General features: G+C 42.6%; 45 protein-coding genes. 17 read left to right on the plus strand and 28 right to left on the minus strand.

Annotation, left to right across the window (positions count from 1 at the left end; translation table 11 throughout):
• Positions 1-204: 204 nt before the first annotated feature.
• The 3 genes from AABK37_RS19065 to AABK37_RS19075 all read right to left on the minus strand — a co-directional run bounded on the left by AABK37_RS19065 (position 205) and on the right by AABK37_RS19075 (position 2,573).
• Positions 205-807 (minus strand): HD domain-containing protein, encoded by a 603-nt coding sequence (locus AABK37_RS19065; RefSeq protein WP_432553118.1) that lies wholly within the window; start codon positions 805-807, stop codon positions 205-207.
• 45 nt (positions 808-852) lie between these two features.
• Positions 853-1,296, minus strand: coding sequence for an aspartyl protease (locus tag AABK37_RS19070; RefSeq protein WP_432553119.1), 444 nt, complete (start codon positions 1,294-1,296; stop codon positions 853-855).
• An 80-nt stretch (positions 1,297-1,376) separates the two neighbouring features.
• A complete protein-coding gene (locus AABK37_RS19075) occupies positions 1,377-2,573 on the minus strand; it encodes a site-2 protease family protein (RefSeq protein WP_432553120.1) in 1,197 nt (398 codons plus the stop codon).
• Positions 2,574-2,730: 157 nt separating this feature from the next.
• Here AABK37_RS19075 and AABK37_RS19080 point away from each other — a divergent pair, with 157 nt between their 5' ends.
• Positions 2,731-2,967 carry a hypothetical protein gene (locus tag AABK37_RS19080; RefSeq protein WP_432553121.1) on the plus strand — a complete coding sequence of 79 codons (237 nt, stop codon included), beginning with the start codon at positions 2,731-2,733 and terminating at the stop codon, positions 2,965-2,967.
• Positions 2,968-3,033: 66 nt separating this feature from the next.
• Here AABK37_RS19080 and AABK37_RS19085 read toward each other — a convergent pair whose 3' ends face one another.
• Positions 3,034-3,312, minus strand: a complete 279-nt coding sequence (locus AABK37_RS19085) for a photosystem I reaction center subunit PsaK (RefSeq protein ID WP_432553160.1) — start codon at positions 3,310-3,312, stop codon at positions 3,034-3,036.
• Between the two features lie 213 nt (positions 3,313-3,525).
• Entirely contained in the window at positions 3,526-3,780 is a 255-nt protein-coding gene (gene psaK, locus AABK37_RS19090; RefSeq protein ID WP_089126938.1) for a photosystem I reaction center subunit PsaK, read from the minus strand.
• Positions 3,781-3,903: 123 nt separating this feature from the next.
• Here psaK and AABK37_RS19095 point away from each other — a divergent pair, with 123 nt between their 5' ends.
• Both AABK37_RS19095 and AABK37_RS19100 read left to right on the plus strand, forming a co-directional pair.
• Positions 3,904-4,548: a phosphoribosylanthranilate isomerase gene (locus tag AABK37_RS19095; RefSeq protein ID WP_432553122.1), complete on the plus strand. Its 645-nt coding sequence runs from the start codon at positions 3,904-3,906 to the stop codon at positions 4,546-4,548.
• Positions 4,549-4,856: 308 nt separating this feature from the next.
• Positions 4,857-5,282 carry a hypothetical protein gene (locus AABK37_RS19100; protein ID WP_432553123.1) on the plus strand — a complete coding sequence of 142 codons (426 nt, stop codon included), beginning with the start codon at positions 4,857-4,859 and terminating at the stop codon, positions 5,280-5,282.
• Between the two features lie 118 nt (positions 5,283-5,400).
• On the opposite strand, the gene folE is transcribed toward AABK37_RS19100, so the two are convergent.
• The 7 genes from folE to AABK37_RS19135 all read right to left on the minus strand — a co-directional run bounded on the left by folE (position 5,401) and on the right by AABK37_RS19135 (position 10,525).
• Positions 5,401-6,108: a GTP cyclohydrolase I FolE gene (gene folE / locus AABK37_RS19105; RefSeq protein ID WP_432553124.1), complete on the minus strand. Its 708-nt coding sequence runs from the start codon at positions 6,106-6,108 to the stop codon at positions 5,401-5,403.
• A 201-nt stretch (positions 6,109-6,309) separates the two neighbouring features.
• The gene (locus AABK37_RS19110; RefSeq protein WP_432553125.1) at positions 6,310-7,035 is read right to left on the minus strand and encodes an SDR family oxidoreductase; all 726 of its coding nucleotides are present in this window, start codon (positions 7,033-7,035) and stop codon (positions 6,310-6,312) included.
• A gap of 343 nt (positions 7,036-7,378) precedes the next feature.
• The gene (locus tag AABK37_RS19115) at positions 7,379-8,362 is read right to left on the minus strand and encodes an acetyl-CoA carboxylase carboxyltransferase subunit alpha (protein WP_432553126.1); all 984 of its coding nucleotides are present in this window, start codon (positions 8,360-8,362) and stop codon (positions 7,379-7,381) included.
• A complete protein-coding gene (locus AABK37_RS19120; protein WP_432553127.1) occupies positions 8,359-8,580 on the minus strand; it encodes a hypothetical protein in 222 nt (73 codons plus the stop codon). Before AABK37_RS19120 ends, AABK37_RS19115 begins: the two co-directional genes overlap by 4 nt.
• 10 nt (positions 8,581-8,590) lie before the next feature.
• Complete coding sequence (locus AABK37_RS19125; protein WP_432553128.1) at positions 8,591-9,610, minus strand: long-chain acyl-[acyl-carrier-protein] reductase; 1,020 nt, start codon at positions 9,608-9,610, stop codon at positions 8,591-8,593.
• A gap of 9 nt (positions 9,611-9,619) precedes the next feature.
• Positions 9,620-9,829 (minus strand): hypothetical protein, encoded by a 210-nt coding sequence (locus AABK37_RS19130; protein WP_432553129.1) that lies wholly within the window; start codon positions 9,827-9,829, stop codon positions 9,620-9,622.
• Between the two features lie 3 nt (positions 9,830-9,832).
• A complete protein-coding gene (locus AABK37_RS19135; protein ID WP_432553130.1) occupies positions 9,833-10,525 on the minus strand; it encodes an aldehyde oxygenase (deformylating) in 693 nt (230 codons plus the stop codon).
• A 176-nt stretch (positions 10,526-10,701) separates the two neighbouring features.
• On the opposite strand from AABK37_RS19135, the gene AABK37_RS19140 reads away from it, so the two are divergent.
• The 3 genes from AABK37_RS19140 (at position 10,702) to AABK37_RS19150 (ending at position 12,587) form a co-directional block, all read left to right on the plus strand.
• Entirely contained in the window at positions 10,702-11,526 is an 825-nt protein-coding gene (locus AABK37_RS19140; RefSeq protein ID WP_432553131.1) for a carbohydrate ABC transporter permease, read from the plus strand.
• A 188-nt stretch (positions 11,527-11,714) separates the two neighbouring features.
• Complete coding sequence (locus tag AABK37_RS19145) at positions 11,715-11,966, plus strand: transporter suffix domain-containing protein (protein WP_432553132.1); 252 nt, start codon at positions 11,715-11,717, stop codon at positions 11,964-11,966.
• 351 nt (positions 11,967-12,317) lie between these two features.
• Positions 12,318-12,587 carry a hypothetical protein gene (locus AABK37_RS19150; protein WP_432553133.1) on the plus strand — a complete coding sequence of 90 codons (270 nt, stop codon included), beginning with the start codon at positions 12,318-12,320 and terminating at the stop codon, positions 12,585-12,587.
• Positions 12,588-13,147: 560 nt separating this feature from the next.
• Here AABK37_RS19150 and AABK37_RS19155 read toward each other — a convergent pair.
• Together AABK37_RS19155 and AABK37_RS19160 are read right to left on the minus strand one after the other, a co-directional pair.
• A complete protein-coding gene (locus tag AABK37_RS19155) occupies positions 13,148-13,951 on the minus strand; it encodes a Uma2 family endonuclease (protein WP_432553134.1) in 804 nt (267 codons plus the stop codon).
• A 106-nt stretch (positions 13,952-14,057) separates the two neighbouring features.
• Entirely contained in the window at positions 14,058-14,759 is a 702-nt protein-coding gene (locus tag AABK37_RS19160; RefSeq protein WP_432553135.1) for a rhomboid family intramembrane serine protease, read from the minus strand.
• 165 nt (positions 14,760-14,924) lie between these two features.
• On the opposite strand from AABK37_RS19160, the gene AABK37_RS19165 reads away from it, so the two are divergent.
• Positions 14,925-17,012: a tetratricopeptide repeat protein gene (locus AABK37_RS19165; protein WP_432553161.1), complete on the plus strand. Its 2,088-nt coding sequence runs from the start codon at positions 14,925-14,927 to the stop codon at positions 17,010-17,012.
• Positions 17,013-17,177: 165 nt separating this feature from the next.
• Here the strand turns inward: AABK37_RS19165 and recN are convergent, their stop codons facing one another.
• Positions 17,178-18,962, minus strand: coding sequence for a DNA repair protein RecN (gene recN / locus AABK37_RS19170; RefSeq protein WP_432553136.1), 1,785 nt, complete (start codon positions 18,960-18,962; stop codon positions 17,178-17,180).
• Positions 18,963-19,311: 349 nt separating this feature from the next.
• Between recN and AABK37_RS19175 the strand changes: the two genes are divergently transcribed.
• From AABK37_RS19175 to AABK37_RS19185, 3 genes are all read left to right on the plus strand, one after another.
• Complete coding sequence (locus tag AABK37_RS19175; RefSeq protein WP_432553137.1) at positions 19,312-21,300, plus strand: ABC1 kinase family protein; 1,989 nt, start codon at positions 19,312-19,314, stop codon at positions 21,298-21,300.
• 183 nt (positions 21,301-21,483) lie between these two features.
• Positions 21,484-22,014 carry a nucleotidyltransferase family protein gene (locus AABK37_RS19180; RefSeq protein WP_432553138.1) on the plus strand — a complete coding sequence of 177 codons (531 nt, stop codon included), beginning with the start codon at positions 21,484-21,486 and terminating at the stop codon, positions 22,012-22,014.
• 29 nt (positions 22,015-22,043) lie between these two features.
• Complete coding sequence (locus AABK37_RS19185) at positions 22,044-22,790, plus strand: class I SAM-dependent methyltransferase (protein WP_432553139.1); 747 nt, start codon at positions 22,044-22,046, stop codon at positions 22,788-22,790.
• A 321-nt stretch (positions 22,791-23,111) separates the two neighbouring features.
• On the opposite strand, the gene AABK37_RS19190 is transcribed toward AABK37_RS19185, so the two are convergent.
• Positions 23,112-24,473 (minus strand): TrpB-like pyridoxal phosphate-dependent enzyme, encoded by a 1,362-nt coding sequence (locus tag AABK37_RS19190; RefSeq protein WP_432553140.1) that lies wholly within the window; start codon positions 24,471-24,473, stop codon positions 23,112-23,114.
• Between the two features lie 160 nt (positions 24,474-24,633).
• Here AABK37_RS19190 and AABK37_RS19195 point away from each other — a divergent pair, with 160 nt between their 5' ends.
• Both AABK37_RS19195 and AABK37_RS19200 read left to right on the plus strand, forming a co-directional pair.
• Positions 24,634-25,332, plus strand: coding sequence for a class I SAM-dependent methyltransferase (locus AABK37_RS19195; protein WP_432553141.1), 699 nt, complete (start codon positions 24,634-24,636; stop codon positions 25,330-25,332).
• Positions 25,333-25,472: 140 nt separating this feature from the next.
• On the plus strand, positions 25,473-25,733 hold the full coding sequence (locus AABK37_RS19200) for a hypothetical protein (protein WP_432553142.1): 261 nt from the start codon (positions 25,473-25,475) through the stop codon (positions 25,731-25,733).
• 3 nt (positions 25,734-25,736) lie between these two features.
• Here AABK37_RS19200 and AABK37_RS19205 read toward each other — a convergent pair whose 3' ends face one another.
• The 9 genes from AABK37_RS19205 to AABK37_RS19245 form a co-directional block, all read right to left on the minus strand.
• Complete coding sequence (locus tag AABK37_RS19205; RefSeq protein ID WP_432553143.1) at positions 25,737-25,931, minus strand: hypothetical protein; 195 nt, start codon at positions 25,929-25,931, stop codon at positions 25,737-25,739.
• A gap of 14 nt (positions 25,932-25,945) precedes the next feature.
• On the minus strand, positions 25,946-26,206 hold the full coding sequence (locus tag AABK37_RS19210; RefSeq protein ID WP_432553144.1) for a type II toxin-antitoxin system HicA family toxin: 261 nt from the start codon (positions 26,204-26,206) through the stop codon (positions 25,946-25,948).
• Positions 26,160-26,303 (minus strand): type II toxin-antitoxin system HicA family toxin, encoded by a 144-nt coding sequence (locus AABK37_RS19215; protein ID WP_432553145.1) that lies wholly within the window; start codon positions 26,301-26,303, stop codon positions 26,160-26,162. Before AABK37_RS19215 ends, AABK37_RS19210 begins: the two co-directional genes overlap by 47 nt.
• Positions 26,296-26,535 (minus strand): type II toxin-antitoxin system HicB family antitoxin, encoded by a 240-nt coding sequence (locus AABK37_RS19220; protein ID WP_432553146.1) that lies wholly within the window; start codon positions 26,533-26,535, stop codon positions 26,296-26,298. Before AABK37_RS19220 ends, AABK37_RS19215 begins: the two co-directional genes overlap by 8 nt.
• A gap of 40 nt (positions 26,536-26,575) precedes the next feature.
• Positions 26,576-28,990, minus strand: a complete 2,415-nt coding sequence (locus AABK37_RS19225) for an NACHT domain-containing protein (RefSeq protein WP_432553147.1) — start codon at positions 28,988-28,990, stop codon at positions 26,576-26,578.
• On the minus strand, positions 28,987-30,186 hold the full coding sequence (locus tag AABK37_RS19230) for a S8 family peptidase (protein ID WP_432553148.1): 1,200 nt from the start codon (positions 30,184-30,186) through the stop codon (positions 28,987-28,989). The genes AABK37_RS19225 and AABK37_RS19230 overlap by 4 nt, the downstream gene beginning before the upstream one ends.
• Positions 30,187-30,471: 285 nt before the next feature.
• Positions 30,472-30,948, minus strand: coding sequence for a hypothetical protein (locus AABK37_RS19235; protein ID WP_432553149.1), 477 nt, complete (start codon positions 30,946-30,948; stop codon positions 30,472-30,474).
• Positions 30,949-31,112: 164 nt separating this feature from the next.
• The gene (locus AABK37_RS19240) at positions 31,113-32,321 is read right to left on the minus strand and encodes a 4-hydroxy-3-methylbut-2-enyl diphosphate reductase (protein WP_432553150.1); all 1,209 of its coding nucleotides are present in this window, start codon (positions 32,319-32,321) and stop codon (positions 31,113-31,115) included.
• Positions 32,322-32,493: 172 nt separating this feature from the next.
• On the minus strand, positions 32,494-33,396 hold the full coding sequence (locus AABK37_RS19245; RefSeq protein WP_432553151.1) for an SGNH/GDSL hydrolase family protein: 903 nt from the start codon (positions 33,394-33,396) through the stop codon (positions 32,494-32,496).
• 98 nt (positions 33,397-33,494) lie between these two features.
• Between AABK37_RS19245 and AABK37_RS19250 the strand changes: the two genes are divergently transcribed.
• Positions 33,495-33,836 (plus strand): hypothetical protein, encoded by a 342-nt coding sequence (locus tag AABK37_RS19250; RefSeq protein WP_432553152.1) that lies wholly within the window; start codon positions 33,495-33,497, stop codon positions 33,834-33,836.
• Here AABK37_RS19250 and AABK37_RS19255 read toward each other — a convergent pair.
• The 3 genes from AABK37_RS19255 to purE form a co-directional block, all read right to left on the minus strand.
• Positions 33,826-35,247: an ammonium transporter gene (locus AABK37_RS19255; RefSeq protein ID WP_432553153.1), complete on the minus strand. Its 1,422-nt coding sequence runs from the start codon at positions 35,245-35,247 to the stop codon at positions 33,826-33,828. The two genes, AABK37_RS19250 and AABK37_RS19255, sit on opposite strands and share 11 nt — an antisense overlap.
• A 907-nt stretch (positions 35,248-36,154) precedes the next feature.
• A complete protein-coding gene (locus AABK37_RS19260; protein ID WP_432553154.1) occupies positions 36,155-36,289 on the minus strand; it encodes a hypothetical protein in 135 nt (44 codons plus the stop codon).
• A 12-nt stretch (positions 36,290-36,301) separates the two neighbouring features.
• Positions 36,302-36,817, minus strand: coding sequence for a 5-(carboxyamino)imidazole ribonucleotide mutase (purE, locus tag AABK37_RS19265; RefSeq protein WP_432553155.1), 516 nt, complete (start codon positions 36,815-36,817; stop codon positions 36,302-36,304).
• A 4-nt stretch (positions 36,818-36,821) separates the two neighbouring features.
• On the opposite strand from purE, the gene AABK37_RS19270 reads away from it, so the two are divergent.
• The 4 genes from AABK37_RS19270 to AABK37_RS19285 form a co-directional block, all read left to right on the plus strand.
• Positions 36,822-36,956, plus strand: coding sequence for a hypothetical protein (locus tag AABK37_RS19270; RefSeq protein WP_432553156.1), 135 nt, complete (start codon positions 36,822-36,824; stop codon positions 36,954-36,956).
• Between the two features lie 6 nt (positions 36,957-36,962).
• The gene (nagA, locus tag AABK37_RS19275; protein WP_432553157.1) at positions 36,963-38,120 is read left to right on the plus strand and encodes an N-acetylglucosamine-6-phosphate deacetylase; all 1,158 of its coding nucleotides are present in this window, start codon (positions 36,963-36,965) and stop codon (positions 38,118-38,120) included.
• 63 nt (positions 38,121-38,183) lie between these two features.
• Positions 38,184-38,591 carry a hypothetical protein gene (locus tag AABK37_RS19280; protein ID WP_432553158.1) on the plus strand — a complete coding sequence of 136 codons (408 nt, stop codon included), beginning with the start codon at positions 38,184-38,186 and terminating at the stop codon, positions 38,589-38,591.
• 369 nt (positions 38,592-38,960) lie between these two features.
• Positions 38,961-41,720: tetratricopeptide repeat protein (locus tag AABK37_RS19285; RefSeq protein WP_432553159.1), on the plus strand; the 2,760-nt coding region annotated here is incomplete at its 3' end.

The raw sequence follows: 41,720 nt of genomic DNA on the forward strand, positions 1-41,720 counted from the left end.
CCGTTATGCTATAACATCGACCCGTTATGCTATAACATCGACCCGTTATGCTATAACATCGACCCGTTATGCTATAACATCGACCCGTTATGCTATAACATCGGTCTGTTATGCTATAACATCGGTCTGTTATGCTATAACATCGGTTTGTTATGCTATAACATCGACCTGCATTTAAAAACGCGCTTGTTTTTACACAAAACTTTACTTTGCAACAGTCTCTTGCAGATAACCAGCTGCAACACAATCCTCAATTAGTTGCTGAATAAAGAACCAAAGTTCAGGGACACCTGTTTCTACTGGTGTGATCCGTTTCATGACTTTATCGCGTGTGATGTTATGAATGCGCCAAGTACCACCTGAGGTAAGCTGGTTGTGCAGCAAGGGTTGTATGCGGTCTAAAGCTGTGGCAAACTTTGCTGTAGGCGTTTTTTGTGCTTCAAATTCTTCCCAAAGCGATCGCATTTCATCTGCTTGATCGACTGGCAAAAGTCCAAATAACCGCAATGCTGCTAATTCTTCTTTTGCTGCCTTATTTTCGTTTGCCTGCACATCGTAGCAGAAAGTGTCACCCGCATCAATTTCTACTAAATCGTGAATCAGCAGCATTTTCAACGCACGCAATTGATCGACTCCAGACGGCGCATATTCTGCTAATACTATTGCCATCAGTGCCAAATGCCAAGAGTGTTCGGCACTATTTTCTTGACGTGAAGCGTTAGTTAACAGCGTTTGACGCAAAATTAGCTTTAGCTTGTCGATTTCGATGATGAATTGAATTTGTTGAGTCAGTCGGTTGGTTTGCACTTTGAGTATTACTCCAAGCAGTAAGCATCGCCCTAATGCATCAATTTATAGGACAGTAAGATAGGTTTCCTTACCTTCCATTGGTAAAAGCCTCAATCGCTGATTTTTCAAATCAGGTTCTAAACCTAAATCCTCAAGGGGAATTAATCCGAACATTGGGTCTGTACCTGCTGGCAATTCGATACAATTAAAAGTGCCTTCTCGACCCTCAACACAAAGGCTCAATTCTCTAAAGATACGAACTTTTTCTACTCCCACCGCAATTTTTACGTCTACTTCACCTTGAAGAACCAGTCCTAATTCACTAATTATGTTTGTAGGTAAGCAAAGTCGAGTTGCACCAGTATCAACTAAGACATTTTCTAAGTTAATTGAACGAATTTGATCGGCTGTGATGAATCCTCTTTCTGCCAGAATTTGATCGATGCGGTTAGTGACGGTAATTTTGGTGGTAACTTTGCCCATTCTGTTGTCAGTAATGGTTTTCATAATATCTTCTCCCAAGCTAGCTTTTGGGAATTAATTTTTGTCGGATGCATTACAAAGAAAGTACGGTATCCGACATTTTATTAGTTTGTGGTTGATTTAGCGATCGCACCCAATTGTAACCCAGGTGGAAAACTTCCTTCTTCTTTCACTCGCTTAATATCAGCATCGCTAAACCGCAAATTCAACTTTTGTGCTACAGTTCGCAGAATGTCGCCTCTGTCAATTACACCAGCGACAGCATCGGCGGGAGAAAGCACGGTAATATAAGCTAGCTGTTCATTTTCCAGCTTGTTGATTACTTGCGCTAAAGTTGTAGACTCAGCAACAGTTGGTATTTCTGTCAAGGGATGCACGATACTTTGTAAAGTTTTAGTTTCCCATTCGCTTCTTTCACACGAGCGCAAATCGTCAATTGAAATCATCCCTTGATAACGTCCATCAGCTGCCGCAAAATAAATCTGTGGTGCGGTGCTTTCTAATAAATACAAGTCGGCAAAAGAACGCAAAGTTTGATTAGCATCGACTACGCGAAACTCACGAGTCATCGCTTCACTCGCAACTACTGCAAGTAAGCTTTCTTGCAATGTCGTCACGCTGTCATAGTTTTTGGCATTACGAACGCCAAACCAACCTAATAAAGCAATCCACAAGCCTAGTGCTAATTCCCTGGTAAAGAAATCTACCACAAATCCCAAGGCGATCGCACTATAACCCAAAATTTGCCCTGCCCGCGAAGCCCAGTGTACAGCTTGATAGCGGTTTCCTGTGGCTTTCCAAACTGCTGCTTTTAATACCTGTCCTCCATCTAAGGGTAAGCCAGGAATTAAGTTAAATAACGCCAAAACTAAGTTAATTCGCGCCAAATCTCCCACCATTACACTCGCTGGGCTGGTGTCAGGCAACACATAAGCTATAACACGCAGCAGAAAAAACAGCGTCACGCTAACCAATGGACCAGCGATCGCTACTTGAAATGCTTTTTCCGGAGTTTTCGATTCTTCCTCTATAGCAGCAATGCCACCAAAAAGAAACAGGGTAATTGAGTTAACTTTAATGCCTTGTGATTTAGCAACCAAGCTATGACCAAGTTCGTGCAACAACACAGAACCAAATAGCAATAGTGCCATCACCACTCCAGAACTCCAAGCTAGCACGGGTCCCCATTCTAGGTAAGCTACCCCAAAATTGAGAGTTGCCAGCCCCACAATCAAAAACCATAAAGGATCTAAAAATAGCGGAATTCCAAACAAAGACCCGATTTTCCAACTTTTTTGCATTACATCACCTTAAAATTTAAATATCTCTCTTCTGTTGCGACATTTGAGTTTTAAGTTATTTTTTCTACAAAATAATAATTTTTGCCGCTTCAGCAACGCCAAAGAAACCATACCCTTCAATTTCTAGAATAGACAATAACGCAGTTTATAAAGAAGGATGAAAATCTGTCTTTCCCAATGCCCCATGCCCCATGACGGCAGGTGCCTCAACGGAGGGAACCTCCGCACGGCACTGCCTCCCCAATGCCCAATGCCCAATGCCCCATGCCCCATGTCCAATGCCCCATGTCCCATGCCCCATGCCCCATGCCCCCTGCCCAATGCCCAATGCCCAATGCCCCATTTTCAAGTCAAAATGCAAAAAGGCAACAGGCGATCGCCTTGCGGTGATTAGCAAGCGAAGGTTAAAAGACCTGCCACCTTTTAAGGGCGTTAGTTGCGATATGTTAAGGAAAAAAATTTACAAAACGCCGATATTGGTCAATCCCAAAACCGCAGGAATGCCAATTAAGTGACCAACACTCATTGAAGCGAGGAATGTACCGACGCTGGGATTATTAAATACTTCGGGGAAAGGTAAAGTCATCTTCTGACCAACGTGCGGAAGGCTAACTATCCGGGGAATAATTAAAAGAGATAACACACAAGCGCCAATGATAACTGGTGTTCCACTCCAATTCCATTCGGTGCCAGTCTTGGCGACAGTTGATTGAACAGCGAATAAGATTGACGACATCATCATAGTTGCTTCTCCTGCATGAACAAATTTATTTAGGGCTGTAGAAAACTGATATTTCGTTTTTTTACAGCTACATTCATGCTGCGTCTGATGAAGCGCTGAGTCTTCCTTCAAAGGAGAGGTTTACACTTCCTCCCCCAGAAAGGGTGACAATAGTTGCTTTATCCCCATGCAAAGAGACGTTACATGTAACGTCTCTGTGTGTGATAAAACTTACAAACTACCGATATTGGTCAATCCTAAAACGATGCCAATGCCGACAACATGACCGAAACACATTGCACCGATGAATGCCGGAATGCTGATAGGCAGTATAGGCAGTTTAGGACCAACTAAAGGCTTTTCAATTTTGAAAGTTAGCAAAAGTGCCACTAAACAGCTGACGCTGATGATAATAGCTACGGTGGGATTCCACTCAGGTGTAGCGGGAACAGTCGTAGCAGCTGCAAGTAAGATTGATGAAATCAAGTTTGTATCTCCTTCCGATTCATAAAAAATTATAAAGTTAGAAAGACAAAAAAAGAAGAAAACTAGGAATTGTTTGTATAAGTTAAACTTAATATAATTTTGTTACAAATATTTAAATTTTTTATGCGGGTTAAGATTTGCGGAATTACTCAACCAGAACAAGGTCAAGCGATCGCCTACGCAGGTGCAACAGCACTAGGATTTATTTGTGTCCCATCTTCACCGCGCTACGTCAGTGCAGCGCAAATTCGTGCAGTAGTTGCACAACTACCCGAAACTACTGATACAATTGGTGTTTTTGCTAACTCTACATTTGACGAAATCGCTCAAACTGTTGCCGATTCTGGTTTAACTGGTGTTCAGCTACACGGTGACGAATCAACTGAATTTTGCTACCAAGTGCGCCAATCTCTACCCGACGTAGAAATTATTAAAGCTCTACGAATACGCAGCTTAGAAGATTTTGAATTAGCTGCTACTTACACAAAAAGTGTGAATACTTTGCTACTTGATGCCTATCATCCCCAACAGTTGGGCGGTACTGGTAAAACCTTAGATTGGAACATGCTACAGCAATTTAACCCTAGTTGCCCTTGGTTTTTAGCAGGGGGACTAACGCCAGATAATATTGTTGAGGCTCTAAATCAAGTTAAACCTAGTGGTATAGATTTATCCAGCGGTGTAGAACGCGCCCCTGGTGATAAAGATTTAGACAAAGTAGCCCAGTTGTTTGCGCGACTGCGAACGAAAACACAATTGGATGGGTAATTTTATATAGGTGTTCTCACTTGTGTCAAATACATTGATTGCGTAGGGACAATTCATGAATTGTCCTTTGGAGCTGCGGTATCGTTGTGTATTGCATCCAACAACAGAACCGCTATATTCGTCAAAAATGCCCGCAGGCTAGAAGCCCCGATACCCTGTAAGGGTATTGCCTTTTTCAGCGCTCTTTGCGCCGACTACAAAAATTTTTCGCTATTTCTGGAACAGTGCTTGCTTTTTGGGAAGTCTAGAATTAGAGGTGATTTAATCGCCTGCTGTCAATGCCTTATAGTCAAGTAAAAACAAATTTTATGAAATCTAATTATAATCGCCAATATATGTTAAAGCTAGGTTTGTTTAGCGCAGGTGCATTGCTGTGCTTGATACCCTTGCTTTCTTTACCAACAGTAGTTTCGGCTTCAACTAGACCTCAAACAGTCCAAATAGCTGCTCTTAATGATTGTGTCAATGATATATCAGAAGGTTTCTCTGTGGAAACGAGAAATTATTATGTAGGTATTTGCTACACAAATAAAGGTAGCTTCTACGTTGGAAGAACCAAGAAATCAGGCGATCGCTTAGTTATTCCGGTATCTTATAACAAAGCAAAGAATGTCTACATTGCCAAAAATGGTGAGTATACTTACACCCTTGACTTAAACAAAAATCAGCTACTTATCAAGTTACCAAATGGCAACCTCTATACTGACAAAGTGATTAGAGTAATTGATTCATGATTATTAGTTAGTGGGAGCGTGGTTGTTTGTTAGTAGTTAGTGGTTAATAGTTAGTGGGTAGTAGAAAAACTAACAAATATCAACGCTCCCACTATCAACCAACAACTAACCCCTAACCTTAAAAGAACGCTGCTTGATGGCGAATTAAATTAAAGAATTCTTCCCGGGTTTTTTGCTCATCTTGGAACACACCGATCATCGCACTGGTAACGGTCCAAGAACCGGGTTTTTGTACACCCCGCATTACCATGCACATATGGCTAGCTTCCATGACAACAGCAACGCCTTCAGGTTCTAAAATAGCTTGAACGGCTTCGGCGATTTGGCGAGTTAGTCTTTCTTGTACTTGCAAGCGTCGGGAATACATTTCTACAATGCGGGCAAGCTTACTCAGTCCTACCACTTTTTGGTTGGGGATATAAGCAACATGCGCTCTACCCATAAACGGCAGCATATGATGTTCGCACAAACTAAAGAAATTAATATCGCGAACTAACACCATCTCGTTATGCCCTTCATCAAAGATGGCATCATTCACGAGGTCTTCTAGAGATTGGTTGTACCCGCTGGTAAGAAACCGCATTGCTTCTGCTACGCGTTTGGGTGTTTTCAAAAGTCCCTCACGTTCAGGATCTTCTCCGACACCCACCAGAATTGACCGCACGGCATCCTTCATCTGCTTTATGTGTTCGTCTGAGGGTTCGTGCAAATCAGGTTGGCGTCCGTCGCGGGTATTGCGATCGGGTCTGGGATTGATGGCTTCTGACAAGTCGGGAATTAAAGGAGATTGAGAGGCATTGGAACCGTTGGAACCAGCAGTAGTCATAAAAGGTCAGTCTTTGTTAGAGTTTGAATTACTTTTGAGTTATGAGTTATGAGGAGCGGAATTAGGAGTTATGAGTTATGAGTTATGAGTTAATTCCGCGCCGACTAACTCCTGTACAGACGCGATCGATCGCGTCTGTACAACTCCTAACTTCTAATTTTGCGCCGACTAACTTTTAATTTTGCTCCTCAAGAGATGCACTTACAAAACGCCTTTGCTGGGCATAAGAATCAATTCGTCAACAACTGCCTCTGGTGGTAAAAGTGCGGTGTGAAGAATCGATTGAGCGACGATTTCTGGGGTTAACATATTTGCGCGGTCAAGTTTGACGCGGACTGTTTCTGTGTCCCAGAGTTCGGTGTTGACAGCACCTGGACAAATAGCTGTGACGCGAATGCCGCGAGCGCGTTCTTCTTGTGCCAAAGCTTGAGAAAGGGATATCAAACCAGCTTTGCTAACGCTGTATACTCCCCAACTGGCAAAGGCTTGCTTGCCGGCAAAAGAAGCGACATTGATGATTGTGCCCTGCCCGCGATCGCGCATTGAAGGTAAAATCCCCAGAATACACTGAAACACGCTGGTAAGATTTAAGTCGATTACCTGCTGCCAGTCTGCTAAAGAAGTTTCACTCAAGGTGGCTGTATATCCCATGCCAGCATTGTTTACCAGAATGTCTATATCGCCAAAGTCACGGGCGATCGCGCTCATCGACTCTTGTACTTGGGCAACACTTGCTAGATCCACAGTATAAGCTTTCGCTGTCACCTCTGCGTGCCTTGCTGCTACTGCTACTGCCTCTAACTTCTCAACAGAACGGCTTACCAAAGCGACATCTATCCCCGCTTTCGCAAATGCCAATGCTGTTGCTTTGCCAATTCCACTGCTTGCTCCAGTAATTAGAGCGCGTCGTTTTTGCCTAACACTCATGCTATCTCCAATTTTTTTGGTGGTTACCAAACTGCACCGCCACCTAATTATTCAAAACTTTTGCAATGAAATAGATTAAACAATTCTGAGAATCTGATAAGTTTTCCTCAACAACTGCTAATCTTGCATTGCCAAGATAGGTATGTTCTCAGTTTTACGTTTTGTAAAAGAAGACTATACAACTTTCGCTACCGAAATTCTTTGTCCGGAATAAAATTGATTAGTTAGTCAATTAAAACACCAAAAATGCTAATACCTATGGCTGTTGAAGATTGTTAAAAATCTTTACATACCACAGGCAATTATAGCATTGCTGCAAAACGAATCAATTATGATTATAGGGCTAGGAATGAGAAACTTCCGTGAAAACACCAATTTTGCGGAATTTTTCATAACGCAATTGGCGGCGTTCGGCAGGAGTTAAGCGGTAAAGTTCTTCCAAATTGTCCAGCAGAGCTTGTTTAAGAGTATTAACGGCTTTGAGGGGGTCGGAATGAGCGCCACCGATGGGTTCGGGTAATATCTGGTCGATAATTCCCAAACCTTTCAGGTCATGTGAAGTCATTTTTAATACAGCCGCAGCTTGAGGAGCTTTGCTGGCATCTTTCCATAAAATGGCGGCACAGGCTTCGGGAGTAATTACGGTATAAACAGAATGTTCAAACATCATCAGGCGATCGCCTACACCAATACCGAGGGCGCCACCGGAACCACCTTCACCAATGACTGTACAGATAATTGGCACATCCAGACAGAACATTTCTCGTAAATTGTAGGCGATCGCTTCACCTGCACCTTGTCGTTCGGCATTCACTGTCGGCAAAGCACCTGGGGTGTCAATAAAGCATAAAATCGGCATCCCAAACCTGTTAGCATGTTCCATTAAGCGCATTGCTTTGCGATAACCGCCAGGAGTTGCCATCCCAAAGTTACGGGCAATATTATCTTTAGTGTCGCGTCCTTTTTGATGACCCAACATGACAACCGGCATTCCACTCAAACGACCCACACCACCCACTAAAGCCGGATCGTCAGAACCACAGCGATCGCCATGTAACTCCATCCATTCATCACTGATTGCCTGAATGTAATCAAGAGTACTAGGGCGGCGGGGATGACGAGCCACTTGCAGCCGCTGAGACGGCGATAAACTAGTAAAAATTTCCTCACGCAGTTCCATAGAACGAGCTTCTAATTTACGAATTTCGCTCTTAACATCGACGCCATTTTCTTCTGCAAGTTGACGAATCTGCTCAATTCGGTTAGCAAGTTCTGCAAGAGGCTTTTCAAAATCCAACAACAGCGGTTTGCGCTCAGTAGTAGTCATAACTTAGGGAGTAGGGAGTAGGGAGTAGGCAGTGGGGAGTTGGGAATTGGGAATTGGGAATTGGGAATTGGGAATTGGGAATTGGGAATTGGGCATTGGGAATTGGGCATTGGGCATTGGGCATTGGGCATCTCCCCTTTCCCCTTGTCTCCTTGTCTCCTTGTCTCCTTGTCTCCTTGTCTCCTTGTCTCCTTGTCTCCCCATTCCCCATTCCCCATTCCCCACTCCCTAGACTAGCAGCGGTCTAAATCCGTGTTTGACTGACACCAGACCAATCTGCTCCATTTTTTCTACCGTAATCTGATTGCGCCCCCAAGAAAAGTTCGTATATAACTTCTCAAATTCGAGCAGCATTGATTCGGCGAAGCAAGCAAATAACTGCCTTGCGGGAACATCCATATTGACTATGTTCATAATTTTCCAGTCAATATCTAGAGAATGTTCGACAATGCCACCATTTAATACATGCACGCCTGGATGCTGAATTTTCATGGCGAGGTTTTTCGGATAGCCTCCATCAATTAGCAAACAAGGTTGCTTCAATACAGAGCAGTCAATTTCCACGCCTTTGGGCATACTCGCAACCCAAACCACTATATCAGCTTGTGGCAGTGCTTCATCCAAAGACATGATTTTGCCCCGCCCCAGTTCCGATTGCAAATTTTTCAGGCGATCGCAGTTACGCGCTATCAGCAATAGTTCTTTAACATCAGTTCTCGCATCTAGCCAGCGGCAGATAGCACTACCAATATCACCAGTAGCACCGCAGATAGCAACAGTCGCGTTTTTGAGTTCAATTCCCAATTGCTTTGAGGCTTGCTCTACTTGCCGACAAATAATATAAGCAGTGTGAGTATTCCCTGTCGTGAAGCGTTCAAACTCTAGTTTAATATTGCGGACTTGCCGAAACTGCTCCAAGTTAAAATTTTCAAAAATAATTGAGGAAAACCCACCCAAAGCCGTAATATTTATGCCATTCTTTTGGGCATGAGACATAGCATTGAGAATTTTGCGAGTTGCTGCCTTGATGCGTCGAGTTGCTAGCATCTCCGGCAAAAAGCAAGATTCTACATACCGTCCTTCAATTTTCTGCCCAGTAACACTGGTAACAGTAATAGTATCAACAATTTGCGGCGGGGCGCTGCACCAAAAATCTAAACCTTGATCGGCATATTCTGGGTAGCCCAATTCTTTAGCTACCGCTTGCGCGTGTTCCAAACTAGTGAGGTGTCCGATTAGACCAAACATGTAGTGTTATTAAACGTGTGCTTTGTCGAAAGCGTGGAATGGATGGGGGAGTGGGGGGGATGGGGAGAGGGGGGGATGGGGAGATGGGGGGATGGGGAGATGGGGGAGATGAGGGAGATTAGGGAGCAGGGGAAGAAATTCCCCCTTGTCCTCCTTGTCCTCCTTGTCCTCCTTGTCCCCCACTCCCCCACTTTCCCACTCCCCAACTCCTCTGGGCAATAATTACGCGGCTGTGAGTCCGTAGGCTGACATCCGCATAATGTCGCGGGTGGTGAAACCGATGTTGCTTAAAGCTTCTCCGTATTGAATCATGAAGTCTTCTACCAAAGCTTCTTTTTCCATTGCCAAGGTGTGGGCATCTTTCTCAACAGAATTGAGCATTCTCCAGACTATGGGGAGGTTTTGGCGATTTGCGTCTTCTAATTCGGCTTTGGATTGGGTAAAGTTTTCTTTTAACCAAACTTCACCAAAGTTGAGATGGCTATATTCATCTTTTACCACACCTTCAGTGATTTTACGAGCAAAATCATCGGCAACGGGGATGTAGATGTTGTATGCAGCGATCGCAAAACATTCAATAATCAAAGATTGAATCAGCAGGCAAGTAACAACTTTACCCTCGGCTGCTGCATCTTGGAAATTTTGGTGCAATCCTGAGAAAAACTCGCGGGCAAATTCCAGATCCGGTGTAACCTTGAGATTGCGTCCACAAGCTTCAAATCCCTTCTTGTGGCGACTTTCCATTTTGGATAAGCGAATTAGTTCATCCTTGCTTTCTGGCAGCAGTTCAGCCAGTTTAATGTAATTTTCGTGTGCTTCCTGTTCCCCTTCAATCACAATTGCATTAATCCGGCTGTAAGCATCTTTGTAAATTTCGCTTTGAAAATCAATTTCCGATTCGGCTGCAAGCTGCATGAAATGAACGCTCCTGTAAATGTGAATCTAATTGATACCAGAGTTGAGTAGACCCTATCTTTCAGGGTAATAGTTGCCGTGATTTAATTTAACTTAACAACTTACTATGTTATAGATTAGCGGTTCTGTAGCGCGATGCTCTAGTGGTAGAGAAACAAATACGGTTAGCAAAATTTATGTCAAAACAAAGTTGGAATTTTAAATATACCGATTTTTTCAGCCTGGGAGTGCTTATATTAGGGGCTTTTATCGTTGTTTTGCCGTGTGTGGTTGTCTTTGTTACATCCTTTGCTCCTAGGAGCGCATCTCTGGAAATTTTACCGAATAAGTTATCTTTAGCCAATTACCACGATGCTTGGCAACGAGGTAATTTTTTGCTGGCGTTTGCTAATTCTACCTTGGTGGCAGTAGCTGTGACGGCTTTTCAAATTGTGACTTCGGCGCTGGCAGGTTACGCTTTAGCCCGGTTAAAATTTCGAGGTAAGCAAGCATTGCTGCTGATTATTTTGGCGACGTTGGTGATACCCTTTCAGTTATTGGTGATTCCGATTTTTTTGGTATTGAAGTGGGGACACCTGATAAACACTTACGGGGCATTGATTTTACCGACTGCGGTTAATGGCTTTGGGATTTTTTTGTTACGTCAATATTTCCAAACAATTCCGGTAGAGTTGGAAGAAGCAGCAGCGATAGATGGGGCAAACCGACTACAAATTTTGTGGCGGGTGATGTTACCTTTAGCGCGTCCGGCTCTGGTAACATTGTTTTTGTTCGCGTTTATCGGTGAATGGAACGATTTATTTAAGCCTTTGGTGTTTACGACACGTCCAGAATTAAAAACGGTGCAACTTGCTTTGGCAGAGTTTCAAGAGCAATTTACGAATAATTGGTCTTTGATGATGGCGGCGGTGGCGATCGCCACTGTACCTGTGATGGTATTATTTTTAATTGGGCAGCGTCAGTTTATTCAGGGTATTGCGACAACCGGGATAAAGAATTAAGCTTTTGGGATCGAGGCGTTATAAGATAACATCGGGATGTATTGGCATTGCAGGGTTGTCCCCATCTCCCTTGTGTCCCTCTAGATGCTATCAATCCCCTTTGCGAATCTCAATCAAGTTAACTCTCATGGTGGAGTTTTTCACTCCTTCAACAACGCTAAACTCAGAATCTGTGACAATCAGGAAATATGCAAAGACTGGGTTTAATTTTAATTGTCCTGTCGTTTTTGCCGTGGGTCGCAATTCCTTTTGTTGTGCCATTTTTACCGCTTTCTGCTGCCCAAAAAGCGATTTGTGTCCCCGTGTTGCTGGTTCTTGCAGAAATTTTCTTTTGGTTGGGTGTGCTGTTGGTGGGTAAAGAAGTCGCACAACGCTATCGGCAATACTTCAGTTTGGGGTTTTTGAAGAAGCAGGTAAGAAAATTTCGGCGTAGAAGGTAATGGCACATCTTGCATCAAGCAATGAAAATCATGTCCGTTTAATTACTCCTGTCATGCTTGTAGATTACCTATTAACGAATCGCATTCGGCTTTGCCGTTGCCGCAGCCTGAATGCCTGCCTCTACGTACATCTACTTAAAATTGTAATCTACTTGTGCTAAATTATTTAAATATGGTACAGTAGTTATTGTTAATTGAAATTGAACTGAATTAAGTAGAAAGGCACAAAAAACCTAAGCATGTAACGAAAAGTAAAGTTGTCCAAAAACCTCTTCTCTTCTGCCTTCTGCCTTGTCATAACGACAATTTTTAACGCCGACCTATTTAATCACTATACTTGGAGGATTATAAATGAGCATTAATTTATTTGATGCTGGGTTTTATGCTAAAAATAATTTAGATTTAGGTAGAGCTGGACTGACTACAGATATACAGCTACAAAGCCATTTTGACAGATATGGACTTGATGAAAAACGTGCATTTAGTCCTTTTGTAGACCTTAGCTTTTACAAGTCTAGTAATCCTGATTTAGCTGCTGCTGGACTTACCTCTGACCGTGCTGTACTTAACCACCTTCAAAACTATGGCGTTAAAGAAGTCGTAAGTTTTCCCCCTTTGTAGACATTGATTATTATCTAAATGCTGCGGCTGATTTAAAGAGAACCTTTGGAGATGATAGAGAAGCAGGGTTTAATCACCTGAAGAACTATGGAGCTGCAGAACTAAGAGAGATGTCAATTATATTTAACCCTGAGTTCTATAGAACTAATAATTCCGACTTATATAGTCTTCCGTGGAGAGGTGTTGAATTACTACAGCATTTTCAGAAATATGGTGTTAATGAAGGTCGTACTGCTTCTCTATACTTCAATGTTAAATACTACCGTGATAGAAACCCAGACTTACTTAATTTTGACTATAAAAAAGCTGCTGAACATTATGCTAGATATGGTCAGTATGAAGGTAGGTTTAACGGTATATTCATGATATCTACTAGTCTTGGTTTTAGCAAAACATATGGAGCTTACGAAACTAATGTACCTCGTTTATTAAGTGTTACACCTGATGGTAGACAACTACAACTTATAAAGATTAATGATACTTCAACCTCGCCTAGATTCTTAGAGTTTAGAAATCCTGATTATTCCCTTCAGTGGAGTATCATAGCTCCTTCAGATGTCTCATCCGAGTTGTTCAACTTCAGATTCCGACAAACCCGTTAACTGGGCTACCTGTTCTATCCCCATTTTTTGCTGCAACAAATTCACAGCTATCTGCCTGATTTGCGATTCGGCTTGTTCAGCACGTTGACGTTCTTGTTCGGCACGTTGACGTTCTTGTTCGGCACGTTGATGTTCTAAGTCGGCTATTTCCTCGGCATTTGGCAGCAATTGTCCATCCAAAGTTGCCCAGCGCAGCCAAGTGGCATCGATGCCTTTGTATATTCCCTGCCAGCGCACCAACGCTAAACCTAATGATTGACTCACAAGCTGATTTTGGGCATTTGCTGGAATGGGTTGATAAACTCCGCGATTGAGAAAAAATCCGGCACAATCATCAGCATTAAAGGGGTCAAACCAGAAATATTCAGAGACACGTAACAGATTTTGATAAATTAGCTTTTTCTCATTTTTGTCTTGGGCAGCGGTGCTGTCAGATAGCAATTCAATTACTACGTCAGGTCCCTTTCCTTCTTCCCAGACTACCCAACAAAGGCGTTCTTTTTTCGGTACTCCCAACACTACAAAGAAATCGGGTCCTCGGAAATCTTGGTTTTTGACTTGTGCCAAGCTGTAGTAGACAAACATATTGCCCCCCACATAGCCATCATCGCGACTCGCTAACCAAAGAAATAAGGTATCAATAAGCATGTCCATTTGGACTTTGTGCCGTTGAGTTTCCATCGGGATACCGTCGTCGCTTATCAGGTCTGCTTGCGTTGGGGGCAGTGCCACGCTAGATTCAGCTAATATAATTTCTGACATGGCGTTTTCGATTTTGGATTTTGGATTTTGGATTTTGGATTTTGGATTTTGGATTTTGGATTTGAGATTTGAGATTTGGGATTATAAGTGAATTTCTGACTTTATATTAACGTCGTTGTAGTATTCGCATGTAAGCTGCACCAATCAAGAATCCTACGCCATGTACCCAGTAGGCAATGCTAGGCTGATTAATGCTGGTGGGAATGTTTAAACTACCGATGCCGTAAAAAAGTTGTTGGGCAAACCACCAAAATAGATAGAAAATTGCTGGTATTTGAACGGGGATATAGACAATCAGCAGGGGTAAAACTGAGTCGATTTTCGCTTTGGGAAATTTTACCAGATATGCGCCTAAAACGGATGCGATCGCACCATTCGCCCCAATCAATGATACGCTCAAACTCGGTTCGGCGATAATTTGTATCATCCCAGTCAATATCCCAGAACCCAAGTAAAATCCTAAATAGCGTCTTGCCCCGAAAATGTTTTCTACAGTCTTCCCAAAAACCCACAAAAATAGTAAATTGCCTAATATTTGACTAAAACTGCCGTGCAGAAACATACTTAATAGCAGTGAAGTGGAACGCATCACTACTACTATCCAAGCTGCTGGATTGCCCGCTAATGCTTGCGTAGCCGCCTGACTAATTTGTGCCGGAATCACGCCTAAATTGCTGATTAAGTATCTCAATTCCCCAGTCAGTTCTAATTTTAATTCCCATAAGAATAGAGCGATGTTAATGCCAATTAGCCAGTAATTAACAATCGGCTTTCTGCGCGTATAAATGTTATCACTAATAGGAATCATCTGATTTTAGATTTTGGATTTTAGATTTTGGATTTTAAATTAATATTTCTCCCCATCCCCCCATCCCCCCATCTCCCCCTCCCCCCCTCCTCCCCATCCCTTCATCCGGTTTGCCTGTGGCAAGATTGGAATTGTGATAATATCGCGCTGGAAATGGCAAGGCAAATGCTGGGAAACACACTTGTTGGACGATACCAAATTATTAAACATTTGGGAGGTGGTGGTTTTGGGGAAACGTTTGTTGCTTGTGATACTCAATTACCAGGTTTACCTCAATGTGTTGTCAAGAAACTCAAACCTCAGTCAAATGACCCGGTATCTTTGCAAACAGCTAGACGTTTATTCGATACGGAAGCTCAAGTTCTTTATAAGTTGGGTACACACGATCGCATTCCCCAACTTTTGGCTTACTTTGAGGAAAATGAAGAATTCTATCTCGTTCAAGAATTTATCGAAGGTCATGACCTTAGTCAAGAGTTAACATCAGAAAAAATTAATCAAGCGGAAGTTATTTCTCTTTTAGAAGAAATATTAGAAATTTTAGAATTTGTCCATCGACAAAAGGTCATTCATCGCGATGTCAATCCGCGAAATATACTCAGACGAAAGCTAGATAATAAGTTAATTTTAATCGACTTTGGAGCAGTTAAAGAAATTACTACTCAAGTAATTAATCCGCAACTTAAAACCAAATCTACTGTTGCTATCGGAACTCCCGGATATATCCCTGGTGAACAAGCTCAAGGTAGTCCTAAATATAGTAGTGATATTTATGCTGTGGGGATAATTGCTATTCAAGCATTAACAGGTTTATCAACCGAGCAAATTGAAAAAGATGTAGAAACAAATGAAATTATCTGGCAAAATCATATTTCGGTAATACCAGAGTTCGCAAACTTTATCGATAAAATGGTGCGTTATGACTTTCGACAACGCTATGCTTCGGCAACTTTAGCATTACAAACACTCAAAGATTTAAATAAACCACAATCTAAAACAGTTACATTAAATTTTTCTCCGATCAAAAATCAAATAAGCAAAAAGCAAAAACAAAAAGGTATATTTATAAAATCTGTAATCGCGTTAACTTTTATCGGGGTAAGTATTGGAGCTTCTTTAGCGATTGTTCATAAAATTAATTCTAATAATGCGATTGAGTTGTATAATCAAGCAAATACGCTTTATGTTTTGCAACGCTATCAAGATGCTTTATCTGTGTATGAACAAGCAGTTGATATTAAACCAAAATATGCTCAAGGATGGAATGGTCAAGGGAAAACTTTGTATGAGTTAAAGCAATATAAAGAAGCTTTGACAGCATACGATAAGGCAATTCAAATTAAACCTGATTATTTGGATGCTTGGAGTGGACGAGGCTTTGTTTTGGATAAGTTGCAGCGTTATAGTGAAGCGATCGCTTCTTTTGATAAAGCTTTACAATTAGAAAAAAATCACTCACATATCTGGAATGCTAAAGGTGAGGCTTTAAGTAATTTAACACAATACGACAAAGCGATTAAAGCTTATGATAAAGCGATTGAATTAAAAGCAGATTATTACGAAGCTTGGTATCATAAAGGTTTTGCGTTGCAAAATTTAAAACGATATGAAGAGGCAATTACTGCATTCGACAAAGCTGTAGAATTAAGACCAGATTATTCGCTAGCTTGGTATAATCGCGGCAATGCGTTAGTTAATTTACAACGCTATCAAGAAGCATTTACAGCTTATGATAAAGCTGTACAATATAAAGATAATTATTACCAAGCTTGGTTGTCTAGAGGCAATATGCTGATTAACTTGCAACGCTATCTAGAAGCAATTGAATCTTTTAACCAAGTCATTAAATACAATCGCAACAGCTATCAAGCATGGTTTAATCGCGGTTGGGCACTGCATAAAATGCAACGTTATGATGATGCTGTTACATCTTACAATAAAGCGATAGAAATTAAACGGAACGATTATCAAGTTTGGTATAACTTGGGAAATTCGCTATTTAATTTAAAGAAATACCAAGAGGCGATCGCATCTTATAATAGAGCAGTTCGTTACAAAGCAGATTCTTACGAAACTTGGTATAGTCGAGGCAATGCGTTATATAATTTGAAACGATATCAAGATGCGATCGCTTCATATGAACAAGCGATTAAGTTTAAGCCAGATTACAAGGAAGCTATAGATGCTCGTAATGTAACTCTAAGTATATTGCAAGCGGAGAAATCTAAGCTTCCGGTTATTCCTAATTTTTAATACAGCAAAAGTCAAGAGTCAAAAGTCAACAGTCAAAAGTCAACAGTCAACAGTCAACAGTCAAAAGTCAACAGTCAAAAGTCAACAGTCAAAAGTCAACAGTCAACAGTCAACAGTCAAAAGTCAACAGTCAACAGTCAACAGTCAAAAGTCAAAAGTCAAAAGTCACCCCTTGTCCCCTTGTCCCCTTGTCCCCTTGTCCCCTTGTCCCCCCCTCTCCCCCTCCCCCCCTCCTCTTCGTCGGTGATTGGCAGCTTGTAGTAGGAGTGATTCGGCAAAAGCGATCGCTTCATTTGCTGATTTACCTCCGGCTAGTTGGGCGAGTTCATCGCGGCGGGTGGTAATATTATCTAGGCTGGTGACGCGCACGACTGTACGCACTTGATCGTTACCGTTATTATTGATGGTTTGCTTATCTACGCGGAAATGACGATCTGCCATTGCTGCTACTAAAGGTTGGTGGGTAACGCACAATACTTGCTGATGTTGACTGAGTTGATGTAATTTTTCGGCGATCGCTTGTGCGACTCTGCCAGAAACACCAACATCGATTTCATCAAATACCATTGTTCCCGCAGTATCAGCTTGAGAAAAACAAGATTTCAACGCTAATAAAAAGCGACTCATTTCTCCACCCGAAGCGATTTGTGTTAAAGGTTGCAGCGGTTCTCCCGGATTCGGACTAAACATAAAGGTGATTTTATCAGCACCAAATGCGGTGGGAGGAGTCAGCACTATTTCAACTTTAAATTTTACCTTTTCCATCGCTAAAGGTTTGAGTTCATTTAGCAATCGTAATTCTAAAGCTGCTGCTGCTGTGCGACGTAAGTCAGTTAATTGCCCAGAAACTTGAGTCAGCTTTTCTAAACAAATTTTTTCTTGCTGTTCTAAAGTTTCTATAGATTGTTCGCTGTCGTTAAGTTCTGCTAATTCTGATTGGATGTGCTGATAGTAAGCGATCGCTTCTGTAAGTGTCGGTCCATATTTGCGGCAAATTTGCTTCAACTCACGAATTCGCTCTTCTACTTCTTCTAATCGTTGCGGATCTGCTTCTAAACCTTCACCATAAGCGTTAATTTGTCGCGCTACTTCTACCACCGCTGTTTGAGCATCTCTCACCAAATCTAACAGCGATTGTAACTGCGAATCGTATTCTACCATATGATTTAATGCAACTTCGCTGTCTGCGAGTAAGTCGCCAACAGTTAAAGCTTCATTATCATTTTGGTACAACGCTTGATAAACTTTGTAGCTCATTTGTTGCAGATCAACTACATGATTCAAGCGCTGCTGTTCTTGTTCTAATTGTTCCAATTCATCAGGTTCAGATAAATTTGCCGTTCCTAATTCTTGAACTTGATAAGTTAGTAAATCGAATTGTTGCAAACGTTCCCGTTCGGAAGTGCGACGTTTTTCGGTTTGTTGATGCGCGATTTGGTAAGCTGTAAAAGCAGTTGTCACAACTTGACGCTGTTGCATCAACTTTTCCCCACCGTAAAGATCCAACCAGTCACGAACTTGAGCAGATTGTCCTACTTGTACAGTTTGACCTTGAGCGGTGATTTCCACCAAGCGATCGCGTAACCCCGTCATCAATTGTCGATTTACCAAAACTCCATTTACACGCGATCGACTGCGGATATTTCCTGATGTCGCGGTGATTTCTCGGCTAATAACTACACAGTTATCATCTATTGAATCAATTTCTTGTTCGCTCAACCAAGCAGCAAAAGCAGAATTAGACGTGAAAGTAGCTTCTACCATCGCTCGACTTGTACCAGTGCGAATCAGCCTGCTAGAGACCTTACCACCCAAAGCCGCATCAATCGCATCCAGGATAATCGACTTTCCCGCGCCAGTTTCACCTGTTAATACATTTAGTCCAGCGCCAAAGTCTAATTCTAATTGGTCAACCAAGGCAAAATTTTCTATTCTCAGACAGAGTAACATGAAACCAATTTCTCCGTTAAGGCAGACGCCGGATTTTTTAAATTAAGAGACACTAAATAGAAGGGCATTGGGCATTGGGCATTGGGAATAGGGAATGGGGAATGGGGGAAAGCAAGTTACGTTTATTTCTGCCCACTACCTAGTTTAATTTGACTTTGATGTGAATTGACAATGCAATACCAAGTTGCGTTCATCTCTTTCTCTGCGCTCTCTGTGCCTCTGCGGTTTTTATTCTCTGTAAACGCAACTTACCATAAATCAAAGACCCATACGCTATTTCCCCCAATTCTCGCCTGTAATAAATTGTTACAATACTTAACGTGGACGTATCGACGCAGTGGTTAACTTCATGAGTGCTAAGACAATTTCCCCAACTGACCAACCAATTGATGTTGAAGTAGTGCCTGAAAATAGTGCGCTAGTTCCTGTAGTGACACCAAGCGTATCTCAGATAGCGATCGCACCCGAAGCAAAACCGGAATTGCGTTACGAGCCGATCGCCCTCGCCGCGTATTATAAAAGACGACCGCTGCAAGTTTTGCGGCGTATTTTCACAATTTTGACACCGACTTTATCCTTTGCTTTTGGCTTGTGGTTGGACAGCAAACGGGGAATTGTCGTCAAAAATGACCAACGTCGTGCGGTTCAGTTGCGACAACTGCTGACACGATTGGGACCGGCTTATATTAAAATTGGGCAAGCATTATCTACCAGACCGGATTTGGTTCCGCCTGTATACTTAGAAGAATTAACTCGGCTACAAGACCAGTTACCGGCTTTTCCGAATGAAATTGCCTATCAATTTATTCAAGAAGAATTAGGTGCGCTTCCAGAAGATATTTACTCGGAACTTTCCCCCCAGCCAATTGCCGCAGCTTCTTTGGGACAAGTTTACAAAGGTAAGTTGAAAACTACTGGTGAGGAAGTTGCTGTTAAAGTGCAGCGTCCGGACTTACGCGAGGGTATAACAATTGACTTATATATTTTACGTCGCCTTGCGGGGTGGGCACAAAGAAGCATCAAAAGAGTGCGAAGTGACCTAGTAGGGATTTTGGATGAATTAGGCGATCGCATCTTTGAAGAGATGGACTACATCCACGAAGGACAAAACGCCGAGCGATTTTTTCAGTTATACGGTCACATGAAAGACGTTTATGTACCGAATATTTACTGGGAATATACGAATCGTCGCGTTTTGACGATGGAGTGGATCAACGGCACAAAATTAACTAATACAGCAGAACTTAGCGCCCAAGGTATAAATGCACGTTATTTAATTGAAGTTGGTGTACAGTGTTCTTTGCGACAACTGTTAGAAGAGGGATTTTTCCACGCTGACCCGCACCCAGGTAACTTGTTAGCTACAACCGATGGTAAACTAGCTTATCTTGATTTTGGGATGATGAGCGAGATTAAGCCGCCGCAAAGATATGGTTTAATTGAAGCGATCGTCCACGTCGTCAACCGCGATTTTGAAGGTTTAGCGAAAGATTACGTCAAGTTAGATTTCTTATCACCAGAAACCGACTTAACCCCAATTATTCCCGCTTTTGCCAGAGTATTTGCCAATGCTGAAGGTGCTAGCGTTGCTGACCTCAACATCAAAAGCATCACCGATGACTTATCAGCTTTGATGTATGAGTATCCTTTCCGCGTTCCACCTTACTACGCTTTGATTATCCGTTCATTGGTAACGCTGGAAGGGATTGCCATCTATATAGATCCGAACTTCAAAGTTCTCAGCGAAGCTTATCCTTACGTTTCCAAACGCTTGTTAACCGATCCAGCACCAGAATTAAGAGCATCTTTGCAAGATTTGCTCTTTAAAGGAGGTACATTCCGCTGGAATCGTTTGGAAAATCTGTTAAAAAATGCTCGTAACAATCAAGATTATGACTTGAATGTGGTTTTAAATCAAGCATTAGAGTTTCTATCTTCCGATAGAGGAGCTTATATTCGCGATCGCGTAATAGATGAAATTGTCAAAGGAGTTGATGCTTTAGGTAGAAACGCTTTGCATAATTTTACATATCTGCTGCGGGAACGAGTCGGCATAACAGCAATTAACGAAACTCCCTCAGCATCAATTGAACAGCAACAAACCCTAGAGCATATCAAACGTATTTTTAATATTCTCCAAGAAACCCGTGGCTTCGATACAAAACAGCTTGCTCCCCAACTTGCACAGTTGGTGGTAAATCCAGGTGTGCAGCGTTTGGGTCAGCAAGTTGCTAGCACCTTAGCGCAAAAAGCCATAGCCAGACTAATTCGGGAATTTCTAACCCCGGAAGAAGTTGTTGTCAATCCCAGTCAACCAAAACTACCTGCAAGAGTGTAAAGCTTTAGCAGGGTGCGTTAAAGCTGAGAGTACGACACCGTATTTCTTGGTGCGTTACGGCTAATCCTCACTCTCTCAAACCCTCAAATCCTTACATAGCCGTAACACACCCTACTTAATATTTACTACCTGCTTAACTTGTAGTCAGCTCTTCAGCGCTTACTACATTCATATAAATTTAAAATGAATGCTAACACACGCCTACAAATAATTTTGGCTGATTCGCCTGTTGGTATGGTACTGCCGGCGATCGCGCAAAGCAACCTTCCCAACTGGTGGTTAGCAGGTGGTGCGGTGCGAAATACTGTTTGGCGTTATATTTTTGGTGAAGAATGTGAGTTAGTTATCAATGACTTTGATATTGCCTTCTTTGATGAACAAGGAAATCGTTCTCAAGAATTAGCAGCAAAAACAACTTTGACAAATCAATTTCCTGACTACAAATTTGATGTCAAAAATCAAGCTAGTTTCGCTCGTTGGCGTGATGGTCGCCAAACCTACACCAGCGCAGAAGATGGCATTGCAAATTGGCTCCACACAGCCACTGCTGTAGGCGTGAAGCTAGATGTAGAAGGAAAATGGCAATTTTTCACCCCCTACGGCTTAGATGACTTATTTGGCGGTATTATCCGCCCGACACCAGCACATATCAATAACCCAGATGCTGAACAAAAAGCGTCTGGGTTTCTGCAAAAGTGTTCTTGCTTGCGTTGAACAATTTAAAATCTAATGCGTGCATATAATTGGGGCAGTTAAATGCACCAAACGGCACTTTAGAGAAACAATTAAACATGTCTCAACCAATAAATTTTGACAACCATTCACCGATTAGTGCCGATGAATACGATCGCACTGTTCAGTTAGCGCTACCGGGCTATGAAGTCATGCATACAATGGTTGTTGCGTGTTTGCAGGCTTATTTACCCGAAAGTGCCGACTTACTTGCGGTAGGATCGGGTACGGGAACAGAAATAATACGCTTAGGTAACGCTTGTCCGCAGTGGCATTTTCTGGGACTTGACCCCTCAGAAAAGATGCAAGCGATCGCAAAAGAAAAAATATCTCATCATCAACTTTCCCAGCGAGTGAAGTTGATCCAGGGCTACACACAGGATTTACCTACAGATATCCTGTATAATGCTGCAACCTGCATTTTAGTCATGCATTTTATTCCACCATCAGGTAAATTACAGTTTTTGCAAAACATTGCTCAACGTCTTCATCCTTCTGCCCCGTTTGTACTTGTAGATGTTTTCGGCGAAAAGACAAGCCACCAATTGAAACAATTAATGCCTATACTACAAGCTTATTGGGATGAAATGGGACTGTCACGGCAAAAGCAGCAAGAGTTTTTGGTAAGATTTGACCAAGGGACATATACCGTACCGGAAACCAGCATTTTGAATTTACTTGAGCAAGCTGGTTTTGAGAAAACGATGCGTTTTTATACGGGACTTTGGGTTGGTGGTTGGCTAGCCTTCAAAAAATAAAATGATAAACAACTCGGCGATCGCATTAATCCCTTCCCGCTCGAAAAATACCTATTTAACGAACCGCAAAGACACGAAGTACACAAAGGAAGAAGAGAAAGAAGATAGGTAATCTTGTAGCGGGAAGGGAGTAATCCAGTTGAGATACTCGTTCATCTCGCTCAAAGACTCATTTTCATCAGCCTAAATAAACGGTAACACTCGCTTACAGATAATCTAGGAGTATGTCACTAATCGCTCCTAAACTTCGGGTTTGAGCGATCGCGTTCAAAAAAGCGTCTGATGAAGCACGAGTGCGCTGCTGCCTTTGGCACGCAATAGTTATTGACTAATTACAGGCAACCCAGCCAGCGCCATTGCTATCTCATCGCTGCTATACTCAGTATCGCGTAACAACCCGGCTTGATAATCCATGTAAGCCTGCATATCAAAGTGACCGTGACCGCACAGGTTAAATAAAATGGTCTTGCTAGCACCTTCTTCTTTGCAGCGCAATGCCTCATCAATTGCACCCTTCACTGCATGATTGGCTTCAGGAGCCGGTAAAATCCCTTCAGCACGGGCAAAGGTAAGACCAGCTGCAAAACAGTCAAGTTGTCCATAAGCTTTTGCGGAAATCAAACCTAAATCGACAACGTGACTTAAAAGCGGTGCCATGCCATGATACCTTAACCCGCCGGCATGGAAGCCTTGGGGAACAAACGAGCTACCGAGAGTATGCATCTTCACTAAAGGAGTCAGATGTGCGGTATCGCCGAAGTCATAAGTATATTTGCCTTTAGTCAATGTAGGGCAAGCTGCCGGTTCGACTGCGACAAATTTGATATCGCGATCGCCTTTTAACTTTGCACGCATAAAAGGAAAGGCAATGCCAGCGAAGTTACTACCACCACCCGTACAGCCGACAATAATATCAGGATAATCACCTGCCATTTCCAACTGTGCTAGTGCTTCAATACCAATTACAGTCTGATGCAGCAGCACATGATTCAGCACACTACCTAAAGCATATTTAGTTTGCTCATCCTGTACTGCGACTTCCACCGCTTCGCTGATAGCAATGCCCAAACTGCCATTGCTGTCAGGATGTTCTTTAAGAATCTTGCGTCCCGCTTCAGTTTCGTTACTGGGACTAGCTATTACCCGCGCTCCATAGGATTCCATAAAAGCACGACGGTAGGGTTTTTGATGGTAGCTGACTTTTACCATGTAAACCACTACCTCTAAATTAAAAAAAGCACCAGCCAAGGAGAGCGAAGAACCCCATTGTCCTGCACCAGTTTCAGTGATTAGGCGTTTGACTCCGGCAATTTTATTGTAATAAGCTTGAGGAATAGCGGTGTTTGGTTTATGACTGCCAGCAGGACTTACTCCCTCATATTTGTAGTAAATTTTGGCAGGAGTATCAAGAGCTTTTTCTAGACGTCTGGCACGGTAGAGTGGAGTTGGTCGCCACTGACGGTAAATTGATTGTACTTGGTCAGGAATCTCAATCCAACGTTGTTGGCTGACCTCCTGCTCAATTAGCTGTGTTGGGAAAAGCGGTTCTAAGTCTTTTGCTGTAATCGGTTGACCTGTACCAGGGTGTAGCACTGGCGGCATAGGAACGGGCAAATCTGCCTGGATATTATACCAGGAGTCAGGCATCTGGTCTTCTGTAAGCGTGTATTTGATAGTGTCCATCTGTTAAAAGCTACTGCTATCTTACTTTCGTTGCCTTGCTCACCTTGTTGGTCAGGAAAAATACTATGGCAAGTGTATTCTCATTTTTAACAATTGTCTTAGTATTAGACAATGATTTTTTTTTATAAACAACGGTCAAAACAACACAAATGAATGAGATATGTCTCAACCAATAGATTTTGACAAAAATGCACCCATTACTGCTGATGAATACGATCGCGCTGCTCAGTTAGCGCTACCAGGCTATGAAGCAATGCATACAATGGTTCTTGCGTGTTTGCAGGTTTATTTACCCGAAAGTGCCGACTTACTTGTGGTAGGATCGGGTACGGGAATGGAACTAGCACGCTTAGGTAACGCTTGTCCTCAGTGGCATTTTCTGGGAATTGACCCCTCAGAAAAGATGCAAGCGATCGCAAAAGAAAAAATGTCTCATCATCAACTTTCCCAGCGAGTCAAGTTGATTCAGGGCTACACACAGGATTTACCTACAGATATCCTGTATAATGCTGCAACTAGCATTCTAGTAATGCATTTTATTCCACCATCAGGTAAATTAGAGTTTTTGCAAAGCATTGCTCAACGTCTTCATCCTTCTGCCCCGTTTGTACTTGTGGATGTTTTCGGCGAAAAGACAAGCCACCAATTGAAACAATTAATGCCCATACTACAAGCTTATTGGGATGGAATGGGACTGCCACCGCAAAAGCAGCAAGAACTTTTAGCAGCATTTGACCAAGGTGTATATCCCTTAGCGGAAACCAGCATTTTGAATTTACTTGAGCAAGCTGGTTTTGAGAAAACGATACGTTTTTATACGGGACTTTGGGTTGGTGGTTGGCTAGCCTTCAAAAAATAAAATTATAAACAACTCGGCGATCGCACCCGCTTAAGCTTTTTATCTTGACTTTTCAGTAATTATATGGTTATTCAGCAGAAGTCCGCACTAGAGACGCGATATTCCTCGCGTCTGTAGCGATATTCCTCGCGTCTGTAGCGATGTTGGTCGCGTCTGTAGCGATGTTGGTCGCGTCTGTAGCGATGTTAGTCGCGTCTGTAGCGATGTTGGTCGCGTCTGTAGCGATATTCCTCGCGTCTGTAGCGATGTTGGTCGCGTCTGTAGCGATATTCCTCGCGTCTGTAGCGATGTTGGTCGCGTCTGTAGCGATGTTCCTCGCGTCTGTAGCGATGTTCCTCGCGTCTGTAGCGATGTTCCTCGCGTCTGTACAAAAGTCAGAAGGAAAATGGCTTTGTATGTAGCTTTTAGATATGGCTGCTGTATTTCCGCAACGTTGCAAACTGCTGTAAATCAATGCTAACTACTCTGCGGTTTCCATTCTTCGGGAACTCATCTAAATATAGTTCAGTTGCTTCATTGCAAATAGGCGATCGCTTCATAAGATCGTCTCTTTCTAACGCTTCAGTTCCCACCTCACAGACATTCAGCGACGTAAACATCTTCCCACTGTAAGCTAAAGATTTTCAATATAGCGATTCCCACTCAGGTGAGGTACAAAATTATATGGCGGGTTGTAGGGGCACGGCAGTGCCGTGCCCCTACGGGTGTACCTCATTAAACCGAGAAACGCTATAAACTCCTCAACTGAAACTCCAGCTTGATTCAGAATACTCTTAAGCGTCCCAACAGCTACAGTTTTGCGATGTAGTGGCACAACACAACCGACTTCAATCACTTCCTGTTCTTCTCCTTCGTCTACCAGTTGCTTCTTCATTCATTACATGACTGCCACGTTGTCTTACCTGAACAAAGCCTAAATGTTCCAGAACACGAATGACTTCAGAGGCTTTAATTCTGGGTAGCTTAGGCACTAGTCACCTCAAATGTAGTCAACAACCGACGAGGTGCGGTTTCTGAAAGGGGGAACTCATCTAAATATAGTTCAGTTGCTTCTTTCAAATTGGCGATCGCTTCTTCTATCGTCTCTCCCTGACTAGCAGTTCCCACCTCTGGACATTCTGCTACGTAAACATCTTCTTCCCAGTGGAGAATTGCTGTAAAAGTTTGAGTTTTTTTGTCTTGAGTTTGTTTCAATGAACTCATAGAGTGTTTATTTAGCGATATTTCATTACCTTATTGTTGCTCAACCCCTTGGAACCAACAACATCCGCGCTTCAATTCCTTCCCAGGTTTGAGATGACACTCGCACCGCTGCTTGTTTGCACTGGATAATTAGGTAATTTGCATAGAGATAATTGTCCAGTGCGTGCAATTCTTCCGCAGATAAATCGACCATTTCTGAAGTGAGATTGAAAGCATTGAGCCAAGTCTGTATAATGCGGTCAATAAATGCCCGATGAACTTTCTGAGGTTGTATATCATCAGGAACTTGAGTCTTAAGTTCTCTGAGTTGGGCAATTAGCACTGTAAAGTTCACAGCTTTGAAAATTTTTATTTTATCTAGCTGTGTAGCTAGGTTGGTGAGCTCGTCGATGGCGTTGGCGTCAGTGTCGGCGTTGGTGTTGGCTATGGCGTAGGCATCGGCGTAGGCGTTGGCGTTGGCGATGTCGTTGGCGATGGGGTAAGCGATGACGTTGGCGATGGGGTAGGCGTTGGCGATCGCAGCTGCACGTTTACCAACTGGTTTAAAATTACCTAGAGAGCCGACTGTTACTTGTTCTGCCCAGTTTAATAAATCTCGCAACTTAGGGATATTAATGTACTTTTGTGCTTCCTTTTCCATCGCTAACAGCAATTTATCTGCACCACCGCGCATTAATCCAGCCACTAGCAAGAACACCTCTTGCCAGCGTTCATCGGTAAGGTGTTCTGCAACCAATTTTTCGATTAGGTGATGGTCGTCAATATATTTTGCTGTTAAATATTCCTGTAGCGTCAAATGGGAGAATGAATAAATATCCCGTTCTCGTTCTACTAAAATCCCCTGCTGAATAGCTATAGCATCCAACACTGCCTTAGCCTCTAAATGGTTGGGTGCATTGTCATTACTTGCGAGGAACTCTTTTATTTGTCTCACAACTTCTTGGTTAGAAAAGAATAGTTTATTTGCTTCAAAGCCCAAATAAGCAATTTCCGAAAGCATGATTTTCTCTAAATCAACGCCGATTGTCTGATCGATACGGTCTTCTTGAATCCGTTTTTCGGCTCGCCATCTTCTCAGTAATATATCTAAAGCATCACTGTATAACGTAGACCGATTTTTGGGCAAGTCCTGAGATTCGTCATATACTAAACAGAGAAAAGTTAGCAACAGAGGAGTTTGGGCAAGTTCCTTAGTTGCTGTATATTCTTGTTGCTTCAATAAGCGCCAGAACTTTTCCGCAGTTTTTACTTTCTTATCAACCTCTGAGGAAAACCAATTGTGAATAAACTGCTTAATTTGAGTATCATTAAATTCGGCAATAGTAACTTCGGTAAAGTTTTTAAAGTTACGACGATAGGCAGCGATACGGCAAGAGATAATAAACCGATTTTTCTGCCATTTCTCAACAAAACTTTGAATTGGAGTAATTGCCAAATCCATATTATCTGTTGGTATCTCATCCAAGCCATCGAGCAAAATCAACAACTTACCTTGCTCTAATGCTTTAGTTGTAAAATCTTCAACAAGTGGCAATTGACAATCAGCAAATTTCTTTATAATTCTTTGTTTTATATCAATTTCACTATTATTAAATTGTTTCAAATCAATAAAAACCGGAATACATTTATGCTGATATTCGCTTTGATGAGCCTTAAGTGCTTCAAGTCCTATCTTTCGTAATAATGTAGACTTTCCCGCCCCAGGAGCGCCGAGTACCATCAAATATTGCTCCTGATTTGCTACTTCAATCCCATCTTGTGTATTAGCCTTTTCATCTATAAATCTGCGTTTTCCTGGTTGGCGGTAAAGTTCCTCTAAGCTTTCGCCTGACTCAAATTTACGAATGTCTGAGTACTCCAAACATTGCACTGCTGTGTAGATAGAATCCAAATCTACAGGTTTTTGCATTCCCAATATTTGCAGTTTATTGTGGCGTTTGTGGTAGTTAATAATGTATTGTTGGGATGCTTTATAAATTAACTTTTTTGTTTTCTCATCTAAAGGGCGGTTAAGTATATTTATATAAAGGTCAGCGAAATGTTTAACAGCTTCGTCTGGTGCAATTTCCGGCAGCGCAATCAGCTGATCTAGACTGACATGGTTAACTGCTGGTAGTTCCAAAGAGCGTAAAATTGCATTCGCTGAACCTTCGACAACCACAACGCGGCTGAGTGTCCCTCCAATAGGTTTTAAAGAGAGATTTTGCAGTGCTTGGACAGTATCACCCACTGCCTCTGCAAGTTGATTTTTTCGCCGTTCAATTAACGCCTGTCGATAAGCTTCATAAGATGAAAATTGATTCGGATCAAGCGGTGGATTGCTGGCATCTTTTTTAATTTGGTTTTCAGCGCCTAAAGTGATAATTGCCCGAATCTCTTCATTCCCCCGCGCATGTGTCAGAACCTCCTCAAGCAAAGGGTCGATTTTAGCAATCTGGCTTTCATTAAGATTCATAGTGCCGCTGTCACCTGAATTAAACCTTGACCTTGGCGGTTACTTTGCTGTTTTAAATCTTGACAAGTTGAAAGCAGTGCGTCAAACAAACGCCCTACCGTAATTTGTTTGTTGTACTTCTCTAATATTAAAGCTGCTACACCAGAAACGATTGGGGTAGCCATCGAAGTTCCGTCCCAAGCTTCGTAACCGCCACCTTGAACAGATGAATAAACTTTTTCACCAGGAGCAACTAAATAGGGGACGTTGTACTCATGATTATTGATTACTATCTTGCCACTGCCACTAAAATAGGCAACTTGACCGCCAGAGTTTGTAGCACCTACCGAAACCGCGCCTTTACAGTTTGCTGGCGCATCAGTTCTGTTAAATCCATCATTGCCAATAGCGCAAATCGGCAATATTCCCACCGCCAGCAAAGTATCAATTAAATCGCTGATTCCATCATAATATCGAGGAATGCCAGCGGAAATATTTACAATATTCACATCTACGCGAGTTCCCAGCCAGTCAAGCCATAAAAATAAGTCTGATAATTTGCCTGTACCGCGAGGAATGAGAACGCCATTGATCAGTTTAGTTTCTGGTGCTACCCCAATCTGTTGACCGCAAATCAATCCGGCAACGTGAGTGCCATGACCATCGGTATCTTGGCAAGGTATCGACTGAATTTGTTGTGTTCTGTCGTTAAAACTATAAGATTCAGTTACTTTGCCTTGCAATTCCGAGTGGCTGTTGTCGATACCCGTGTCCAGAACAGCAACGGTGATGTTTTTGCCTGTGCCTGTAAATCCCTGTTGACGTGCTTTGTTGAGAGCGATCGCATCCAAATGCCACAAATCTGCTGCTGTGATTTTATCTTTACTAGCTGTTACATTGCGTTCTGGCTGGATCAACTCAATCGGCTGGTCGCGTAATATCAAAGCGTTGGGCAACTCGCGACGCATTTTTATAGCTTCTTCATCCGACATTTCTACAATAGCGGCTCCAGTAATTCCTGAGTAAGTAGGATGCTTTGAGACGTTTTCTGCATCTTCTAACCAATGTTCAATTTCTCTGTGAACTGGATCTTCTTCCCAAAAATCAACCACTTCCTTAACTTGCGCTGGACGACTTTCTGGTGTAAATTTTCGAGATTGCAGTTTTAGCGATCGCGCTACTGATGTCGCCTTGGGTCGAATAATATAAATACTCATCAAATACTGCTGGTTGAAAACTCTGCGGCTTTAAATAGCGTAGGGTGCGTTATAACGAAGTTTAACGCACCAATCGTTTCAGGTGCGTTATGCATTTCGCGGTAACACAACGGCAATATTAGGGGAGGAAAATCCACACCCTAATTTGCCTCCCCTACTAGCGTGGCTGTAGGGTGCGTTATAACTGACATTTATACCCAGAACGTTGCAACGCGAGTTTCCGAACTTCCTGCCACTCCTGAGAATTTATATATTCATAGTATTTTAATGACATAAGATTATTTATCAACTAGTTGCATATTTAAGTACTCGTTCCCATCCCCAACGCCATGCAGTCTCTACTAGCATTTCTTTGCTGTTAGTAAATACAATGTAATCTTTTCCTTTTTCACAAACAATATTTACAACAAGCTGATTGCGTTGGTCATAACCCCAAACTTTAGCAGCACCCTCATACCACCTTTGCCCTTGAGATTGCAGCTGCGGTAAATTGAGCCATTCATCACACCAGCTTCTTGGCTTCCACTGTTCGTCAAGCGCACGAATTAACACAGCGCTGGGGTATTCCATTAGTCTTTCTTGCTGTTGCAACCACACCCAATAGGCAATGACAGATTTTAAGGCATCTTCCAACCCAAAACTACACGCTTCGAGGACATCCTGTACATCTTCTCTGTCAAAATCTACACCAATTCTCGATAATGCATACTCGTACTGCTTGAATACTTCGTACTCGATTGAATCTTTTTCCCAAAACCACACACTTACGTAACCTCCTAACATCAACCTAAAAGTTTTTTAGTCCTTGTGATGCGGACTTCGTTTGTTTAGCCGAGACTTCCAGTCGTCGGGGCAATTCGCCAAAATTCGGATGCACCGAAAATTCTGTCCCTCTCCACGAGTGAAGAGGGAATAAGAGAATGCAGTTAAACTACCGCTGCTGTAGCTTTCAATTCAAAAATCTTCTCAATCACATCTTCAACCACCTTATCGGGTGTAGAAGCACCAGAAGTAATTCCCACAACAATTTCATTATCTGGCAACCAGTTTTCTGTTATTTTCAACTCACCATTTAATTGTCGATGCTCAATCGCATTTCCTGATTTAATTCGCTCCACACAATCGATATGATAAGAAGGAATTTTCTGCTCTACAGCAATTTGTTGCAATTGAGTAGTATTAGAAGAATTAAATCCACCAATTACTACCATCAAATCTAGCTTTTCTTCAACTAAACCCAACATCGCGTCTTGCCGTTCTTGGGTTGCATCGCAGATAGTATTAAAACTTTGAAAATGCTGATTAAAATCAATGGGACCATATTTTTTTAACATGGTACGCTCAAACAGTTTACCAAGTTGCTCGGTTTCGCCTTTGAGCATCGTTGTTTGATTAGCGATACCAACTCTTTCTAAATCTTTATCGGGGTCAAATCCGGCGCTGACTGCTTTGCTAAATTTGGCGATAAACTCTTCACGATTTCCACCATTAAGAATGTAATCAGCAACATATTCAGCTTCTTTCATATTCAGCACAATTAGATATTTACCAGCAAAGGAACTAGTAGCAATCGTTTCTTCGTGCTTATATTTGCCGTGAATAATTGAAGTATAATCGCCTTTTTTATGCTTTTCAACTGTGTTCCAAACTTTTGATACCCAAGGACAAGTAGTATCAACAATTTTGCAGCCTTTCTCGTTAAGTGTCTGCATTTCTTGGACGCTTGCGCCAAAAGCAGGTAATATAACTACATCGCCTGTATTTACCACAGAAAAGTCTTTTTTACCAGCTTCCACAGGGATAAATCCTACTTGCATTTCCAGCATTCGCTGATTTACAGAAGGATTGTGAATAATTTCATTAGTAATCCAAATTCTTTCTGTAGGGAAATGCTTGCGGGTTTCATACGCCATTGCCACAGCACGTTCCACACCCCAACAAAAGCCAAAAGCTTGCGCTAGTTGAATGGTTGTATTACCGCGTTTTAAAGTGTAATTGTTATCGCGGATTTGTTGAATTAAATTGCTTTGATATTCGGATTGCAACTGGGTGGCAACTTCGGCTTGATGACCAAAACCTTTGCGATGATAGTTTTCTGAATGTTGAAGCGATCGCTTAAAAGCTTTTGTATCCATGTTTTTTCGTTAGAGACTCCTCTGTTTTATTGTAGGAGCGCAAAGACACCATTTAAGCGGAGAGAGTGGGGAGACAAGGGAGACAAGGCAGACAAAGAAGACAAGGGAGATGGGGAAGACAATGAAGACGAGGAGGCAAACTCCCCCTGCAAGATGTGCCCCCTGCCCCTTGTCACCTTGTCCCCTTGTCCCCCTTGTCCCCCTTGTCTGCCTTATCCCCCTTGTCTGCCTTATCCCCCTTATCCAGTTCTATCTGAGTGTACATTTGCAAAGCGGAACGCCAGACAAGATAGCCTTGGGGACTTAGGTGTAAGCCATCGGTAGAGAATTCGGGACGAAGATTACCTTGCTTGTTGGTAAACAGGGGATGCAAGTTGAGATATTTCACATTTGCTTTTGTGGCTATATCTTGTAGCTGCTGATTAAGCTTGCGAATGCGACTGTTAGGAATAGCCAGCAGTTTCTCTCGTCTTTCCCAAGTTGCTTCTTCTCCTCCATGCGGCAAAATCGACTGAACCACAATTTGCGCTTTTGGATGCACTCGTCGCAGGTAAGTGATAATTTGTTGCTGATTCTCTAAAATTGTCTCATTGCTTGCACCCCGAATCAGGTCATTAATGCCTATCATCACAAAAATTGTATGAGGCTGGGTGCGATCAAATAAATCTAATCTTTTTAATAGTCCCTCGCTGGTTTCTCCAGAAATTCCCTGATTTAGCCAATTTCTGTCTTCAGGTAATAACTCTGTAGGAAACCACAATGAGAGAGAATCTCCCGCGAGGATACTTAAATTCTGGGGAGGTTTCTCGGCTGCTGCTTTAGCTTCTTTTTTGAGGACATCTACCCACTGCGGATAAGTTAATTTATGGCGAGGTCCTAGTTCAGGCGTAATTTTGGCAGGTGTAATTTGGGGTTGACTGTTGTGCTTGACTGGTGTGGCGGAATGTGCAGACCAAAAAAAAGCGGTCAAACCCTGCTGTCGGAAAATTAGCAAGGCGATCGCTAACATCAGTATGCCGTTGATTACTACGGAGAAAAATGCCCAGGTAGGAAAAATTTTTGCTGGAGTAGACACGCTGAGGAAGTAAAAAGTAAAAAGTGAGCCAGCGCGGTGAGACCAGCCCCCGTCTTCTCCCGAAGGGAGAGGCTAGCGCCAAGGCGGTCTCCGTCACGATGGGGGACTGGCGAACCCTAAGGGTCTTGGAGGTTTCCACGCCAGGTGCTTCTCCTTGCGGAGACGCTGCGCGAACAAGTCGGCAGAGCCGACGGCAGGTGCTACAACGGGGGGAACCCCCCTTCGGGTTCGCCACTTCGACGGGACGGAAACCGACACCGCCGAGTGGACTCACCGCAACGCACTGCCTCCCCAACGCACTGGTTCCCCATGAGCGACTGGCGAACTCCGAAGGAGTAAAAAGTAAAAAGGTAAGAAGAAAGATTTTTTACCTTTTACCTTCTACTTTTTACCTTGGAGCAAAGCGACGGTCAAGGGTGATAAATCGCATTACTTATTAGTAAGACTAATGCGCTCTCCAAATTCTTCGTTGTATCCTTCTTCGCCGTGTTCGTTGATATCCATGCCTTGTAGTTCGGCTTCTTCTTTGATTCGCAACCCGACTGTGACATCTAGAATCTTCAAAATAATCCAGGTGCCGACAGCAGCAATGATATAGGCAACGACAATGGCGATAATTTGTGTTACCAGTTGACCGGGATTGCCAAATAACAAGCCGTTTTTCCCTGCTGAGTTGACTGCGGTGGTGGCAAAGATTCCGGTGAGAATCGCCCCGATTGTCCCACCGACACCATGCACGGGAAAGGTATCTAAGGCATCGTCAATATTGACTTTGTGCTTGAAGCTGACGGCATAAAAGCAAACAAACGAGGTGATACCACCAATTAATATCGCAGCTAGAGGTGTGACAAATCCTGCGGCTGGGGTGATACCAACTAATCCGGCAACTGCACCTGTAGCTGCACCAACTGCTGTTGGTTTACCGCGCAAGACTTTTTCTAAGATTAGCCACATTAAAGCCGCCGCTGCCGCACCTGTGTTGGTGGCGACAAATGCGGTTGTTGCCAAACCGCCAGAAGCCAAGGCACTACCTGCGTTGAAGCCGAACCAGCCAAACCACAGCAAGCCAGCACCCAACAGAATGAAGGGAACGTTGTGCGGAGGGCTAAGACGGTCGGGATAGGTTTTCCGGGGTCCGAGGTACATGGCTGCAACGAGGGCAGAAACACCGGAACTGATATGAACGACTGTACCCCCTGCGAAGTCTAGGGCGCCCAATCCACCATACAAGCCCAAAAATCCGCCTTTAGCCCATACCATGTGCGCTAGGGGGGAGTAAATAAACGTAGACCACAACAGCACAAATAATGAGTAAGCGGTGAAGTTCATCCGCTCGGCGATCGCACCACTAATCAACGCTGGGGTGATAATGGCAAACATGGCTTGATAAATCATGAATGCCTGGTGGGGAATTGTCGGCGCATAGGAAACAACTTCCGCCGGGTTTGTTCCTTTGAGATAATCGGTTGTCTCTAAGCCGACATTGTTCAATCCAAACCACTCTAATCCGCCGATGAACGGATTACCTGGTGCAAAAGCAAGGCTGTAACCCCACAAAATCCAGGTGACTCCAACAATCGCCATCAGCACGAAGCTCATCATCAAGGTATTTAGGACGTTGCGCGATCGCACAAATCCACCATAGAAAAATGCTAGTCCAGGTGTCATCAACAATACCAGTGCTGCACAAATCAGCATAAATGCTGTATCCGCAGCCGTTTGAGCATTAGTGATTGCTGCGTTTACATCTGCGGGTGCTGCGAAGGCATTACCCATCAACGGTCCACCTAGAAGCAATGAGGCGATCGCCCCAATTATCAGAACTTTTTTCAACACTTCTTTTTTGCTCATGAGTACCAACAATTTTCTGTTTTTTACGGAATTTGAGTACTTTTTGATACTCATCCTTCTTTCGGAAGTTACTCAAATTTCTTTTCTGGCAAATCTACCTAAAATATACTCCTTTTTATAGTTCCAAAATTTTAAATCAATGTGCATTTTAGGAAGATTTTGCATATTTTTTTGACAGCAATATTTAACCATACAATTTTTAAAATTTCTTTGCATTTTTGGGAGACAATGTTAATTTTTGTGTTGATTAAGTTTATAGTCAACTGTTTTTAACTCAAGGACAAAGAGCTTATCCCTTAGTTGTCAAGCCGTTTATATAAACATTGTTGAAGTTAATAACAAGAGCGCTACCTCTCTAGATATTACGGATTTTCATCATTATTCATTATTATGTATTTTATATAACAGTCAAGTCTCCTTCATTGACTCTTTAAAAATTATTCTTTCAACACATAATTTTCTGAAAGGGTAACTGAGCATAAACGATAAGATGTCCGTAATTTTATGTAGCCATTTTCAATTTTCAATGCTTCATTGGTCATATATTCCCAGAAAGATACGCTCTTATAATGGCAATCAATTTCTGCAATACACTTTAACTATCCATTTCGGAAAAATTACCTTTTTTAATATCAACACCTGAAATGCAACAATGCACAAACGCCTCTAAACAGAATTCATGAGCATGATTTCTGTAGAGAACTTTTGGTGAATCCACGAATTAAGTTGATTGATTTTCTATTACGCCAATCAGGAATTCTGTAGCCTTAAATACTATTTTTTGGTTTTTGTCTTTACCTGCACCTACCCAAAACCGTAAATAAGGTAACTGTATCCATTACAGTGTCAGTATTTCCAGACATCGGGATATAAAAGTCAAGATATTATTAAATTTCGCTAAAAAAGTTTAATAAATTTTTACATACAGATAATAGGTAATTGGGCATTGGGCATTGGGCATTGGGCAATGGGCAATGGGCAATGGGAATAAAAAGAAGTTTCCTTTCTTTCCATGCCCCATGCCCCATGCCCCATGCCCCATGCCCCCTCTTTTTCACATCTGTGACAAATATTGCTGATAGCCTAGTTGTTCTAACTTTGCTTGCTTTGCCATTACCAAATCGCAGAGATTTTGGCGATATTTTTGGACTTTTTCCAGTAATTCGGGTTGCTGGGTAGCGAGAATTTGTATTGCCAAAAGACCTGCATTTGTGGCATTACCTATTGCCACGGTCGCAACTGGGATACCCGCAGGCATCTGTACAATAGAATACAGTGAATCAATTCCTTGTAAGTGACGGGTGGGGACGGGAACACCGATAACCGGAAGTGGAGTTAAAGATGCCACCATTCCGGGAAGATGAGCAGCACCGCCAGCACCGGCGATAATCACTTTTATGCCGCGTTGGTGTGCAAGTTGTGCGTATTCAACCATGCGTTCTGGGGTACGATGGGCGCTGAGGATGGCAACTTCGGTTTGAATGCCAAATTCTTCACAAATAGCGATCGCACCCTGCATGATGGGTAAATCGGAATCGCTACCCATGATAATACCGATAAGGAAAGTCATAAAAATGGGGAATGGGGAATGGGGAATGGGTAATCGGGCAGGGGGGCAGGGGGGCAGGGGGAGAAATATTTCTTCTTTCTTACCGATGCCCTATGCCCTATGCCCTATGCCCAATTACCAATTAGCAATTACCAATTAGCATGTGATGAGCAAAGCAACGCCCATAGATATTATCAACGCCAGAGTGCCAGGATACAAAGATTTGCAGATGCTCTTTGTTCGTGAGGGTATAATTGAGCGAATTTTGCCAATGACTACAGTTTTCAAACGAGTTGCACCTCCTGGCTTAGAATTGCTGGATCTTCGTGGTGATTGGGTTTCTTTGGGTGGTGTCGATTTGCAGATTAACGGTGCTTTGGGGTTGGCATTTCCGGAATTAAAAGTGGAAAATTTGGACTTTCTCCAGAAAATCTGTGAATATCTTTGGGATGTGGGGGTAGATGGATTTTTACCGACGCTGGTGACAACTTCGGTGGATAATATTCAGCGATCGCTTGCCGTTTGTGCTGATTTTATTTCTCATCAAAAAACAGGTTCGCAAATTCTCGGCATCCATCTAGAGGGACCATTTTTAAATTACCAAAAGCGCGGCGCACATCCAGCAGAATATCTGTTACCTTTAACAATTGAACAAGTAAAGCGAGTTTTGGGCGATTATGCCCAGATTGTCAAAGTTATCACTCTCGCACCAGAGTTAGATCCCACTGGTGAAGTCATTCCTTACTTGCGTTCAAAGGGCATTATCGTTAGTTTAGGACATTCTCAAGCCACCGCTACCCAAGCCGAAGACGCCTTTAAATTGGGTGCAACAATGGTGACTCATGCTTTCAATACCATGCCACCATTACATCATCGCGAACCGGGATTATTAGGGGCAGCAATTATCAATCCTGATGTAATGTGTAGTTTTATTGCCGATGGGGAACATATTTCCCCAATTATGCTAAAAATTCTCCTACGCGCCAGTTCTCACAAAGGGCTTTTTTTAGTAAGTGATGCTTTATCGCCTTTGGGACTTGCTGATGGAGTGTATCCTTGGGATACTCGGCAAATTGAAGTTAAAAACGGCACGGCAAGATTGGCGGATGGAACTTTATCGGGGACAACTTTACCTTTATTGGTGGGAGTGCAGAATCTGGTAAAGTGGGGTTGTGATGTAGAAGAAGCGATCGCGCTTGCTACTGATGCACCCAGACAGGCAATTGGATTACCAGGAATTTCTCCAAATCAACCCGCCAAATTATTACGCTGGCATTGGGATGAAGCGACAAAAGAACTCACTTGGCAGCGACTATTGAGCTAAATTTTGCGTAAAGGTAATGTATATCTATGTATGTAATATAGACTAAATAAACTTTATAAACTAATGGATATAGCTATACTCGTTAAATTTCTCGCTCCCTGTCTGCCATTTTTGTTGAAGGTAGGTAATAAAGCTGTAGAAGGGGCATCTGAAAAAGTAGGTGAAGATGTTTGGAATAAAGCCAAAGCTATTTGGGCTAAGTTACATCCTAAGGTAGAAGCAAAGGAAGCAGCTAAAGAAGCAGCAACGGATGTGGCACAAAAGCCAGAGGATGAAGATTTACAAGCTAGTTTGCGGGTGCAACTGAAAAAGATTTTGGATGCGGATACAGCACTTGCTGAGGAAATAGCTAAGATTTTGCAAGCATCGACTGACAAACCTGGTGACAATGTTCAGGTGAGTGCTAATGCTTACGACCAAAGTACGGTAAAGCAAGTTGGGAAGATGGACGCAAACCAAGTGAGTTTTTAATTGAGTGGGGTGGGCAGTACCCTACCCACCCTACAAATTTTGATGTTTCGAGTTCCGAACACGAAGTTTCGAGTTCTAAGCACGAACTTCCGAGTTCCGAATACCAAGTTTCGAGTTCCAAGCACCAAGTTTCGAGTTCTGAACACAAACTTCCGAGTTCCGAACACCAAGTTTCGAGTTCCAAACACCAAGTTTCAAGTTCTGAACACAAACTTCCGAGTTCCGAACACCAAGTTTCGAGTTCCAAACACCAAGTTTCGAGTTCTGAACACAAACTTCCGAGTTCTGAACACGAAGTTTCGAGTTCCGAACACCAAGTTTCGAGTTGACAGTCACAATATCAAGCAAAATTTTTACCTACTGTAAGCAATGGCAGAGGAACCCAACGCCAGTAACTCGAACAATATTGAAATGAATGCCACTGCCCACGGTGATAGTAAAGTAACTATGGTAGGGCAGTTAAATGCAGCAGAAGTCAAATTTAATGTTAACGACATAGTACCAATACTAGAGCGATTACAACAAATCTCCAAAGTAGAATCACCTGGGGTTCTCAAAGCTGGCAACTCCCCCAAAAGTTTGGCTTACTGGCAGGGACGGAAAACGGAAATCGCCCAAATACAGCAATGGTTAACTGATGAAAATACTTTCCTAATTGGCATAGAAGGCATCGGTGGCACGGGTAAATCGATGCTGGCAGCTAAAATTTATGAGGAAATTGAGGGTTTTTCTAAGCGATTTTGGGGTGATGTCAGTAATGGGGCAAGTTTTAGCGATTTAGCTAGGCAAGTATTAACAGAATTTGGCTTTCCGGTTCCAGAACAAGAAGCCAACTTAGTGGAAGCGCTAGTTAAGTGTTTGCGAACTGGTCAATTTTTACTGATTATTGACAACCTGGAGAGTTTATTACAACCAGATAGACAATGGGGAAGTTTATTCTACGGCGACTTTTTCAACGCTTGGGTAGAATCTGGCGGTCATAGTAAGGTGTTAGTCACTACCAGAGAAAGACCAGAATTAAAAGGCTTTGAATGGCTACCCCTGAAAGGTTTGCAAGTAGAAGAAGGGGTAGCACTTTTAACTGCATTGGGCATTCGCGGAGATTTAGGGGAGTTTGTCGAATTGGTAGATGGGCATCCCCTACTATTGCGCTTGGTAGCAGATTTATTAAAAGAAGAATATCCCCAAGACACTGATTTAAGACGACTAGCAGATTTAGGTTTAGGAAATTTGCAGCAGTTGTTAACAGATCCCCAAATGGTAGGTGTCCATCGCCGGGAAAATGTGGGGATGGCGTTGGTGTTGGATGCCAGTTTTAAGCGGTTGAGTGAGTTGCAAAAGGTTTTATTGCTTAATATTAGTGTTTATCGTGGTGCAATTGACAGCGCAGCAGCCGTGGCAGTGTTGCCAGGAAGTTCAGAAACAGAGATTGAGGGAGAACTGAGGAACCTTATTAAGCGTTCTTTGTTGTTAGAAAAACTCAATGGCAAGCGGTGGTATGAGTTTCAGCCTGTTGTTTTAGAATATGCGCGGTATAAAGCTGGTATTCAGACAGAGGCGCATCAGCGAGCTATCAATTACTATCTTTTGAATGTTAAACCAGCACCTTGGCAAACTAGAGAAGATATTAAGGAATATTTAGAAATCTTTTATCAATGGTATCAACTAGAAAATTATGACTCAGCATTCGATGCATTAAGCAATTGCAATATTTTTTTGAGCTTGCGGGGCTATTACACTGACCAAGTTGACTTATGGGGGCAGTTGATAGCAGCTTTGGAAAAAACTGGCGAGAGAGAAAACTGGAATTATCAGGCTGCTCTCACGAACTTGGGCGTTGCTTACCAATCCTTGGGACAATATCAACAAGCGATTGAGTTCTGCCAGCAGTCTTTGCAGATAGCTAGGGAGATAAGCGATCGCAATTGTGAAGGCAAATCCTTATCTAATTTGGGTCTTGCTTACTTAGACCAGGGGCAATACCAACAAGCGATTGATTTATTGCAGCAGTCATTGGAAATAGCCAGGGAGATAAATGCTCGCAATTCTGAAGGCATATGCTTAATGAATTTGGGTCTTGCTTACTTATACCAGGGGCAATACCAACAAGCAATTGAGTTTTTGCAGCAGTCAAAGCAAATCGCTACGGAGATAAGCGATCGCAATACTCAAGGCAAATCTTTGGGCAATTTGGGTCTTGCTTACTTCTCCCAAGGGCAATACCAACAAGCGATTGAGTTCTTCCAAGAGTCAAAGCAAATCGCTAGGGAGATAAATGATCGCAATTTTGAAGGCTCATCTTTAATGAATTTGGGTCTTGCTTACTTAAACCAGGGGCAATACCAACAAGCGATTGAGTTATTTCAGCAGTCAAAGCAAATCTCTACGGAGATAAGTGATCGCAATACTCAAGGCAAATCTTTGGGCAATTTGGGTCTTGCTTACTTAAACCAGGGGCAATACCAACAAGCAATTGAGTTTTTGCAGCAGTCAAAACAAATAGCTACGGAGATAAATGATCGCAATTCTGAAGGCTCATCTTTAATGAATTTGGGTCTTGCTTACTTATACCAGGGGCAATACCAACAAGCAATTGAGTTTTTGCAGCAGTCAAAGCAAATAGCTACGGAGATAAATGATCGCGATTCTGAAGGCAAATCTTTAAATAACTTGGGTCTTGCTTACTTAAACCAGGGACACTACCAACAAGCGATTGAGTTCTTCCAAGAGTCAAAGCAAATAGCTACGGAGATAAGCGATCGCAATACTGAAGGCTCATGCTTAATGAATTTGGGTCTTGCTTACTTATATCAGGGGCAATACCAAGAAGCGATTAAGTTCTTCCAGCAGTCAAAGCAAATCGCTCTTGAGATAGGCGATCGCAATACTGAAGGCAAATCTTTAGCGAATTTGAGTAATGTTTACTTCTCCCTGGGGCAATACCAAGAAGCGATTGAGTTTTTGCAGCAGTCATTGCAAATAGCTACCGAGATTGGCGATCGCAATGGCGAAGGTACTTCCTTGGGCAATTTGGGCAATGCTTACAACTCCCTGGGACAGTACCAACGGGCGATTGAGTTCTTGCAGCAGTCTTTGGAAATATCTAGGGAGATAGGCGATCGCAATGGC

The sequence above is a fragment of the Tolypothrix sp. VBCCA 56010 genome (assembly GCF_050875635.1).
Taxonomy (GTDB): Bacteria; Cyanobacteriota; Cyanobacteriia; order Cyanobacteriales; family Nostocaceae; genus Hassallia.

Coding starts and splice junctions, on each gene's coding strand:
- AABK37_RS19230 (WP_432553148.1), bottom strand. CDS start 30,186: ATGAGTATTTATATTATTCGACCCAAGGCGACATCAGTAGCGCGATCG.
- AABK37_RS19075 (WP_432553120.1), bottom strand. CDS start 2,573: ATGCAAAAAAGTTGGAAAATCGGGTCTTTGTTTGGAATTCCGCTATTT.
- AABK37_RS19165 (WP_432553161.1), top strand. CDS start 14,925: ATGCTGGGAAACACACTTGTTGGACGATACCAAATTATTAAACATTTG.
- AABK37_RS19180 (WP_432553138.1), top strand. CDS start 21,484: ATGAATGCTAACACACGCCTACAAATAATTTTGGCTGATTCGCCTGTT.
- AABK37_RS19085 (WP_432553160.1), bottom strand. CDS start 3,312: ATGATGTCGTCAATCTTATTCGCTGTTCAATCAACTGTCGCCAAGACT.
- AABK37_RS19140 (WP_432553131.1), top strand. CDS start 10,702: ATGTCAAAACAAAGTTGGAATTTTAAATATACCGATTTTTTCAGCCTG.
- AABK37_RS19175 (WP_432553137.1), top strand. CDS start 19,312: ATGAGTGCTAAGACAATTTCCCCAACTGACCAACCAATTGATGTTGAA.
- nagA (WP_432553157.1), top strand. CDS start 36,963: ATGAGCAAAGCAACGCCCATAGATATTATCAACGCCAGAGTGCCAGGA.
- AABK37_RS19080 (WP_432553121.1), top strand. CDS start 2,731: ATGAAAATCTGTCTTTCCCAATGCCCCATGCCCCATGACGGCAGGTGC.
- AABK37_RS19205 (WP_432553143.1), bottom strand. CDS start 25,931: ATGTTTACGTCGCTGAATGTCTGTGAGGTGGGAACTGAAGCGTTAGAA.
- AABK37_RS19135 (WP_432553130.1), bottom strand. CDS start 10,525: ATGCAGCTTGCAGCCGAATCGGAAATTGATTTTCAAAGCGAAATTTAC.
- AABK37_RS19195 (WP_432553141.1), top strand. CDS start 24,634: ATGTCTCAACCAATAGATTTTGACAAAAATGCACCCATTACTGCTGAT.
- AABK37_RS19125 (WP_432553128.1), bottom strand. CDS start 9,610: ATGTTTGGTCTAATCGGACACCTCACTAGTTTGGAACACGCGCAAGCG.
- AABK37_RS19190 (WP_432553140.1), bottom strand. CDS start 24,473: ATGGACACTATCAAATACACGCTTACAGAAGACCAGATGCCTGACTCC.
- AABK37_RS19120 (WP_432553127.1), bottom strand. CDS start 8,580: ATGGGGAATGGGGAATGGGGAGACAAGGAGACAAGGAGACAAGGAGAC.
- AABK37_RS19255 (WP_432553153.1), bottom strand. CDS start 35,247: ATGAGCAAAAAAGAAGTGTTGAAAAAAGTTCTGATAATTGGGGCGATC.
- AABK37_RS19110 (WP_432553125.1), bottom strand. CDS start 7,035: ATGAGTGTTAGGCAAAAACGACGCGCTCTAATTACTGGAGCAAGCAGT.
- AABK37_RS19225 (WP_432553147.1), bottom strand. CDS start 28,990: ATGAATCTTAATGAAAGCCAGATTGCTAAAATCGACCCTTTGCTTGAG.
- AABK37_RS19070 (WP_432553119.1), bottom strand. CDS start 1,296: ATGAAAACCATTACTGACAACAGAATGGGCAAAGTTACCACCAAAATT.
- AABK37_RS19155 (WP_432553134.1), bottom strand. CDS start 13,951: ATGTCAGAAATTATATTAGCTGAATCTAGCGTGGCACTGCCCCCAACG.
- AABK37_RS19220 (WP_432553146.1), bottom strand. CDS start 26,535: ATGAGTTCATTGAAACAAACTCAAGACAAAAAAACTCAAACTTTTACA.
- AABK37_RS19260 (WP_432553154.1), bottom strand. CDS start 36,289: ATGGGGCATGGGGCATGGGGCATGGGGCATGGAAAGAAAGGAAACTTC.
- AABK37_RS19095 (WP_432553122.1), top strand. CDS start 3,904: ATGCGGGTTAAGATTTGCGGAATTACTCAACCAGAACAAGGTCAAGCG.
- AABK37_RS19145 (WP_432553132.1), top strand. CDS start 11,715: ATGCAAAGACTGGGTTTAATTTTAATTGTCCTGTCGTTTTTGCCGTGG.
- recN (WP_432553136.1), bottom strand. CDS start 18,962: ATGTTACTCTGTCTGAGAATAGAAAATTTTGCCTTGGTTGACCAATTA.
- AABK37_RS19150 (WP_432553133.1), top strand. CDS start 12,318: ATGAGCATTAATTTATTTGATGCTGGGTTTTATGCTAAAAATAATTTA.
- AABK37_RS19240 (WP_432553150.1), bottom strand. CDS start 32,321: ATGGATACAAAAGCTTTTAAGCGATCGCTTCAACATTCAGAAAACTAT.
- AABK37_RS19250 (WP_432553152.1), top strand. CDS start 33,495: ATGGGGGACTGGCGAACCCTAAGGGTCTTGGAGGTTTCCACGCCAGGT.
- AABK37_RS19280 (WP_432553158.1), top strand. CDS start 38,184: ATGGATATAGCTATACTCGTTAAATTTCTCGCTCCCTGTCTGCCATTT.
- AABK37_RS19160 (WP_432553135.1), bottom strand. CDS start 14,759: ATGATTCCTATTAGTGATAACATTTATACGCGCAGAAAGCCGATTGTT.
- purE (WP_432553155.1), bottom strand. CDS start 36,817: ATGACTTTCCTTATCGGTATTATCATGGGTAGCGATTCCGATTTACCC.
- AABK37_RS19100 (WP_432553123.1), top strand. CDS start 4,857: ATGAAATCTAATTATAATCGCCAATATATGTTAAAGCTAGGTTTGTTT.
- AABK37_RS19210 (WP_432553144.1), bottom strand. CDS start 26,206: ATGAAGAAGCAACTGGTAGACGAAGGAGAAGAACAGGAAGTGATTGAA.
- AABK37_RS19200 (WP_432553142.1), top strand. CDS start 25,473: ATGTTGGTCGCGTCTGTAGCGATGTTGGTCGCGTCTGTAGCGATGTTA.
- folE (WP_432553124.1), bottom strand. CDS start 6,108: ATGACTACTGCTGGTTCCAACGGTTCCAATGCCTCTCAATCTCCTTTA.
- AABK37_RS19115 (WP_432553126.1), bottom strand. CDS start 8,362: ATGACTACTACTGAGCGCAAACCGCTGTTGTTGGATTTTGAAAAGCCT.
- AABK37_RS19270 (WP_432553156.1), top strand. CDS start 36,822: ATGGGGAATGGGGAATGGGGAATGGGTAATCGGGCAGGGGGGCAGGGG.